This window comes from Bacillus sp. z14 (2026) (assembly GCF_058313575.1).
The window spans coordinates 115,343-173,013 of record NZ_JBZFQK010000004.1; the positions used below are offsets into that span (position 1 = coordinate 115,343).

The window sequence follows — 57,671 nt, forward strand, 5'->3', positions numbered from 1 at the left end:
ATTTATAGCTCACTTCCTTCATTGGTGCTCTTGCACTAATTGATTGATTCGAAATAGTTGTATGTACATATTTTACTTTGAATTAGTAAGAAATAAAATAAGCAATCTAATTCTATTTTATAAGTAACATCTTTCATTAGTTCTTTTAATAGTATACCCAATAAATGGTTTTGTGGGTCTTTGTTTGATTTGTACTAAAATCGAGAATGTTAAATTTGTGTGTACTAATTACATATTAGTTGACATTTGTACGTACAAATAAATATAATCAAGTTAACAAATAGAAAGCGTAATCATTCCGGATATTGAAACCGCTATCAGATGGGGGTTTATATGAGAAAGAACAAAGCAAACATACAAGAGGCAATTGCTAGGGGAGAGACTTCTCTTGGAATTGAATTTGGTTCTACACGTATCAAGGCAGTGTTAATTGATCATAATTTTGAAACGGTTGCATCTGGAAGCTATGAGTGGGAAAACCGCTTGGAGGATGGTTTTTGGACATACAGCCTAGTCGATATTATTACTGGACTACAAGCAGCGTATCGTGAGATGAAGCAAGAAGTTGAAAGAAACTATGGGATAACGATTCGGAAGATTGGTTCTATTGGAATCTCAGCCATGATGCACGGATATATGGCCTTTGATCATACAGGAGAATTACTTGTTCCGTTTCGTACTTGGCGTAACTCAACAACGAGTGCGGCAGCTAAAGAATTGACTGATACATTTAAATTCAATATCCCAGAACGATGGAGCGTTGCTCATCTTTATCAAGCTATCTTAAATGAAGAGAAACATTTGCCGCGTATTGATTATGTTACGACTTTAGCAGGTTATATCCACTGGTTACTGACTGGTAATAAAGCGATCGGTATTGGAGATGCTTCAGGTATGTTTCCAATCGATGAATCAACAAAGAATTATAATGAATCAATGGTTAAGCAATTTGATGAACTAATTTCCACGAAGGGTTGTCCTTTGAGCCTAGAGGAGATTCTTCCTAAAGTTTATCTTTCAGGAGAACAAGCTGGTGAATTGACTGAAGTTGGGGCAAAAATTCTTGATCAATCACAGAATTTACAACCAGGTATTCCGCTTTGTCCGCCGGAAGGTGATGCGGGTACAGGAATGGTTGCTACAAATAGTGTGAGAAAGCGTACTGGTAATATTTCAGTAGGAACATCAGTCTTTGCCATGATTGTACTGGAAAAAGAACTCTCAAAAGTGTATCCGGAAATTGATTTAGTAACAACACCTGATGGCAGTCCTGTAGCGATGGTTCATGCTAATAACTGCTCCAGTGATTTAAATGCCTGGCTGAAATTATTCCGTGAGTTCTCTGAAGCAATGGGCCAAAAGATAGAAACGGATCAATTATATGAAGTGATGCTGAATAAAGCTTTGGAGGCTGAACCGGATGCTGGCGGATTGCTAAGCTATGGCTATTTATCCGGTGAGAATATTACAGGATTAGATGAGGGGCGACCGCTATTCGTACGACCTCCTGGTAGTCAGTTTAATTTAGCAAACTTTATGCGAGCTCATCTTTTTACTGCATTTGGCGCATTAAAAATTGGAATGGACATTATGACTAAAGAAGAAAGTGTTGAAATTGACGGCATTTTGGCTCACGGCGGATTATTCAAAACACCTATTGTAGGTCAAAAAATCGTCGCAGCTGCCATTGATGCACCAGTATCCGTTATGGCAACAGCCGGAGAGGGCGGTGCGTGGGGGATGGCTATTCTGGCTTCTTACATGATGAACAAAAATGAGAAGGAATACTTGGAAGAATTCCTTGACCAAAAAGTCTTTTTCGAGGTTGATAGTCAAGAAATATATCCGGATCAGTTTGATGTTAAAGGTTTTGAGAAATTTATAGAGCGATATAAAAAAGGTCTTGTAATTGAGCAGGCAGCTGTCGATCATTTGATTTTATGAGTCCAAGTTTGGAGGGGTTCAAGTGTTAGAAAAGTTAAAAGAGGAAGTATTTGAAGCAAATTTAGAATTGCCCAAGCATGGACTCGTCAAATATACATGGGGAAATGTAAGTGCAATTGACCGTGATAGTGGCTTATTTGTTATCAAACCGAGCGGTGTTGATTATAAGACGATGAAGCCAAGTGATATGGTGGTTGTTGATTTGGATGGTCAGGTGGTTGAAGGGGAATTGAATCCTTCATCAGATACAGCAACTCATGCAGTACTTTACAAGCATTATTCAGAGATTGGCGGCATTGTGCATACGCACTCAACCTGGGCGACTATATGGGCTCAAGCAGGTTTAGATGTTCCGGCGATGGGAACTACTCATGCCGATACATTCTATGGTTCCATTCCATGTGCAAGGTTTTTAACTCAAGAGGAAGTTGACCGTGGGTACGAAGTGGAAACTGGAAAGGTCATTATCGAAACATTTGAACAACGTGGATTAGATATATTGGCAGTTCCCGGTATTTTACTTCATGGACACGGACCATTTACTTGGGGCAAAGATGCAAAATCAGCGGTTATGAACAGTGTGGTATTAGAAGAGGTCTCAAAAATGAATTTATTTACACGAGAACTAAATCATTTTGCTGAAGAATTGCCACAACGTATTTTAGATAAGCACTATCTACGTAAACATGGAAAAAATGCCTACTATGGGCAAAAATAATACAAACTATCAAACTACGAAAAGAGGATTATTATGTCTAAAGTAAAAGAGTTTTGGTTTGTCGTAGGTTCACAGCATCTATATGGGGAAGAAGCACTGGCGGAAGTCAAAGCACACGCACAAACGATGACGGATGCCTTAAATGAAAGCGGTATATTACCTTACCCGCTTGTATTGCAGGATTTAGCTGTAAGTGCAGATAAAATTACAAGCATTATGAAAGAAGTGAACTATCGTGATGAGGTTGCGGGCGTAATTACTTGGATGCATACCTTCTCACCAGCAAAAATGTGGATTCGCGGAACAAAATTATTACAAAAGCCATTGCTACATTTAGCAACGCAGTTTAACGAAAGTATTCCATGGGAAACCATTGATATGGACTTCATGAATCTGAATCAATCAGCTCATGGTGATCGTGAATATGGATTTATCAATGCGCGTTTGAAAAAGCAAAATAAAGTTGTAGTAGGTTACTGGAAACGTGCTGAAGTCCAAAAGCAAATAGCAGAATGGATGGATGTAGCGGTTGCTTATAACGAAAGCTTCAATATAAAAGTTGCTCGTTTTGGTGATAACATGCGTAATGTTGGAGTAACCGAAGGGGATAAGGTAGAGGCTCAAATTCAATTTGGATGGACTGTTGACTACTTTGGTATAGGCGATCTTGTTCAATATGTGAATGACGTTAAGGACGAAGAAGTGAACGATTTAATTGCTGAGTATGCGGAACTATATGAATTTGATTATGGCATATACAGCAAAGAAGATTGGGAAAAGAGCGTGAAGGTGCAAGCAAGCTATGAAATTGCCATTAAGCGTTTCCTTGATGATGGTGGTTACAATGCATTCACAACTAACTTTGAAGACTTATATGGCATGAAACAGCTTCCTGGCCTTGCAGTGCAACGTTTGATGGCCCAAGGATATGGATTTGCTGGTGAAGGGGATTGGAAGACTGCAGCCCTAGATCGCTTACTTAAAGTGATGAGCCATAACCAATCGACTGGATTTATGGAGGATTACACTTATGAACTAGCTGTTGGGCAAGAAGCTGCTCTTCAATCACATATGCTTGAAGTAGATCCAACATTAGCTTGCAACAAGCCAAAAATTGTCGTATCTCCATTAGGTATCGGTGATCGTGAAGATCCGGCTCGTTTAGTTTTCGATGGTAAGGCAGGAGATGGTGTTGTTGTTTCAATGGCTGACTTTGGTACACATTACAAGCTTTTGATTAATGAAGTTTCTGCTTTTGAGCCAACTGTTAAAGCACCTAATCTTCCAGTAGCACGTGTACTATGGGAAGTAAAGCCAAACTTCCAGGATGGGGTTAAAGCGTGGATTGAGAATGGCGGCGGTCACCATACAGTTGTTTCATTGAATCTGACAACAGATCAAATTATCACGTATGCAAAGCTTGTTGACTTAGATTATGTAGTTATTAGGTAATGGCTTTATCCTCCGAGGGGGCTTATGCTTTCTTGGAGGATAATAGATTATCCCAGAAGGTAGAATAAGATGCTTTTATTTGTAAGCGTGTTCTTTGTTTATATATATGAAAGCGTTTAAGATGAAGAAATAAAACTAAATGTTTTTGGATTCATTATATTTGATTCAAAAGTACCCTAATGCGTTATTCATTAAATTAAACAGAGCATCTCTATTATTAAATAGGCAACACCTACTATCATGTAAGACAAGCTATGAACGTAAATATTCTATTAAAAACTTACTGGTATTATAGCAATTTTGCAGGACTTGAAAACGCTTTTATATATGTTAAGGCTATTAATAGTCTTAGTGGTAGGATTTCTAGCAATATATTTTTGCACCTTGTGGAGGGAACATTCATGGTTAATGAAAAGAAAATATCAAGTCGCTTTATTTATTTCTTTGGAGCTTTTGCCGGCATTCTTTTTGGTTATGATATAGGTGTTATGACGGGAGCATTACCTTTTTTAGAAAGTGATTGGAGCCTCGAAGGAAGAGCTACCGCTATTGGTTGGATTACCTCTTCGGTAATGTTTGGAGCTATTTTTGGAGGTGTCGTAGCTGGTCAGCTGTCTGACCGTTTAGGACGACGTAAAATGATTTTAATATCTGCTGTCATTTTTGTTGTGGGATCCATATTGTCAGGCATAGCCCCCCATGATGGAATACTATTTTTGATTGTATCACGGATGTTTCTAGGACTAGCTGTTGGGGCTGCCTCTGCGTTGGTTCCAGCCTATATGTCGGAAATGGCGCCTGCAAAATTGCGCGGTCGTCTGTCAGGAATAAATCAAACCATGATCGTTTCTGGGATGTTGCTCTCATACATTGTTGATTATCTATTGAAAGACCTGCCAGAAACTATGGCATGGCGGATGATGCTTGGTTTGGCTGCAGTACCTGCTATCATCTTATTTTTTGGAATGTTAAAGTTACCTGAATCACCAAGATTTTTAATTAAGAATAATAAATTTGATGAAGCTCGTAAGGTATTGGGCTATATTCGTTCAAATAAAAAAGATATTGATGCTGAAATAAAACAAATTCAAGAAGCTGCAAAAGAAGAAAAAACGGTAAGTCAGAAAACGTCTTGGGGAACTCTCTTAAGTGGTAAATACCGTTACTTGGTCTTTGCGGGTGTAGGTGTAGCAGCTTTTCAACAATTCCAGGGTGCAAATGCCATCTTCTATTACATTCCTTTGATTGTGGAAAATGCTACGGGTCATGCAGCCAGTTCCGCGTTGATGTGGCCAATCATTCAGGGGATTATCCTCGTAATAGGTTCATTAGTATTCCTGGTCATTGCTGATAAATTTAAGCGCCGTACTTTATTAACAGTTGGCGGAACCATTATGGGACTCTCCTTTATTTTTCCTGCCATCTTAAACATACTAATTCCTAATGTGAATCCGATGATGATGGTTGTTTTTCTAAGTATCTATGTTGCGTTTTATTCATTCACATGGGCTCCTTTAACTTGGGTCATAGTTGGAGAAATATTCCCGCTAGCCATTCGCGGACGTGCGTCAGGATTAGCTTCATCATTTAACTGGATTGGTTCTTTCTTGGTCGGATTGCTTTTCCCAATCATGATTGCTTTTATGCCTCAAGAAGCTGTTTTTGCCATCTTCGGCGGTATTTGTTTACTGGGAGTCCTATTTATACGGACATGCGTTCCTGAAACTCGCGGTCGCAGTTTAGAGGATATAGAAAAAATTGGAGAAAGTAAACAAGCTAAGGCGAAAAGTGCATAGTAAGTAACATAATTAATTGCTAATCGAATTACAGCAAAGCTATACAGTAAGCTGTCCCTGATTTCTATACTGGAATCAGGGACTTTTTTATTCATTCATTTATCTGAAGTGCCTGTTTTACTTAAGAGGAATTCCAGTTTCATTGCTCCATCTCGATTTTTTCGCTATTATTTTACTATAACTCAATGAATACAGGTGAAGAAATGAAACCGAATGATGGAGTAAAAGAAGATAATTATAAAGTGTTCGCATTGCTAAGCAATTATTTAAATAAGGCGCCCGATTTTGTTGATGGGGAAGAGATAAAAGAGATTGTTCAGTTTGGAGTATCTTATGAGCATGCGTTTGCGGTCATTTTAGCGTCTGCTTTTGGATTGGATATTGTGGATAAGATGGATGATAAGAATCTATTCAACAATTACTTTAATGGAATGTTTTTTAAACTGGATGAAAAGGAATTTTACGAAAACACTTATTATAAGAATATCAAGATCCCAACGTTGAAGATTGGTAATAGTGAACTGAAATATGAAAAGTATAAACCGTTTGAGGGCTTTGTATGCAATGATATTGTCAAAACAAAAGAAGGCAGGCAAATCCCGCAAATTGGTTTTTTTGAAACAGAATTTGAGTATCCAGCTATTTTGGAAAACGGAAGAATATGGATGACAGTAACGCCTAATGAAATTGAAACCATGAAAGAACCGATTGAACAGGCGTTTGGAAATGTACTTACATATGGGTTGGGACTTGGCTATTATACCTATATGATTTCTGAAAAAGAAAATGTTGATAGCATCACGGTAGTCGAAATGAATGAAGACGTTATTAACTTGTTCCAAACGTATATATTGCCGCAATTCAAAAACCATCAAAAGATTAAGATCATTAAAGCTAATGCCTTTGAATATGCTCAAAAATCTATGGCAAAGGGTCAATTTGATTTTGTTTTTACGGATTTATGGCATGATGTTTCAGATGGGATTGATATGTATTTAAAAATGAAATTATTTGAAAAAAGATGTCCAAATACGATATTTACCTATTGGATTGAAAAATCAATTAAATGTTATTTATAAAACATGCATGAGAAATCCTCTTTCAAAGTTTGAAGGGGGATTTTTATAGTTAGTAAAGGTATGTTTTCCTGACGAGTATATAAATAAGTCGTTGGTCAGGGGCGATAATCGTTCAGTGAGAAATAGGTCAAAAATACCACATTGTTTATTTTAGCTTTATGCTTATAAAGATGGTACTTTTGTATTAAGTGAGTAGGAAATTGTATAACCAAAAGAAAACAAGAGGTAGTTGAACTTATGAATGAGAAGGTCATAAATAATAGTGATAAATGTTATGTATTGGCTGAAGAGAAGGCTGAAAAGTATTTTGAATCCTTGCGTGCGCAGGTGATTGAAAAGAGCTATATCGATGCATTAACGAAAGATATTCAATCGTGGAAGCAGAATCATATTCGTCATCGATCCTTAGCTTCCCTTTTTGCTCATAAAAATAAAAAAACAACAAATAAGGAGTATCATCAGTATATAAGCTGGTTGAATAAGAGAGGGAAACTGGAGCAGTATCTTCATCGAAGTATTTCATATATCTATCTGAGAGATTTGGGCAAAGCCTTGGACAAGCCTGAAACACAAACTAAAATCAAACAAGTCGTGGATACGCTCATCTCTCAAATAGTTACAGATAAATTTGAAGAAGCTAGTGAGTTTGATTTGTTTAGTACACACGGTTTGTACAGATGGGGTCAAAAGGAGAATATCGAGTCAACAATCATCTGGCTATTCGACAAGCTAAGAATCGTGTCATCCTCTATACCGAATGGAATGGATGCCGAAAATGCCCAACGTAAATTAATCAAAATCATAGGTGGAGTTATGATGCACGTTAGGGAAGAGATGGGCTCTGATATTTCCCCGGAGGAACGGGCACAGAAACTTGATGAAGCCATTCGGCTAGGATATTCCTATGGTCTGACCTATCCTTTTATAGATGATTTACTAGATGCAAATGTTTTATCCGATGAGGAGAAAAAGCAGTTTTCAACTATCATTAGAATGACGCTTATAAATGGGACAGTCCCAGAAATAGACGAGTGGTCTGGTAAAAATGAAGAACTTATCCGGTTTATTCATTCAGAACTGAAGGAAGCATTCGAGTATATTAAAGGTTGCCAAAGCCCTGAAAATTCCAGGATATTTTTCGACCAGGCGTATGTGTTTTTTCATTCACAGGAAGTAGACCGAGTTAAAGAGTTAACAAATGAACATTACACCAATGAAGATTTGTTTATTCCAATCATATTAAAATCATCATCTTCACGATTGATCGTTCGTTCTGTTATTAGTGCACCAGAGGATGAAGGGTTTAACAAACGCACGTTTTACTATGGAATATACAATCAATTGGCAGATGACTTTGCGGATTTATTTGATGATATGGATGCAGGAGCGGTCACTCCATATACGTATTATCTAACCTATCATGATAAGCGTCCTGACCTTATTAACCCATTCGAATTATATTGGACGGTTATTTTCAACTTGATTCATCATGTATATGATTCTGATCCACATGCTTGTGAGGTCATACTAGATCGAGCAATTAATGGCCTAAAAAGAAATAAAGAACGATTAGGTACTAAGCAGTATGATGAATTGATGAATTTATTAACAGCAAATATGCCGACATTTAATCGCCTTATCCAAACGATGGTTCAGAAAGCAGATGATGTGGATTTCTTTGATAAATTGCTCCGAGATCATATCCTTTCCAATCTGAGAAAGGATCGTCAAGAGGAAAGCGAATTTGCTAACACAATAAAGAGCATTCGTCAGGAGATTAATCAATATCTGCCTATTAATCAACTAGAATCTACACTTTTGACGAATGATCCAATCATTGATGCGGCAAATTACAGTCTTGAAGGTGATGGAAAGAGGCTAAGGCCAATCGTGACCTGGATGATGGGAGTCAGGGAGTATGGGCTGGATTCTACAGCGATTTTGCCGCTTCTTAAATCCCTGGAATATATGCATACGGCATCTCTTATTCTCGATGATCTGCCATCTCAGGATAATGCGCCTATTCGAAGAGGCCGTGCTACCTTGCATACGGTCCATAATACAGGAATAGCAGAAATAACTTCAGTATATCTTATTCAGAATGCTATGAAGGAACAAGCATCACTGAAACAGTTTGATGCTGCGTCTGTTCTACAGTTAATTCGATATTCATCCCAGGTAGCCATGGATATGTGCAGAGGGCAGGCAATGGACTTGGAATCGAAAGGGAAAATGCTGACTTTAGAGGAATTAAACACGCTTTCCTTCTACAAAACAGGAATCGCATTTGAGGCATCACTCATTATGCCTGCCATTCTTGCTCAAGTAGGGGAATCCGAGATAGAGAAGTTAAAAAAATTCGCCCATCATGCCGGAATCGCATTTCAAATTAAAGATGACTTGCTTGATCTGGAGGGGGATGACCTTTTACTTGGAAAACCAGTCGGACAGGACAAAGAGAATAATAATTCTACATTTGTATCAGTTCTTGGCAGGGAGGGTGCTCGTAAAGTAATGTGGGATCATTACTGCTATGCTATGGAAGCTATTGTACAGATTTCACCGAAGAGTTCATTTTTAAAGCACTTATTGAATTATATGGTGAACAGAGAGCGCTAAAGTGATTGTCTGTTCGCTGCCTGATAGCAGAGAACATTCAGAACATAAAGATGCCCCCGGTTTTAAAACCAGGGGCATCTTTTTTCCTTATTTAACGCCTCTCATGTATTTTTGGATGGTTGGTGAGATGAAGTAAATAATAATTGAACATAGAATTGCGAATCCACCAATTAATCCAAAATACAGGAGTTCCGTTTCCGTACTATAAAGTTTTACAAGCTGTGCATTTATAGCCTGTGCAACTGCGCTTGCGAGGAACCATAGGCTCATCGTTTGAGCGGAGAATGCAGCAGGTGCCAATTTAGTTGTAGCAGATAAACCAACAGGAGATAGACAAAGCTCTCCAAGTGTGACGATTAGGTAGCTCAATATGAGCCAATAAGGACTAACAAGTGAGTCACCGCCACTTAAGTATCCTGGTACAAGCATCACAATGAATGATAGACCTGCTAATAGCAAGCCAATTGAAAATTTTCTGGAAGTTGAAGGCTGTCTATCCCCAAGCTTCATCCATAACCAAGCTGCAACTGGTGCAAAGATGATCACGAAGAGGGCAGGCATTGCCTGTAGCACACCAGGTGCGATTTTAAAGCCTAACAATGTTAAATTAGTCCGTTCTAAAGCATAAATATTCAGTAAATTAGAGCCTTGTTCATAAATAGCCCAGAAGATAACTGCTGACAGGAATAATGGAATATAGGCAAGTAATCTTGATTGTTCTTCTGCAGTTGTTTTAGAGCTTTTGTACATCCAAACAAAGTAAACGACTGGTATAATAACTGCCAAAATAGTTACGAGTAAAACAAATCGATCAATGGTTAGCCAACCGATTGTAATCAGAGCATAGAAAAGGACAATTAATAGAGCAATTGTTACCCCAAAATAAAGAGCAAATTTCTTTTTGCCTTCAGGGCTTAATGGATTAGGTGGCTGTGTTCCAATGGTGCCCAGATTTTTCTTTTTCGTAATAACAAATACGATTAATCCAAGAAACATACCTACAGCAGCAGCTGAAAAACCTGCATGGTAGCTATCGTAATGCCCGCGTAATCCTTCTACAACAAATGGAGCTATAAAAGCACCTAAATTAATCCCCATATAGAAGATACTGAATCCTGAGTCCCGGCGATTGTCGGCCTTTGTATATAAGTCACCAACAACACTGGAAATGTTCGGTTTTAGCAATCCGGTACCAATGATAATTAAGAACATACTGGCAAAAAAGGCTTCAGCCCCGAGCGGTAATGCCAGAACAACATGACCAAGCATAATAAAAACTCCACCGTAGAATACGGTTCTGCTTGTCCCAAGTAAACGGTCTGCAACCCATCCACCGATAATACCTGATAGATAGACTAAAGATCCATAGATTGCAGCAATTGACATGGCTGTGGTTTGATCAAACCCCAGTCCGCCCTTGCTAACTTCAGCGTATAAGTAGAGGACCAGGATGGCCCGCATTCCATAATACGAAAAACGTTCCCAAAACTCTGTGAAAAATAATGTGAAAAGTCCTTTAGGGTGTCCGAAAAAACCTGTGTTCGGAATGCCTGGAACACCCGACTGTTTGTTTAATTTAACCAAAAATTCTCTCTCCTTTAGCATGATGTAGTACAATATACCATTTTATTTTAGATTAACTAAAAAATCAAAATTGAGAGACTATAATTTTGTTTATTTAATAGAAATATGTCGAAAAATGTTAGATTATGTGTGATAAATAAAGAAGAATAAATAATGTTTAATAGAAAATGCCCCAAAGTTATTGATAACTTTGGGGCATTTTTATTTAGGCTTCTATTTGATTTTTTAGTTTTGCATATTCTTCATCAGAGAATACTCGTGATTTCGTAATGAAATGACAATCTTCTATACTATCAAGTGAAAAGGCTGCTCCTCTTCCATCAGTAGCATCTAGGATCAATTGAGTATGTTTCCAGTACTCATATTGCATCTTATGGATATAAAACGGTGCTCCTCCAATGGAACCGAGGTATACATCAGAATCCCCCGTTTTAAAATCATCTTCCTTATAACACATGGGAGCAGATCCATCACAGCAGCCTCCGGATTGGTAAAACATAATAGAGCCGTGAGTTCTTTTTAATGAATCTATTAATTGAAGTGCCTCTTCGGTTGCTACGACACGTTCTACCATTTTAGAGTCACTCCTTTTAGAAGAAACCTTGAGCATTTTTATCATAGCTTACTAACAAACATTTTGTTTGTTGGTAATGATCTAACATCATAGCATGGTTTTCACGGCCGATACCGGATAATTTGTAACCGCCGAAAGCAGCACCTGCTGGATATTGATGATATGTGTTTGTCCATACACGACCAGCTTGTATCGCACGGCCGGCACGGTAAGCAAGATCTCCACTGCGGGACCATACACCGGCACCTAATCCGTACAAGGTATCATTTGCAATTTCCATTGCTTCGTCAAAATCTTTGAAAGTCGTTACACTAAGAACTGGACCAAAGATTTCTTCCTGGAATATACGCATTTTGTTATGACCTTTGAAAACAGTCGGTTTAATATAGTTACCATTTTTAAGGTCTTCACCAAGGTCATTTTCTTCTCCGCCAATTAAACATTCAGCACCTTCTTCTTTGCCGAGTTTAATGTAGGATAAGATTTTTTCTTTTTGTTCATTTGAAGCCTGTGCGCCCATCATAACTTCTGTGTCAAGTGGGTTGCCAATCTTAATAGCTTTCACACGCTCTAATGCACGTTCCATAAATTTTTCATAGATTGATTCCTGGATTAATGCACGGGAAGGGCATGTGCAAATTTCACCGGAGTTTAGAGCAAACATCACTAAGCCTTCGATTGCTTTATTTAAAAATTCATCATCTTTGTCTATTACATCTTCAAAGAATACGTTAGGTGATTTACCGCCAAGCTCCAATGTGACAGGAATAATGTTTTCAGTAGCATATTGCATTATTTGGCGTCCCACTGCTGTAGAACCAGTAAAGGCAATCTTCGCAATACGTGGATTTGTTGCAAGTGGTTTTCCTACTTCAATACCAAAACCATTTACGATGTTCAGAACACCCGCTGGGAGTATATCCTGAATTAACTCAACAAGAACCATAATGGATGCAGGAGTTTGTTCAGCTGGTTTTAATACGATGCAGTTACCTGCTGCTAATGCCGGGGCAATCTTCCAGACAGCCATTAGAATTGGGAAATTCCAAGGAATGATTTGACCAACAACACCAAGTGGTTCTTGGAAGTGGTAAGCTACTGTATCATTATCTAATTGAGTAGTTCTTCCTTCTTGTGTACGAATGGCACTTGCGAAATAACGGAAGTGATCAATTGCCAAAGGAACATCAGCATTCAATGTTTCACGTACTGCTTTCCCGTTATCCCAAGTCTCAGCTACAGCGAGCATTTCCAGGTTTTCTTCTAAACGATCTGCAATTTTATTTAAAATACGTGCACGTTCAGCAGTAGAAGTTTTCCCCCAAGCTTCTTTTGCTGCATGTGCCGCATCTAATGCTAATTCAATATCTTCAGCAGAAGAACGAGCAGCCTTTGTAAAAACTTCTCCGGTTACCGGAGATTTATTTTCAAAGTATTGACCTTTAACAGGTGCGACCCATTTTCCGCCGATAAAGTTATCGTATTTCTCTTTGAAATGCACAACTGCGCCTTCTGTATTTGGATTTGCATAAATCATGTTGATATCTCCCCTATGTTCGTATTGAAAACTCTTAAATATAAAGTTTTGATGCCACTTTGGAATAAAAATACACCAGTGAAGCGTTTTCTATACTATTATTTGTCTAATTTAATAAAATTTCAAATAATATGACTGTGAATATAGGAGAAATATGATGTATAAGTGTAGTATAGAAATAGGAAAAAAATGTGTCTTCCATTACTCGTTACTAGATAGATAAATTTTGCAGGTTATCTATTACATCTAAAGAGAATTATTCACCCATGAATGGAACAAGAGATTGGAGACAGGCTGTTTAATTTTACTAACAGCAACCAACAGATACGGGCGCTCTTATTCTGCCGAAATGCAGCGCTGCAAAAAAAAAATGATCTATATTTAATTCAGTCGGCAAGAGAAAAATAAGGTGGTAATAGCATGGATATTGCGGTGATAGGATCCAATATGGTCGATCTAATTTCCTATATTGATAGAATGCCAGAAGAGGGAGAAACACTTGAAGCACCTAGCTTTTCAATGGGGTGTGGAGGAAAAGGGGCCAACCAGGCAGTGGCAGCTGCAAAACTGGGCTCCAAGGTCATGATGGTTACGAAGGTAGGCGATGACATTTTTGCAGATAACACCATTCAAAATCTTAAACGCTATGGAATTGATACAGAATTTACGAATAAGGTCCCCGGAAGCAGCAGCGGGGTCGCACCAATCTTTGTAGATTCGGATTCCAAAAATCGTATTTTAATCATTAAAGGGGCCAATCAGTACCTTTTACCTGAGGATGTCGATAAAGCGGCCGAAAAGCTCAAGATATGTTCTTTAATTATTCTTCAGTTAGAAATCGCGCTCGAAACCGTTTATCGGGCGATAGAATTTGGGAACGAGCATGGGATTCCTGTTATTCTGAATCCTGCTCCTGCTACCAAAAATTTGGATTTCAATTATGTATGCAAATGTGACTTTTTTGTTCCCAATGAAAGTGAACTGGATATCTTGACTGGCATGCCTGTTTCAACGATTGAGCAAATTAAAGCTGCTGCAGTCAGCCTGATAGATAAAGGAGTTAAAAATGTTATCGTGACGATGGGAAGCCGAGGCGTGATGTGGATAACCGATAGAGGAACGCAAATCGTTGATTCATTCAAGGTTGATGCTGTAGACACAACGGGGGCCGGAGACGCATTCATCGGCTGTTTCGCCTATAATTATATTCAGAATGGGGATATTGTCCAATCGATAAAAATGGCTAATGCCTTTGCAGCATTAAGTGTCACAAAACGTGGTACACAGAATTCTTATCCAAGTATGGATGAAGTTAAGTTGTTTTTAAGCAAAAGAATTGAAGCGTAAGCAGGATTTTAATTAAAACTTGGTTTTTAGTGAATTAAAGGATGGCTCTTAGTGATGGAGTCATCCTTTAATATTTAAGTTATTTTACACAAATATATGACTAAGATATTTTTAGGGGTTATTAAGATTACCTTTCTATTGTTCAAGTGTTTGTCATAAAAACAAATATAATTCAGATTAATCAGTTAATAAATTTGTTGTCAATCGATATAATGATATAATAAAAGTGTTCTGTATTATGCGTTTCTAACAAAATTTTAGGAGATGACCAATATGAAAGCACTCAGATGGTACAATGCTAAAGATTTAAGGTTAGACAATTTAGAGGAACCTACTGCCAAAAAGGGAGAAGCAAAAATTAAAGTTGAATGGTGCGGTATTTGTGGAAGTGACTTACACGAATATACAGCCGGTCCAATTTTTATCCCAACCGAAGAGCCACACCCATTGAGTAAGGAGAAAGCTCCGATTGTAATGGGACATGAATTTTCTGGACAAGTTGTAGAGGTTGGCGAAGGCGTAACCAGAGTCCAAGTTGGTGACCGTGTTACAGTTGAGCCCGTCTACTCCTGTGGAAAATGCGAAGCTTGTAAACAAGGAAAATATAATCTATGTGAGCTAATGGGCTTTTATGGTTTAGCAGGAGGCGGTGGAGGATTCTCTGAATACGCTTCTATACCGGAACATATGTTACATAAGCTGCCTGAAAATGTTTCATTTGAACAAGGGGCACTCGTAGAACCTTCAGCTGTTGCTGTACACGCTGTTAAACAAAGTAAACTTAAAGTTGGCGATAAAGCAGCGGTATTTGGAACAGGACCAATTGGTTTATTAGTTATTGAAGCGTTAAAAGCAGCTGGTGCGGCTGAAATTTATGCAGTAGAATTATCAGAACAACGCAGGCAAAAAGCAGAAGAACTTGGTGCTATTGCTATTGATCCGAATCAGGGTGATGTCGTTGAACAATTAACTAAATTGACAAATGGCGGTGTTGACGTTTCATATGAAGTAACAGGAGTACCGATTGTTTTAAAACAAGCTATTCATTCAACTAAATTTAATGGTGAAACGATGATTGTTAGTATTTTTGAAAAAGAAGCGTCTATTCATCCAAACGATATTGTTATGAAAGAACGTACAATCAACGGTATTATTGGATACCGTGATATATTTCCTGCTGTTATCAATTTAATGGCTCAGGGCTACTTCCCAGCTGACAAACTCGTTACCAAACGAATTAAGTTGGATGATGTGATTGAAGAAGGCTTTGAAGGTTTATTAAACGAACGAAATCATATTAAAATATTAGTAAAAGCTGAATAATCATTGTACAAATGCAAATATGATAATCATATATAGAAACTAAAATGGCCTTCTCTTCAAATGGAATGGCCATTTTAGTGTTTATGGATTTATTAGTAAGAAAGCAACACGTGGTGTATTGAATTTTGAGGTGTATTATACATTTCTGAGTATACAATTCTGCTAAAACACGTAATTTAGTCGTATTTGTGGAAGTTAGTTGGAGATGTATATATTTTAATAATCTGAATATATAAAATCGTTCAATATGTATTTACTTTGCTAACTATTATAATTATAATAAGTATGTGAAACACTGAGCAAGTTAATATACATACGGAGGATTGATTGGAATGAAAGCAGCTGTAGTGAGTGCAAAGAATCCTGGTAAAGTAGAATTAGTTGAAAAGGAGCTTCCTAAGTTAAAACCCGGTCAAGCTTTAGTTGATGTAGAATATTGCGGAGTATGTCATACAGACTTGCACGTAGCAAAAGGTGATTTCGGTGCAGTTCCGGGAAGAATTCCTGGACATGAAGGAATCGGCATTGTGAAAGAAATTGCAGACGACGTTACAAGTTTAAAAGTAGGAGATCGTGTCAGCATTGCCTGGTTCTTTAAGGGATGCGGAACTTGCGAATACTGTGTGACGGGAAATGAAACCTTCTGCCGCAGCGTACAAAACGCCGGCTTCACGGTTGATGGAGCAATGGCTGAGCAATGTATCGTAGAAGCGGACTATGCGGTTAAAGTACCTGAAGGTCTTGATCCAGCTCAAGCGAGCAGTATTACATGTGCAGGGGTAACTTGCTACAAAGCAATTAAAGTTTCTGATATTAAACCTGGTCAATGGATTGCTATCTATGGCTGTGGTGGATTAGGTAACCTTGCGATCCAATATGCGAAAAATGTATTCAATGCAAAAGTAATTGCAGTGGATATTAATGATGATAAATTGGCATTGTCCAAAGAAGTAGGAGCAGATCTTGTATGTAACCCATTAACAGATGGAGATGCAGGTGAGTGGATTCAGGAGAAAGTTGGAGGAGCTCATGCTGCAGTTGTTACAGCTGTTTCCAAAGTTGCCTTTAACCAGGCTGTTAACTCTGTTCGTGCCACTGCTAAAGTTGTTGCAGTAGGATTACCTCCTGAAACAATGGATTTGGCTATCGTGAAAACCGTATTGGATGGTATTCAAATCGTTGGTTCCTTAGTTGGTACACGTAAGGATTTAGAAGAGGCTTTCCAATTTGGAGCAGAGGGCAAAGTAGTGCCAATCGTTGAAACAAGATGCTTGCATGAAGTAAATGATATTTTTGAAGAAATGGAAGCAGGTAAAATCCAGGGCCGTATGGTCATCGATATGCACAAACACGAATAATTCCAATCAATAACCTTAAGTAATAAACCTCAAGCAGAATACTATAGAAAAAAAATGCACTCCAATTGTTAAGTGTAATCTAACAACTGGAGTGCATTATTATTTTTGCTTTTGCTCTATTATCATAATCTCTTCTTTTTATGATAGTTATATAAAATGAACAATAAGACAAACCATAATGGTGTAAGCAGCATTGCTAAGCGTGTTTCCGCAGCAATGAGCATTACAATCAGTATGAAAGCAAACATACCTAGGATTACATAATTTATAGCTGGTGTTAATGGAGCTTTGAATGTAGATTTAGCTCTTAAATCAGGTCTTGTTTTTACATATTTGATATGCGAGATTAAAATAATGCTCCATACCCAAATGAAACAGATGGCGCTGATTGTTGTGACGATTGTAAAGGCCTGCTCTGGTATCAGCTTGCTAAGCAGTGCACCGACAGAAACTACAATAGTAGAAGTTAATAATGCATTGCTCGGTACATGGTGTTTATTTAATTTGCCAAGTTTTTTTGGTGCTTCATTATGATTGCTTAAGTTGTACATTATCCGGCTGGTTGAGAATAAACCGCTGTTTGCAGCAGAGGCTGCCGATGTTAATACAACAAAGTTGATAATACCTGCCGCCATTGGAATCCCGATTAAGGCGAAGACACCTACAAATGGGCTGCTTGTCGCACTTAATTGATCCCAAGGATTGATGCATAAAATAACAAATAAGGCACCTACATAAAACAGTAAAATCCGTACCGGTATTTTGTTGATAGCAGATGGAATGTTTTTTCGTGGATTAGCTGTTTCAGCAGCAGATACACCAATAAGTTCAACTCCGACGAAGGAGAAGACAACCATTTGCAGTGATAGTAAGAACCCTGATATTCCATTCGGGAACATGCCGCCATGATTCCAAAGGTTAGAAACAGAAACAGTTCCGCTATCTGTTTCAAATCCAATCACAAGCAGTACGATTCCTACGACAATTAGTGCAACAATAGTGACGACTTTAATAATCGCAAACCAGAATTCCAACTCACCAAACAGTTTGACGGTTAATAGATTTAATCCTAATAGAATTACTAAACAGATGATGGCAGGCACCCATTGCGGGATATCAAACCAGTATTGTGTATATAAACCAACAGCGATAATATCAGCCATGGCTGTCATAATCCAGCAGAACCAATACGTCCAGCCAGTCACAAATCCAGCCCATGGACCCAAATATTCAGCTGCGAAATCGATAAATGATGTATGATTTGTATTGGATAAAAGTAATTCACCCAGTGCTCTCATAACAAAAAATAGAGCTACTCCGATAATCAGATAAGAAAATAAGATGGATGGACCGGCTAAATGAATGGATTTTCCGGAGCCTAAAAATAAGCCGGTTCCAATTGTGCCCCCAATTGCTATTAATTGTACATGACGATTTTTTAAATCCCTTTTTAACTCTTGCTTAGCCAAGTTGCATGCCCCCGTTTAATCTTAGATGTCTAAAACAGGCACCTAGTAAAATAGATATTTATCATTTTTCTCGCTTTATTTAGATACTATGTCTCACCTCACTATTGATATTTGACAATAAAAAAAGAGATTGGTTGTCTCCAATCTCTAAAAGGGCAAGAATAACAAAAATCGTTACCATTCTGTCCTTTTGCCTGAGATTGTGAATCCTTCGGCGCTGTATAAATACAGTCTCTCCAGAAGCTGCTCCCGCCATAGTTTTATCCACAGCGATCAAAGCGTGCTATATTAAATTATCAATTATTAGATTATGTTAACTTATTAACATAATTCTGAAAAAATATTATGAAAAAAATGCTATCACTAAATTATTATGTTGTCAAACTAAGTACATGTAATTAAATGATTTGTTGAAGCATATGGAAGAGCCCAAGATTTACTTGAAATATATATAATCCATATGCTTTTGAACAATCAATTAATGATACTAAACAAGCTTCAGTTCTGATAAACCATACTATAAGTATTAAATAGTAAAGAAAGGTACTAGGTATCTCTCTTTTTTTGTTTTTTCCTTTAGAAATATAAGCATGGCAATGAGGTTAAGGGGAAGGCCAGAATCGAGAGCTCTCTTTTTCATGTTTATCTTAGCAGTAGCACAATTCATTCTGAAAAAAAGACCAAATCCATAAGGGATTTGGTCTTTAATCTACATTATTAAAAGGCAAATTCAAATTTAGAGTTCATCCGCTATCCCCAGCAGGATAATACCGAAGATAACAACTGCGATGATCATGTATTGTTTTTTAGTCAGCTTCTCTTTTAGGAAGATTCGTGACAGGATAATTGAAAAGATACTGTAAGAAGCAATCAATGGTGCTGCGATAATTGCATAGCCTGATGCCATGGCAAATACGTAGAAAAATTGACCAATCGTTTCCAAAATAGCTGCTATCCCTTTATCGCGCTCTTTAAATACATGGAAGGATTCCTTCTTTATAAAGCGAAGATAGATAAAACATACGGCAGCGCATAGGAAAAAGGTATATTCATACGCAAGTAAAGCTGAATTTTCGCTGATTAGATTCAATTCATCCAGATAGATGGCATCCGCAAATGTAGCAAGTCCATCAATAATGCAATATAAAATTGGGAAGATAATAGCCAAGAAACCAATTTGGTATTTTTTATCGATATGCTCAGAATTCAGTCGACGAGCTTCATCTTCTGCTCTTTTTTCCAGAACGGCTATCCCCACAATCCCAAGAGTGATGATGATAATCCCAAGTACTTCAATGATACTTAGCTCATGAGTGAAAAAGATGAAGAGCAGAATGCTTGTTACGACACCTGAGGAATTCTGTATTGGTGAGGCGATAGACAATTCAATATAGCGCAAACCAATATACCCAAATGCCATGGAAAGGATGTATAAAGAAGATACTGGTAAATAATGAATCATCTCCATTGGATTGAACTGTATATCTTTTATAATCATATAGGCTGTTGCATGAATTCCCATGACAAGACCAACCATGATGATAATTTTAATATGGCTGTACTTGTCGTTGCTGTCTGATCCCTTTTTATAAAATAGGTCAGCACCACCCCATGCTAAAGCTGTTAGTAGTGAAAAAATAAACCACATAACGATTCTCCTTGTTGAAGTTTAATAAGCTTTCTGAACCCCGTATAACAAGACATACAAAATCGTTTACTCAAGTGAGAAGACGTTACTGCTGCTATTGCAAAACGGAGAGCAGAGCTGTGAATAAAAATGAATTTTAATAGAGTCACAGAGTCAAGAATATAATTTCATTGTAAACTGTGTCAAGGGATTTAAAGGATGAATCTATAATAGAAGTGTGCATTTAATATAACAATAGTAATGAAAGGGCTATCTTTTTGTTTTTCTTAATTTTTCAAATATAATAAAGGGAGAATTAACAATTATAGAAGAGGATGGAAAGTTCGCTAACCAGGGGAGATGGCTATGTTAGATTTAGTCCCAATTATGCTTGAAAAGGTAGGCATTATTGTCATTGTAGCCTTTTTAATTTCTAAAATGAATTCCTTTCGCCAAATCATTCACCCAGACCATAATCTAAATGAGCAGTTGAAATTATTTCTATTATTCGGCATGTTTGGGATTATTAGTAATTATACTGGAATAGAAGTTTATCATTCTATGGTTGAAGAGAATAGATGGCTTTCAGCTATTGGAGAAGATAGTGCCATTGCTAATACAAGAGTGATGGGTGTTGTGATAGGCGGATTATTGGGAGGTCCCGTTGTTGGAGGAGGAGCTGGTCTGATAGCCGGTATACACCGTTATACATTGGGAGGGTTTACAGCCTTTTCCTGCGCCCTTTCTACCATCCTGGCCGGAATATTGGCAGGGTATATAGGCAACAGAAGAAAAAGGAGCGGGGGTCAGATAACTCCTTTGTTTGCTGCAGGAATTGGGATGTCCCTCGAAGCTTTGCAAATGGTGATTATCCTTGCGACTGCCAAACCTCTTGAGCATGCATGGAGCCTCGTGCAGTTTATCGGTTTACCAATGATCACCATGAATGGATTCGGAACACTATTATTTATGCTGATCGTTCAGTCTATAAAACGTGATGGGGAGATAGCGCGTGCGAATCAAACCAATCAGGCATTTTTAATTGCGGACCAGACTCTTCCGCATTTTCGACAGGGCTTAAACACCCAATCATGCAAAGAAATATCAAAAATTATGCTTAATTTAACCGATGCAGATGCTGTCTCTATCACGGATGAACATTTGGTTCTTGCACATTTGGGGGCAGCCTCCGATCATCATAAACCTGGCGTGAAGCCGAGTACTGGGCTGACTAAAAAAGTACTTGAATCAGGATATGTTTCAATAGCCAAATCGAAGGAGGAAATCGAGTGCAGGCATAAGGACTGTCCGCTCGTAGCTGCCATCGTCCTCCCTTTAAAAGTGAAGGGGGAAATCTCTGGAACTTTAAAATTGTATTATACAAAGCCGGATAAATTAGACAGAGTTCAGCAGCAGTTAGCAGAGGGGCTGGCTAATTTATTTTCAACTCAGCTTGAGCTGGCAGAAGCGGAAAGGCAGGCGAGGCTTTTAAAGGATGCTGAGATAAAAGCCCTGCAGGCTCAGATTCATCCACACTTCTTATTTAATAGTTTAAATACGATATCTGCCTTATGCCGGACTGATCCTGATAAAGCTCGTAAACTACTATTGGAATTAAGTTTATTTTTTCGAGGCAATTTACAGGGAGCCAGACAGTTGCTGATCCCGTTAGAAAAAGAGCTGGAAAATGTGAAAGCCTATTTATCTTTAGAGCAAACACGTTTTCCTCATAAATATGAAGTTAATTTTGATATAGAGAATGGATTAGAAAATGTATTGATTCCCCCATTTTTATTGCAGCCTTTGGTAGAGAATGCGATTCATTATGCATTTCCACAAAGAAAACAGTTTGGGAAAATTAATATACAAGTGTGCTCACATGGCAATTATATGAGAATGATTGTTGCGGATAATGGACAGGGGATTGTGGAAGAAAGGTTGAAAAGTCTGAGCAAGCAGGTTGTACCGTCAGCCGGTGGAAACGGTACAGCCATTTTTAATATTAGTGAACGCTTAAAAGGTATTTATAATAACCAAGCCCATTTTAAGGTTGATAGCAAAGTGGGTGAGGGCACCACTGTTAATATCTTAATCCCGCTGGAAAGTAAAGGAGGTGACGAGCAGGATGCTACGAGCCTATGTAGTGGATGATGAACCATTAGCCAGGGACGAATTGAAATATTTACTAGCAAGAAGCAGAGAAGTGGAGATCTTGGGTGAGAGTGATTGTATAGATGATGCATTACATGATATTCCACTGTTAAAGCCGGATATTGTCTTCTTAGATATTGAATTAGCGGGAGAGAACGGATTACATTTAGCCGCTAAACTAGAAGGTCTGAACCCGGTTCCAGCTATCGTTTTTGCGACTGCCTATGACGAGTATGCTCTTCAGGCTTTTGACGTAAATGCGGTAGATTATCTTTTGAAACCGTTCAGTGAAGAACGTATTCATAAAATGCTGGACAAAGTTAAAAAGCTTCATTTACACACAAAGGAGCCTGGAAAAGTAGATACCAGTAATCTTCAATGTAAGGGAAAAATAGCTGTTATGACAGAAGAAAAAATTATATTGCTTACATGCAATGATATCGTATTCCTAGAATCATACGAAGGAAAGTGTAAAATCCGGGCTGTTAATCATCTTTATAAAGTAAGTGAGGCACTGATTGGATTAGAAAAAAAATTGCCCCGGACACAATTCTTTCGGGTACATCGGAGCTATCTTGTGAATATCGATCATATCGTGGAGATATTACCATGGTTTAATTCAACCTATAACTTACGTATGTCGGATGGTTCCGAGGTTCCAGTCAGTCGAACCTATGTAAAGGAACTGAAACAATTACTAGGATTATAGGATTGATTTGCTATTCATTAGTTGTAAGTTGTAATTCATCCCATTTATTTTGCGGTTCATTTTGAAAATGAGGTGTAAGTGTTTTCATTTGATAATATGAAAATATAATACGTATGCAAAAAAGGGGGAACACCAAAAATGAATGCGATTACAATTGTTATTGGTTCGATTTGTATCCTTTTAATAGCCTATCGTTTGTATGGGACATTTATGGCGGCCAAGGTGTTAAAATTATCCAATGATAAACCAACACCAGCTGAAAAGCTTGAGGATGGTCAGGACTATGTGCCAACAAATAAATGGGTAGTATTTGGACACCATTTTGCAGCCATTGCTGCTGCAGGCCCATTGGTTGGTCCGATTTTGGCAGCTCAGTTTGGTTATTTACCCGGTCTGATTTGGCTATTGGTTGGGGCAGTAATTGGAGGAGCAGTTCATGATACAGTAGTGCTCTTTGCCTCTATGCGCCGCGATGGTAAATCATTATCCGAGGTAGCAAAAGAAGAACTTGGACCTGTAGCAGGATTCTGTACAGGATTGGCCATGCTATTCATTATCACAATTACGATGGCAGGTTTGTCATTGGTTGTACTTGGAGCACTTGAAAGAAACCCATGGGGTACATTTGCGGTAGGGATTACAATTCCGATTGCGATGTTAGTGGGAATCTATCATAAAAAGACAGGGAATTTAAAAGTCCCGACGACCGTTGGATTTATCTTAATTATGCTAGCAATTTTCTTTGGTCCACAAATTCAGGGAACATGGTTAGGCGATTTCTTAACGCTTGAAAAGAGCACTCTTGCTATTATATTACCAGTCTATGCCTTTTTCGCTGCTGCACTTCCTGTTTGGTTATTGCTTGCACCACGTGATTATTTAAGTACATTTATGAAAATAGGAGTTTTCGCGGCACTTATCATTGGTGTATTTATCGTTAACCCTTCAGTTGAGTTTCCTGCTATTATTCCAGATTTCATTAACGGTGGAGGTCCAATTGTGGCCGGCCCAGTATGGCCGTTTATTTCAATCACAATTGCCTGTGGTGCCATTTCAGGTTTCCATGCTTTTGTTGGATCAGGTACTACTCCGAAAATGGTCAGCCGTTGGAGCGATATTAAAGGTGTAGCCTTTGGTGCGATGCTAGTAGAATGTTTAGTGGCTATTATGGCATTGATTGCTGCAGTTGCCCTTCAACCTGGAGATTATTTTGCGATTAACTCTACACCTGAAGTCTATTCAACATTGGGAATGGAAACAGTCCATTTAGATAGATTGGAAGAAGCAGTAGATATGGACCTTGAAGGAAGAACGGGTGGAGCAGTAACACTTGCTGTTGGTATGACGGAAATCTTTACCAGTGTACCATTCTTCCAACACTTAGCTTCCTATTTTTATCAATTCGTAATCCTGTTTGAGGCGGTATTTATTTTAACAGCGATTGATTCAGGAACCAGGGTTGCCAGATATCTCATCCAGGACTTCTTTGGAGACTTTATTAAACCTTTGAAACGAACAGATTCTCTGGGAGCTAATATTTTTGCCAGTGCATTAGCCTGCTTTATTTGGGGATATCTATTATTCTCTGGAGATATCAGTTCCGTCTGGGCACTGTTTGGAGTATCCAACCAGTTGATGGCGTCAATCGGACTGATTGTCGGAGCTACCGTTGTCTTAAAAATTGCAGAGAAACGCTGGTATATGCTGACATGCTTAGTCCCATTGGCGTATCTATATGTTACGGTTAATGTGGGTGGATTCTGGATGATTAAGAATGTCTATTTGAATCCGGATGCAGGTGGATATAATGTATTGAACGGTGTTCTATCCATTATCATGCTTGCGTTAGGTGTCGTGATTATGGTGGCTTCCATCATAAAATGGGTTAATCTATCCAAAATCCCACAAGCAGAATTGGTTAAACAATCAGAGGAAGAATTGATGAAAACAATGTAAAAAAAACAGGTAAAGGGTCGTAATAAATGGCCCCTTTACCTGTTTTTTTATTGTTTAAAAGTGAATTATTGAAGCTTAACGGAGAGGGATTTTAGGAAAGGAATGCCCGATAATGTAAGAATCACTTTCCCCTTTTTTCGCACATTTTTATGAATATAAAATGATACTTGATCGGATGTGATTTGAGAATAATGATTTAGAGTTTTAGGTTTGCCGGGCAATGCTATAAGTTCCTGAACGCCGGGGGCACAGCAAGCTTTAACATCCAAATTTTTTATGGTTACTTGATCCCCTTTTGATACAATCCACTTTTTTGATTCTTCGTCCATTTCAATAATCATTTTTGGTGCCTCCTTCAGGTGAGGTATATTCTTAACTATAATGGATGGTATTTTAGTTTCCTATAAAAATGCATTATAATAGAGTGATATAAGCTTTTTATAGATTGTTGAAGAGAATACAACAGAATGGGATTGGTGGAGCCAATTTTTATATACACATATGCATGCAGTTCAGAGGAAGAATCTTTATGCAAAATGGAATTCAGGGCGTTGTTTGACATGAATCCTGATGATTTTGTTTTTAAAAGTACAAGAAAAGTCGATCCAAGCCGAAGCCCCTTTATTAGGGAAAGAATAGAGGTCCTGACCGAAGGGGATAGTTTGGAGACCCTTTATCACAAGGCAGGCAAACTTTCCTTTCCGGATCAGACATTCAAAACAATCTTTGTGAAAACAAATGATCTAGAGGATAAAGTTAGCTTTAGTCACCGAAGAAAGATTGAACGGGAAATAGGATTAAAAATCCAGGGTGAAGCTGATTTGGAGAAGCCGGATATCGTTCTTGGCATCATTACTTGCGGCGGAAAATGGTATGTAGGTATTTATGAAAAAAATGAAGCGGTCTGGTTGCATCATCAAAAGAAACCACGAGAGTATTCGACAGCTCTCAGTACTAGAATGGCAAGGGCTGTTGCTAATATCGCGGTTCCCAACCCTGTTGGTGTGAAAGCGATTGACCCATGCTGTGGAATTGGGAATGTACTGGTGGAAGCCTTGTCAATGGGGATTACGATTTGTGGACGTGATATCAAGCCATTGCCAGCTATTGGTGCCAGAGAAAATGTAGCTCATTTTGGATATAGCTGTGATATAGCAATCGGTGCAATTGAGGAAGTTACGGACCATTATGATGCAGCTATCATTGATTTACCCTATAATTTATGCCATACAGCGAGCCCGAAAGAACAATTATCAATTTTAACGCATGCAAATCGCATTGCAGACAGAATTGTTATTGTTACAGGGGAACGGATTGATGACATGATCAAGGAAGCTGGCTTAACTATACAGGATCGATGTGAAGCAAAGAAGATTGGGTTTACAAGAGAGATTTTGTTATGTTATTAGATTAATAAATAAAAAAGAGGGTGGCATGATTTTTGCCACCCTCTTATTCTATATACTTTTAAACATCTACACGCTTAACGAAGAAAGAAACTACCAATCCGATTATGGAGGCAATCAACGCAAATAGAAAGGCGTTTTGCACACCGGCTGTCAAAGCTTCAGAGGCAGCAAGCGGATTATTGGGATCAGCTGTAGCCAAATAGCTTGCCTGGCCAGCTGACATGATGCTAACAGCAACTGCTGTCCCAATCGCCCCTGCAATTTGCTGAAGTGTATTCATGACAGCAGCTCCATCAGGGTAATACTGTCTTGGCAACTGGTTTAACCCATTTGTTTGCGAAGGCATCATAATCATGGCAACCCCAATCAACATGCATGTGTGCAAGATGATAACCGTTAATTGGGTAGTTTCGGTTGTTATATTAGTAAATAAGTAGGTAAATATTGTTGTTAATACAAAACCGGGAATAACCAAGTATTTTGGCCCGAAGGTATCAAATAATTTCCCCGTAATTGGTGACATAATTCCATTCACAATACCGCCAGGCAATAAGACAAGGCCGGCTGCAAAAGCTGACAATAACATTCCGCCCTTTAAGTACATAGGCAATAGAATGGATGAGGATAAGATGATCATCATACCCAGGAATACCATTAAAAGTCCAATAGAGAACATAGGGAACTTAAATACGCGTAAATTAAGCATTGGCTGTTCCATTTTAAACTGGCGGAAAGAGAATAGGATAAGGCTGAGTGCCCCAACAATAATCGGTAAAAGAACAGCTGGGTCGCTCCATGAGCCAGCACCCTCCCCGGCACTGCTGAAACCAAAGACGATTCCTCCAAAACCAATGGATGAAAGAATAATAGACAGAATATCTATTTTTGGTTTTGTGATGGTTGATACATTTTGCATATAGATGAGACCATATACGAATGTAAAAATAAGCAAAGGTAAGCATAGCCAGAAAATCGATTGCCAGCCCAGACTGTCTACGATTAATCCTGATAGGGTTGGACCGACAGCAGGTGCAAACATAATGACAAGCCCCATCATCCCCATAATTGTTCCGCGTCTATGAGGTGGGTATATAACCATAATAACATTTGTCATTAACGGTAGTAATAGACCTGTTCCTATAGCCTGAATGACACGTGCTAATAGAAGAATGGCAAAGTTAGGTGCCATAGCTCCTACTAAGGTCCCTACGATTGAAAAAATGAGGGAGGCACTAAATAGTTGCTTGGTAGTAAACCATTGGAGCAGTAATGCAGTTACAGGCACAAGAATCCCAAGTACAAGTAAATATCCTGTTGTTAACCACTGAACGACATGGGGACCAATGTGAAAGTCATCCATAATGTTTGTAAAAGCCATATTTAAGGCAGTTTCACTGAAGAGTCCAATAAAAGCACCAATCATAATAGCAATCACGATTGGAAGTGGCTTAATCTGCTTATTTTCTAAATTTGTAGCATGATTATTACTCAAATAATATTCCCCTTTCATTATGTATAATTACTAGACCAGTCTATATAATACGCTGATTAAGGATATACATTTATGTTTGCTTATTTCTTTAATATATCGGGCAGACATTTAGAGATGTTTAGTAAAGGCTGTCCATTTAAATTGGTTAGCGAACGGGTGATGGCTCCTTCGATCATTGAATTAACCAATAGACTTAAACGGTGCGCTTTCTCTGGTTCAAAGCCATCTTGAAGCATTTTATCATAATAAAGTGTTTCCCAGCCTTCAAATGCTGCCTTGCACGCTTTGCGTAAAGGTTCGCTCATTAAGGAAGTTTCCGCTGCCAATAATCCAATTGGTAAACCTTCAAAAAGGTCATTTTTATTGAAATGTTGAGCGATTTTTTCAATATGATATTGGAATGCCTCTAAGGTATGATCATACTGATTCATGGCCAGCTTAATATCATTTTCAATTTGAACGGCCATTTTATTGACTGCTTCTACGGCCAGTTGTTCTTTACCATCAGGGAAGTGATAATATAAAGACCCTTTAGGGGCACCGCTTTCCTTCAGAATTTGATTTAAGCCTGTTGCATGATATCCCTGTATGTTGAAAAGGCGAGTAGCAGCCTCTAAAATTTTTTGACGCGAGTCCATTTTTGCACTCACATGAAATCCCTCTTTTCAAGTATAATGACTGGTCTATATAAATGAGTGACTGTTTCATTCTATAAGATGGCTGTATTTTATGTCAATCATTCGTTGCAGGTATATTTTTTCGAGAGTAGATAGATTAGAAAGGGTGGTTGAGGTTATAAATTGGTTCTTCCAATGAAAAGAGATGAGTAGATGGGGTTGTAATAGAAATGGTCCCTTAAGGCTAAGGGACCAATAACTTTAAGCAGCTAATAGCTGTTTCTTGATTAATATTTCTCGATCGGCAGCATAAACAGGGCGATAGCCGTTTGTAATTAGGTTTTTAATATAGATTTTATTATAGATAAAGGCGAAAACGCCGCTTGTTAGCAATGCGCCTAATCCAAATAGAAAAAGATTGATTGTGATGGATATACCAAGCATAATAATCGCCCATTTATAGTCTTTGCGAAATAAAGCAGGGAATATTCCAAAAAAGAGAGTAGTCCAACTGAAGCCAAGCTTGACCTCTTTTATAATGCCATCCTTGTTTATTAGAGATATTTTCATACAATCACTCCTGGTTCATATAGTTCCATCATAAAAGAATTTTTAAAATGAATACATGGTAGTTTATAGAAGCATGTGTATGGTATGCAGGTAATTTGAGTAATAGAGAAATATCTATTATATAGGATTAAGGGACGAACAGAATGAGGGGAATGGTAGGCATAGGAGCTCTTACTTTGGCAAACTCATAATAAGAAAAACGGACAGCGACTAGAACTCGCTGTCCGTTTCGTATAGCTGTATCGATTTTTACCAATCCCAAAGCAAGACGAACATGGAACCGAAGATGGTAACTAGGGCTACAAATAATGCATAAAGGATATTGGTATAGAGTGTTCTTCTTTCCTTGGATTCATTAATATGCATGAACAGGAATATCTGCAAACTTGCTTGTAAGCCAGCTGTGATAAGCAAAATAGCCATTTTAAATCCAAATGATATCTCCAGGAAAAGAACTAATAATGCTGCCACTGTTAGAGCGATGGATGATAAAAATCCTATGATATGCTCTTTAGGGAATAACTTAGCCATTTTACATCAGTCCTTTCAGGTAGACGAAGCTGAAGATGAAAATCCAAACAACGTCCAGGAAGTGCCAGTACAGTGAAAAAATAAATGCTTTATTGGCAGTAAGGTGATTAATTCCGCGTCTGCTCACTTGAATCAGAATAGCGATTCCCCATAGAATTCCTCCGGTTACGTGGGCTCCGTGTGTTCCAAGCAATGTAAGTAATGCAGAAGTGAAGCCGCTTGTTTGGATGGAAGCTCCTTCGTGTACATAATGGAAGAACTCATAAATTTCAATGCCTAGGAAGGCTAATCCAAGGACAAGCGTAATCGAGAACATAACCATCATTGCTTTTTTCATGCCCATCCGCATAGCGTGAATCGCGATCCCAATCGTAAAACTACTTGCCAAAAGAATAAAGGTTTCAGCTAAAACCCCACCAAGAGCGAAGATATCGCTCCCGGAAGGCCCATCACCTGTACGATTTTCCAGTACAAAGTAGACAGTAAACAGTGTAGCGAATAATACGATCTCTGCTCCAAGGAAAATCCAGAAGCCCAGTATCTTAAGCTGATTTTGTTCAGTACTATATTCCAATGGTTGAGAGGCATCTAATTTCATTCTGTCTCACCTCGCAATTTTCTTTCTTCTTCTTCAATTTCTTTCACAGATATATGGAACCCATGATCATCATTGAAGGAACGTACAAACATCAAATAGATAATTGGAACCGCAGCGATAATGGCTGGAATCCACATACTAAATACCATAAAGAATCCCCAGAAGAAGAAGGCCACTGCCATTAGAAACGGTTTAAAGTCACTGCTAGGCATGTGTATTTCTTCGATTTTTCGTGTGAACAGATTATGTGTACCTTTTTTGTGATCCCACCAGGAATCTACAGAATCCACTTCAGGAGTAATGGCAAAGTTATAGGCTGGAACAGGTGTTTTCGTTGCCCATTCCAATGTACGGCCACCCCATGGATCTGAGTCTCCTTTTAGTCTTGGAGCATAACGGAAGCTCCAGTAGAAGCTATAAACGAGAACGATGAATCCAATTGCTAAACCTACAGCACCTAATGATGCGATAAGGTTCAATGGTCCATACCCAGTTTCTTCAGAGTACGTATACATTCTTCGGTTCATCCCTTTAAGTCCCAATGCGAATAGAGGCAGGAATGTGACATTGAATGAAATAGAAATAATCCAGAATGCGATTTTTCCTAATTTCTCGTCTAATTTGAATCCAAAGATTTTAGGGAACCAGAAATACATACCCGCCAGTACCCCAAACACTGTACCCGGTATTAAAACATAGTGGAAATGGGCTACCAAGAACATTGTATTATGATATTGATAATCCGCACTTGCCATCGCTAGCATAACCCCTGTGACTCCACCAAAGGTGAAGATTGGTATGAATGCCAGGGCATACAGCATTGGCGTGGTAATTTCAATTTTTCCTTTATACATCGTAAGGAGCCAGTTAAATATCTTAACTCCTGTAGGTACAGCGATTAACATCGTAGTAATCGAGAAGAAGCTGTTTGCCATGGCACCTTGACCCATCGTATAGAAATGGTGAACCCATACAGTAAAGGATAGGGCAGAGATGGCAAGCATACTGAACACCATTGATTTGTATCCATACAGATTTTTTCTCGCGAATGTTGAAATAACCTCACTGAATATACCAAAGGCAGGAAGAATAACGATATATACTTCAGGATGGCCCCATACCCAGAACAGGTTAGCCCAAAGCATATCCATTCCGCCATCTTGCATAGTGAAAAATTGTGTACCAAACAAACGGTCAAACATCATTAAGGCAAGAGCTACTGTTAAAACAGGGAAAGCAAAAACGATAATGATGCTAGTGATTAAAATAGACCATGTGAACATTGGCATTTTCCATAGAGTCATACCAGGTGCTCTCATTTTTAAAATTGTAACGATAAAATTAACACCCGTTAGCAGCGTCCCAATACCGGCAATCTGAATCGCAATACTGTAGTAGTTATTCCCCACAGTAGGGCTGAATTCTATACCTGCAAGCGGGAAGTAGGCTGACCATCCGGCATCCGGTGATCCACCAATAACGAACGAGATATTAAATAGCATTGCTCCGGCAAAGAATAACCAGAAGCTGATAGCATTTAAATAAGGGAAAGCAACGTCACGCGCCCCAATTTGAAGAGGCACAACAATATTCATTAATCCAATGATAAATGGCATTGCCATAAATAAAATCATAACCACGCCATGCGTTGTAAAGATTTCGTTATAATGCTGTGCATCAAGCAGTCCGTTTTCAGGCTTAGCTAACTGTCCACGCATTAATAAACCATCAACACCGCCGCGGAATAACATAACTAAAGCACAGAGAATATACATGACCCCAATACGTTTATGATCAACAGTGGTAAGCCATTCATCTTTAAGCCAGCGCCATTTCTTAAAATAAGTCAGGCCGATAACGATAGCCAGCGATACAGCGACAATACTTACCATTGCGCCATAGATTAACGGGCCACCATGTACTATAAATTTATCCCAATCCAAGGTTGTAACTCCTTTCTTATGAAAGCTTTAATTTTAATGATTTGAATGATTCTCGTGCTCGGAATTACCTTTTTCTGTATCTTCATCAAACGTGTTGTCTGCTTCATCGCTCTCGTTTGATGGAGATGGTTCAGAACCATGATGATGTCCTTCCGGTGGAGGGCTGAAATCCAAGTGAGTAGAAGAATATGATTGTCTGCCGACGTGTGCTGTATCAAGCAGTTTTTCAAATTTTTCTTCTGTTAACTTATCTTCATTTGCTTTTACATCACTAACCCATTCTTCGAAATCATCTGGAGTCATAGACAGTGCTTCAAAATCCATATGGGCGTAGCCTTCACCACTGAAGTTTGCATTTCTTCCCATCATGGAAGCTGGTGTTTCAGCTACAAAATTTAATTTTGTTACCATGTCACTCATGGCGTATTTTTGACCACCGAGCTGTGGAATCCAGAAGCTTGTAATTGGTCCATAAGAATATAGACGGAATTCTACTACTCTATTAGTTGGAATGTTTACATAGTTAACCGTCTCAATACCTTGCTCTGGATAACTGAAATGCCATTTCCAGTTTGAAGAAGCTGCGTAGATAACCAATGGTTTTTGATCTTCATAGCCTTTTGGCTTTCCTTCTACTTCAAATGTAGTTTTAACTGTGACTACAGCTAAAACGGCTACAATAATAATTGGTATGACTGTCCATGTTATTTCAAGCGCCTTGCTGCCTTCCATATGTGGAGGCTCGTAATCTTTTGGAGCTTTGGATGCTCGGTATTTATATAAAATAACGATAAAAAGTACATATACTACAAGCACAACAGCTGCCATTAAAGCCATTGAGAAAAGAATGGCATTGGATTGTGTTTTTGCGACAGGACCATTTGTGTCGAATACAACCCAGTCACATCCCGCTAACATAAGAATAGACGCCATCATGGAACTCAAAAGTGCCCATTTTTTATTCATATTTTTCCCCTTCCTAATGTAATAAGTAAATTCAAGCTATGTAAGGGAAATTCAGTAAATCTGCACACCTTGATAGTTATAATTTCCCTTTCTTGCTGCTATTTAGGTATAATTCTTCCTTTTTCCATAGCCCCTGATTTTCAATATAATAACTGAATTTCAAAATTACAAATATATGAAACTAAAAGAAGACATGGAAATCTTCAATTTTGACAAAGTTGTGAACAAATTAACAATTAATTATATTCTTAGAATTTATTGTAAAATTGTCACTTTAAAGTAGCATTTTTATGTGAATACTAGGATGTGAAATCTGAAAACGCCTATTATATAGAAAAAGGGTTTCGATCAGTATCAAAAAGGCTTAAACTTATGAGTAATCTAGATAAGTGAAACGGAGTTATACAATGAACGAAAAAGATTATGATGAGTTATTACATATAAAAACAGTCGGTAATCAAACTGGATTTTATAATTCTATGCATTATCACCGATATGAGCCGACTCCGTATTGGATTTTAGAAAAGTTATTGGATGAGTATGACCTTAATAGGGATGATCATATGGTCGATTTTGGATGCGGAAAGGGGAGACTAAATTTCTTTCTTCATTACAAGACAGGGGCGTTTGTAAGTGGGGTAGAAATGAATGAACAATTTATTAATGAAGCTGAGGAAAATCTCAAGAACTATAATTACAAGGGGAAAGACCGAATTCAATTTCACTGTTGTCTGGCAGAGGAGTTTCAAATTCAACCAACTGATAATAGGTTCTATTTCTTTAATCCTTTTACGATACAAATATTCCGCCAGGTTCTAACGAACATTCTGTTGTCCGTTGAAGAAACATATCGCGAGGTACACCTAATATTATATTATCCATCTGAGGATTATATATATTTTCTTGAAAATCAATCTGTGTTTGAACTACACAAAGAGATTGTTCTAAATGAAACGAATCCGTTTGAGAGAATACTGATCTACCGGCTAGCTTATTAAATTGAAAAAGGCGTTCCCATTGGAATGCCTTTTTTCGTATAAAATATCAGAAGGTTTATGGAGTAGTGGTAGATTCAGTATTATAACAACCAATTTGTAGCTCTGTAGGGCAAACAGCCGGATACCTATCATTAATTTGGGCCTGGCCTTTTTTCTGCTTTTTCTTCATATGGTTCCACATGAACATGGACACGATAGACTCCATGATCCTTCATTAAATCCTTTTCTACAAGAGTAGCAATATCATGGGCTTCTTTAATATTTAACGTGTTGTCTACCAAAATAATGATATCAATGACTTCATTATTTCCGTAATTTCGTCCCATAATTTTTTTAATTCCTTTAACCCCTTCTATTTGGTCAATGGAATTTTGATAGATTTTAATCTTAGACTCATCAAAACCATCTGATAAGTAATGGGATGCTTCTCTAAAAATATCCCAGGCTGTTTTGCAAATCAATAACCCTACGAGTATGGCAGTAATTGTATCGAGGAAAGGCATATTTAGCTGGGAGCCGAATATGCCAATTGCTGCTCCAATACTGACATACGCATCAGAAATATTGTCTTTGGCAGCAGCTTTAACGGAATGGCTGTTGATTCTTTTTGCTAGCTTTATATTATAGCGATAGACGAAGTACATGACGAGGGCGGAAAAAATCGCCGTGTATGCTGCCGTTATATCAGGTATATTTTTTTCCCTGCTTAAAATGGATTGGAATCCATCCGTTAGAACTTGGATACCTACTGTCATCATGATAAAAGAAGATAGGAGAGAGGCAATCGACTCACTTTTCCAGTGCCCATATGCATGATCGCTATCGGGAGGCCGCTGGGAAACTTTTAAACCAATTAATACAGCTACTGAGGCAATGATGTCAGTTATATTGTTCAGCCCATCTGCACGTAATGCTTCAGACTCACTTATATATCCAACAATCAGCTTTAATATGGAAAGAAATACGTATGCAGCAATGCTTAGGATTGCTCCGCGTTCACCTAATTTAAGGTCCCTGTATTTTTGTTTCTCCAAAAAGGTCACCTCAAGTTTTTTATTGAATTCACCATTACTTATTAGTATAGAATAAATCCATAAAAAAGAGCATTCCAATTAATTAATCATTTGGAATACTTTTGTTTTTTATTTCCCGATTAATTCACGCTGATGCAATTCATTTTCAAATCTTTGATGAATGACGTGAGTGCCATCCCTGCGTTTGATAATGAATGGTTGCCAGTTGATGAGAACTGATTATACGTGCAAGGATCAGATAGTAAATGGACTGAGTAAAAGATTAAAAATCGTTATTTGGAAATGTTTTATCCATCTGAACAAAAATGGCGTGATAAAGCAATTGAGGATTTTGAGCAAAGTCTAACGGGAATATTGACTAACCGTCAAGTAATACAATAGATTTGAATTAGGAGTCTACACCCAAGATAAAGCATCCTGTTGATAAATCCAATATCGGGGGTAATAAGGCTATGAATCCATTTATGAAAGCCGCTGTTGAAGAAGCGTATGAAGGAATTAAACAAGGGCATGGCGGACCTTTCGGAGCTGTCATTGTCAAGGATGGGAAAATCATTGGAAAGGGCCATAATATGGTGGTTAAGGAGCTGGATCCAACGATGCATGGAGAAATAGTTGCGATTAAGGAAGCATGCCGTCATGAAAATCATTATGACCTATCCGGAGCAGAGCTTTATACAACGGCTGAGCCTTGTCCTATGTGCTTAGGGGCCATCCTTTGGGCAGGTATCACGACTGTTTATTATGGATGTGATCGATTGGATACAGATAAAATAGGGTTTAGAGATGATGTCTTTTATAAAATGATTGATGGGAAGCGTTCATATGATTTACAGCGAGTTGATCATGAAGAATGTAAGGCATTATTCAAGGCCTATCAAGCAATCGAGAATAGAGTTATATATTAATAGTGATAGGAAAGTGAATAATTTTTTTAATCCAAGCCTGATGTAATACCGTCCAGTCCAATCTAATCATAAAGGAGAATAAACATGTCCAATAGTTCTCATGTTATCCCAACTAATGATTTCAAAAAAATCTTAATGGGACGCCGTTCCATCAAAAGTTACGATCCCATGGTTAAGATCAGTCATGAAGAGATGACAGCAATATTCAGTGAAGCAACAAGCGCACCATCTTCAACGAATCTACAGCCTTGGTATTTTCTTGTTATAGAAAGCGATGAGGCAAAAGCAAAATTGATGGACATTGCCTCACCGACCAATCATAAAAAAATTGATACATCAGCGGTGACGATTGCAATTTTTGGCGACTTGCACAATACATTAAAAGCTGATGAGATTTATAGCGCAAATGTAGAGCTTGGGTATATGCCTGCTGAATATAAAGAACGCCAGCTTGAAGGTGTTTTAGGATGGATTGCTTCACTAACTGAACAGGATCGCAGAGATATTGTCATGACCGACTGTGGCCATGTAGCCATGCAATTGATGCTCGTGGCTCGTGCTCACGGATATGATACCAATCCTATTGCGGGATTCGATAAAACCCGTATTAATGATGTGTTTGGATTGGATCAAGAACGATATGCTCCGGTCATGATTATGACCATGGGTAAGGCGGCTGATAATGGATTTCCGACTATGCGTCTTGCAGTAGACAAAGTTATCGAATGGAAATAAAGAGGTCACGAATGAATGTGATATGGTAGGGGCAGGTAACAACCTGCTCCTTTTCTATTGACTATGATAAAGGGATTTTCTGCGACAGTCTCATGTATATTTAAGTAACTGTCAATACTCTTTAAAGTAGTTAGTTAACCTTTAAGGATTTGATTGTAAAGTTTATGGTGTCGCTTACGAGATGTCTGCTATATAGAAATTACCCTGCTATATTCAGAAGAACAGAGATGGAGAAAACAATTTGTTTTCTCCATCTGTTTTATAAAAGTACTGTATAGGAAACCTCCTCTATTTAAATTCCCCATACCATGCCTGCAATACGGGTATACTCAACATTATTTAAAAATAACTGCAATGCTTGTAACATACCTGTAGTATCAGTAATGAATCCTCAATTATTAAATACCTGTCAATAACTATTTTATAGGATAAAAGTGGGGATTTTACAAAAAGAGGGACTTGATATCCTGAATTTGGAAAAAAGAGAGAGTTAAGCAGGACTGTTGATATATCAATATATTAAGTTAGATGTGCACTATGTGAAAAGGGTGACTATTATCCTATCTCAAGGTGTCTGGTAGTTTATGGTTCAAATGTTACAAAAAACTCATGTTACGATGTCTTTGTCGATTAAACAAATATCATGACAGGAGGAGATTTACCAATGAAACATAAACTTATCGTTACAATTGCAGCAGCCGCAGCGCTTTCCATTACAGCTATAACAGGAGCGGAGGCAGCCAGTGTATCTTCTAAACCGAATACAACAACTTCATATAAAGTGATGATCAGCGGAGGCATTATTAAATTCCCATGGGGATCTGTTCAACTTCCAACTATTGATAAACCAAGTCAGGATACGGATTCTGGTTCAAACAATGCCGTGGAACAAAATAAACCAAGTACGGATGCTCCAACTGTGGAAGAAGATAATTCTGATTCCAATGATACAGAATCAAACGATTATGAAGTAAGTGCATATGAGCAGGAAGTACTAGAACTTACTAACGCGGAACGTGAAAAACAAGGCTTAAAACCTTTAACACTAGATACAGAGCTAAGTAAAGTAGCGCGTATCAAATCAGAGGATATGCAGAAGAATAACTATTTCAGTCATACAAGCCCAACTTACGGATCTCCATTTGATATGATGAAACAATTTGGCATTTCTTATAGAGCGGCAGCTGAAAATATTGCTATGGGTCAACGCACGCCAGAAGAAGTAGTAAATGCGTGGATGAATAGTGACGGTCATAGAAAAAATATCTTAAGCTCCAGCTATACACATATCGGAATTGGTTATGTGGAGAACGGCAACTACTGGACACAAATGTTTATAGGCAAATAAGAGAGTACTATAAATATAGATTTTATATAGACTGTCCCAAAAGGAAGTGAAAACTTATCTTTTGGGACATTTTTTTATTAGCATTAATGAATGTTCTAAGCTAGAAAGCCTTTTCCTATGTTTTTTTCCTGGCAGCATAGTATGTTATACTGTGATTTAATATTCTGGTATAGCAATTTATAGGTAAGGAAGGGAAGCTATGAAGCAGCTGATCATATCAAAAACATTGATATTTATCTTTGTTATCCTTTTTGTGACAGGCTTTGAGGCTGTGTTTGGGCAGCATAATGTTTTGATTGGGGTCACGACTGTGGTTGCTCTGCTCATGTATTTAGAGAGGGATTTTACTGTATCCCCATGGAAGAGTTTCATGCTGATTTTGGCAGTCAATTTGTCCCAAGGAATATTTGGTCAACTGGCCTTGATCAATCCCTGGGTAGGAATTTTAGTAAACTTTATCGCTATGTTTATTGTAGGATACTTTTTCACATCTAACATAAAAGGACCTATCCATATTGCGGTTGGTTTGCAATATTTATTCATTTTGACCGATCCAGTTCCGTTGGAGGAATTCCCATTGAGACTAATGTCTCTGGTTGCAGGGGCTTTGATTATCATGATGGTACAATGGGTATTTAATAGAAGGAAATTATCTAAAAGGGGCAATCATTATTTCTTGCAGGTATGTAGCCATTTGCAAGAAAAGTTAAATCGTATTCGAGATAACCAGCCTGATCAAGAGTTGGATTCCATCATTCTGTCTGATATCAACGAGTTCAGGAAGGTGATTTATTTTCGGAGTGTCAAGGGTTATTATCTGACTCACGAAGGCAGAGTTCGTTTGAAGATTTCGGTCTGTCTTGAAAAACTGCATTTGATGTTAAACCGCAAAGCTGCAAGTGACTACCCAGAGGATGTCTTGGATGCTCTGAATTTTGAATTGAGACAGATGAGGGATTACGCCAATAAAGGGTCAAGCTTATCTGATGATTCATTGAATAATCTAAACATAGCGCTTAACAAACATGAATCCGCATACATAGTCGAAATGATTAGTACGTTGAAATTATTGCGTGAATTATTGAGGTACCTTCATACCAGTGAATCATCTGAACTGAACAAGGTTGAGAGTGTGGTAGAGATTCCTAGAGGCTACCGGAATACCTATCAATTTTTAAAGGACATTAATCGACATTCAGCTCGTTTCACATATGCACTGCGATTGGGTATCACTATTGCAGCTGTTGCTTTAATCGTTGATTATTTTAACATCAATGAAGGACGCTGGATTTTATTTACTATATTTTCTGTGACGCAACCTTATTATGAGACAGCTAAATATCGCTTCAAGGAACGCGTGATCGGCACTTTAATGGGAGCGGCTATCTTTGTACTATTATTTAGTATTTTTCATGAAACGACTATACGCTCCTTCCTGGTCTTGCTGGTTGGGTATTTGAATGGCTATGCGGTGAAGTATAGAAATGTCGTATTGACTGTCACGATATCTGCTCTTGGAACAGCTGCTCTCACGGGCGACCCGACGCTCCTGTCACTGAGAAGAGTTATGCTTGTACTGATAGGGATAGGTATTGGTATGCTTGCAAATCGTTTATTACTTCCACATACGCTGGAAAAGGGTACAAGAGATTTGATGAAAAGCTACAAACAAGTATCCAAGGAATTGCAGCGTGAAGTGTCCGCTTATTTAAACCAAAGAAATAATGCACATACAATCAATCATTTATTTGCCGTTTCCGCTTTAATAGAGGAAAGAATACTTTTAAATAATCAAATGCTGCAGCATGAAGAAATGGAAAACTTTCTATCATCTCAGCGCCGTTTGAATCATGCCATTTATGATATGTTCTTGCGGATGCAAAGGGAGGATGTAGATGTCCATCTGATGAGAGAAATATTAGTAAAGCTTGATTCGATTCTGGCTTTAGAAGGGGATTGTGTAAATGAGCATGCTGGTCAATTATATGACAGACTTCAGCTTTCTAATTCCCTGGAAGAATACGTGTTGTTAAAGGACGCACTGCGAATATTAAAAGGATTTAGAAAGCAGGCTTACTTCAAATAGAACTTCTACATTATAAATATTGCGATATCCTAAAAATAAAAATGAAAGGGCATACAAGCTCAACTTTTCTTATTTAAATTGCTGAGGAACAAGAAGAAGCATGAGATGTATGCTCTTAAATGGTAGAGAAAAAGTTCTACTTTAACTAATGAAAAATAATAGAAAGATAAGCTTCACATAATTCATTTTATGAGGTGGGAGAGATGGATAAACAATGGTGGAAAGAAAGTGTCGTGTACCAGGTTTATTGGAGAAGCTTTTATGATAGTGATGGGGATGGATATGGAGACTTAAGAGGGGTAACGAGGAAGCTTGATTATATAAAAGAGTTGGGTGCAGATGTAATCTGGCTCAATCCTTTTTATCTTTCTCCTGATAAAGATAATGGATATGATATTTCCGATTATTACTCCGTCGTGTCAAAAGCAGGCACCATGGATGATTTTGAACAATTAATCAGGGAAGCTCAAAAACGTGACCTAAAAATTATTATGGATTTAGTCATAAACCATACTTCAAATGAGCATGATTGGTTTAAAGAATCCAGATCCAGCAAAGATAATCCAAAAAGAGATTGGTATATTTGGAGAGATGGAGACCAGGAGAACCCTCCAAATAATTGGCGCTCTTACTTTTCCCCGTCTGCATGGGAATATGATCAACGAACTGGTCAGTATTATTTTCATTCATTCGCAGCCGAACAGCCCGATTTGAATTGGGAGAATGAAGAAGTACGTAAAGAAATATATCGCATCCTGCATTTTTGGTTAAAGAAAGGGATTAATGGATTTAGGCTGGATGCAATTGCCCTGCTTGCGAAGCCGGAGGATTTTCCGGATGCAGACGATCCGGATGATATTCGTTATTTGGCCAACCATCCCAAAGTTCATGATTATTTGCAGGAGATGAATGAACAGGTATTCCGTCATTATGATGTGTTAACCGTAGGGGAGGTAGCCTTCGTGACGCCGGAGCAAGGGTTATTATATGTGGATAAAAACCGCCATGAACTGAATACCTTGTTTCATTTTGAAGTTTGTGATGAAATGCCAACCTGGGACTTAAAGAAATTTAAAGAGATTCAGGCGCGCTGGTATGAAGGATTGAAAGAGAAAGGCTGGAACTCACAATTTATTAATAATCATGATCATACAAGAGTGGTAACCAGATATGGTAATGATAAAGAGTATCGTGTTCAATCAGCCAAACTATTTGCTGCGTTGCTGCATTCTTTGCCGGGTATGCCTTATATTTATCAAGGAGAGGAAATAGGAATGACAGGGATTCGCCTTTCTTCTATTGACGAATATAACGATATTGCGATGAAAAATCAGTATGCTGAGTTGGTGTCAAAGGGATGGGACCCGAATACGGTTCTTAGAGATTTGCAGCCATTAAGCAGAGACAATAGCCGTACACCGATGCAATGGACCAATGAAGAACATGCGGGATTTACAACAGGTACACCGTGGATTCGAGTTAATCCAAACTATAAATCAATCAATGTGAACAATGAATTGCATAATCCTGAATCAATCTTTTATTTTTATCAAAAGCTGATCAAGCTGCGGAGTCAGTACAAGGTCTTTGTATATGGGGATTATCAGGAATTATTTAAAGGACATTCTCATCTTTATGGATACAAAAGAAGCTACGCTGATGAGACGATTTACTTTGTTTCTAATGTTCAGCCGAACACTATACATATTGAGCTGAACAGTGAAATGGATTTGCAGGGGACATCTATTCTGATTTCTAACTATAATGAAACGACAAGCACAAAATTAAATGCCTATGAAGTACGTATTTATTTAAAAAAAGCTTAGCTGGGATAATTGATTCCAACGGCAACAATATAGAACAAACAAAAGATAATTAAAATAAGACTCCGAATGATTCAGAAGGTCGTTCTGAAAGTGAAAATGTAGTTCCGAACCATTCGGAGGGGAGCTCCGAGAATCAAAAAGAAGATAAAGACGATAGAACCCAAAACATACCTGGCACTTTTTAGACTATTCATATTAGTTAGATCATCAGGTATGTTTCATTAGTTATGCTGATTGGATTTTAAGGGGGAAATAAAAGGAATGGTTTCAAAACCTGTATCTTTTTGATAAATAGAATTAACTAGAGGTGTATGTACATAATACTTATTAGTATTGTGGCTACTTGGTATCTATTTAAGTAATGCCGTTATTTAACGGGGGATAAAGATGAAGATAATCGTAAAAAGAATTATCATCACCATAATTTTGACCAGCGGATATTTTAATATGGGAGCAGGGGTGGGAACAGCCGAAGCCAATAAGGAAGAATTAACTGTGGCATTGTCTCCGAATGTGATTAAAGGATTCGACCCTTTTCTGTATACACAGGCAAACGGTTCTCCTTTAATTCAAAGTACTTTATTATCCTTTGATAAGGATATGGGAATTACATATGATTTAGCTGATGAATATCAGGTCAGTGAAGATAAAATGACCTGGGAATTTAAAATTAGGGATGATGCATATTTTTCGAATGGGGAACAAGTGAAAGCGAGTGATGTAGCTTTTACCTTTAATACTGCTAAGTACAATGGATGGCAGGATTTATCTTTGTTAAAAGAAGTCAAGGTCATAGATGAATACACTATCCATTTCCGATTGGAGAAACCCTTGTCAACCTTTAGTTATACAGCTGCTCAGCTTGGAATAGTCCCTGAGAATCATTATGATGAATTATTCACATTGAATCCTATTGGTTCAGGTCCTTATATTCTGGAGGATTGGAATGCAGGAGAGCAGGCGGTTTTTGTCAGAAATGAGCAATATTATGGGAAAAAGCCTATCTTTAAAAGGATTATCATTCTTTTCATGAATGAGGAAGAAGCCTATGCAGCGGCGCAAAAGGATCTGGTAGATGTCGCTCAAACATCTCCCGCATTTGCAAATGTCGGCGTAATAGATGGAATGGATATCAATGCTTTTAAAGGTAGTGATCAGTATGGAATCTCCTTTACTGCTGCCCCAACGAAATCGGATGTCTCTGCCAAAGAAACTGGAAACGAGGTAACGAGTGAATGGCCCATCCGCCAGGCAATTAATTTAACAGTTAATCGTGATTACCTCATAAATGAAGTTCTATATGGATATGGAGAAGCAGCCTATCATGATGCTGAGCGGCTTCCATGGGGCCACAAAGATACAGAGGTTGAATATAATAATATCGACAAAGCTAAAGAAATTTTGCAAATTGCGGGATGGATTGATAATGATGAGGATGGTGTATTGGAAAAACAGGGAATAGAAGCGAAGTTTAAGCTTTTATTTTTGGAGTCTGACCCCATAGCGCAGTCCATGGGGACATTACTTATGCAACAATTAGCTGAAATTGGAATCTCAGTAGAAGTGGTTGGTCAGAATGAGAAGGAAATCAATTCAAATAAGTTTAATAATCCGTTAATTATGCGTGTGGGTAATCATAGTCCGATTGATTTGTATCATAGGTTCCATAAAGATAATTCTAAGGTGAATTTACATATATCTGCTGAAGTGAATCAGTTGGTTGAGGGAGTGCTCGCTAGCGGTGATTTTAAAATATGGCAATCAATTCTGAGGCAGACCGCGAAGGATTTACCATGGATATGGTTGGTCCATCCAGATCATTTATACTATACAAAGAAAGGATTAAATTTAGGGGAGCTGGCATTTCAATCAAATGAACAGCCTCTATCTTTGTTAAACAATATAGAAGAATGGACTTGGGAATAATAAGAAAAACCTCTCCTGTTACTGGGAGAGGTCTTGTGTTTTTTGTAAGTTGATTTGTTCGTCTGCTCTCTTTGGTCGTTTAACAAAGAAGGCAAGGATAAGAGCCAATACAGCAATAAATGTCGCTATAAAGAATGCATCGTTAATCCCATCTACTGTTGCTTGAGTATAGATTTGTGCCTCCAATTGAGCTATTTCTTCTGGACTTGGTTGACCGGTAAGCTTACTCATTGCTTTTTCTGCCAATTCTTCCGCATGTATTTTCGTACGTGATGTCATAACGGAAACAAGTAAGGCGGAACCAATTGCACCGGATACTTGATTAAGTGTACTGTTCATAGCTGTACCATGTGGATTTAATCGGGCAGGCAATGAATTCATCCCGTTGGTCATAATCGGCATCATGACCATTGACATACCGAACATACGAACAGAGTACATCACAATTAATGTTCCATAAGTAGTTTCAGTTGTTAATTGACTGAAGAAATAAGTTGTAGCGACTGTGATGGTTAAACCGATTATGGCAAGAATCCGACCGCCAAATTTATCAAATAATTTACCTGTAATTGGTGACATAATTCCCATAATGATTGCACCTGGAAGCATTAATAAACCAGAATCTAATGGGGATATACCACGTATATTTTGCAGGTAAATTGGCATTAAAATCATGGCTGAAAACATCGCCATATTCAAAACAATCGATATAGCTGAAGATAAGGAGAACATTGGATATTTATAGACACGGAAATCGAGCATCGGCTTTTCCAGTTGAAATTGGCGAACAATCAACAAAATCAAGCCAATTACACCTGCAATCAGTGTACCGAATACTTCAACATCATCCCAGCCTTTACTACCCGCCGAGCTGAATCCATATAATAACCCTCCGAATCCGACACTTGAAAAAATAACGGATAATACATCCAATGAAGCGTTACTTTTTTCTTTCTTATCTTTTAATTTAAAAATCGATAGTAGTAAAACAATAACGGCAAACGGGATGATCATATAGAACAGATATCTCCATTCATAATGTTCAATAATCCACCCTGATAATGTAGGACCAATTGCAGGGGCAAAAATCATAACAAGCCCTAAAATCCCCATCGCACCACCACGTTTTTCAATTGGGAAGCTCGTTAAAAGAACATTCATTAAGAGGGGCATCATAATGGCAGAGCCTGCTGCTTGAATCATTCTTCCAACCAATAATAATGCGAAGCTCGGTGCAAATCCGGAAAAGATTGTTCCGATTGTAAATAGAATCATCGCGGTTATAAATAAGTGTCTAACCGAGAACTTCTGAATTAAAAACGCTGTTGATGGAATGATAATTCCGTTTATCAGCATATAACCTGTTGCGAGCCACTGAATCGTTGTTGGCTCAACTTTAAAATCCGCCATCATGGACGGAAGGGCAACATTCAATAATGTTGAATTCAATATAGATACAAATGCACCGGCTAAAAGAATGGCTATAATCCCATAATTGGGACGCATTTGTTGTCTTTCTGTTGCTGTCATGTACTTCTCTCCTTTTGATTTATACTATATGTTTAATTATTAGACTCATAATTCATGTTGATTATATTACTCTCTTTCTTTTCGTTTAGCAATTAAAATAATTTAGAATATATAAATTTGTATTTACCCTAAAAATAAGCTAATATACACTCAAATAACTGAAGTCATAGGAATGGATTGAGTTGTTATGAACGTAAGAAAAAAACAAGTTATCAGCCATGCAAAGAAACTTTTCATTGGAAAGGGATATAGAAATACGTCTATTCAAGAAATTATTGAAGATAGCGGGATCTCCAGAGGAACATTTTATAATTATTTTCCTTCTAAAAGTGAACTTTTCAAAGCTGTATACGATTCCTTCCTTGAAGAGTATCACCAACAGCGAGATGAATTAATTATTGGGAGGGATCTCAGTAATATAGACATCTTTATAGAGCAACTTTATGTACAAAGGAAATCACATTCGCATAATCAATTATTTGCCCTTATTGAAGATGTAATGGTATCTAATGATATTGAACTAAAAGATTATTTGAAACAAACGAGATGGTTATATTTAAATTGGATTCACAACCGCCTTGTCGATATTTTTGGGGTGGAGAAGAAACCGTATTTGTTAGATTGTGCAATTATTCTATCCGCCATGGTCCAACACCACATGCATTTTTATAGTATTGCAAAAGGAGATCTTGATGCGAAAAAAGCAATTCGTTATTATTTAGATCGCATAAAGGTGATTGTTGATGATGTAAGTAAGAATGATGTTGTTTTAATAGAACCGGAAGTGTTAACTATGTTTATTCCGGGGGGTCCAAAAGGAAACAGGGATTTTTGCTACGATTTAATCCAATCTGTTAACCAACTAAAGACTTACCTTGAACAAGAGGTTGTTGATGCTGAGTTTCGTGCGGAAAAGCTACAAATAATCGAATTCCTGCAAGATGAACTATTGCATAATAAAGAGCCGCGACATTACTTAGTTAAAAATATGATTGCTTCATTAAATCATGATTCTATCTTGAGGGGTACTTCCTGCTATGGAAGGTTTAGAGAAATCATCATGGAATGGTTGAATAAGTAATAGAAGAGCCATGTTAGCAAGTAGTTTGCCATAGCATGGCTCTTTTTGGGCGAGTCATTTTGTTATGGGCTATTTTGATACAAATTTAAGACCAATGGCAGAGATTAAAATGAGTAATATGAAAATAATTCGTTTTAAGCTTTTCGCTTCTCCAAATAAAAGCATGCCAATTAATGCTCCTCCACTGGCACCAATACCAGTCCATACAGCATAGGCAGTACCCATGGGAAGTGTCTTCATTGCGAATGATAGACAGAAAAAGCTCCCCGAAAAACCGACAATCAAAAGAAGCAGAGATAAGAGATCCCTATTTTTATTCAATCTATTAATCATGCCGACCCCAAATATTTCTAAAAATCCAGCGATAACCAGTGCAAACCAGGCCATTATTAGTTAGCCTCCTTTTTGGAGGTGTCTTCATCAGTCACTATTTTTAAACCAATCACACCTATTAATAAGAGAAGAATTAATGCTATTTTCTCTATTTTTAACGGTTCATCAAAGAAGAGAATCTCCGCAATAACCGTTCCAGCTGTTCCCAATCCGACAAAGACAGCGTATACCGTCCCAACCGGCAGGTAGCGGCTTGCATCAATCATCATATAAAAGCTGATACAGATTGCAGCAAGTGTAATCAGCCACATCCATATACTGTCTGCATTTTTAAGACCGCTTACCCAGATGATTTCAAAGAAGGCCCCTATAATAACCTTTAACCAATGTCTGTTCATCAAAACAACTCCCTAGTGATATAACAATATAGCAGATTGTTTGTACTGTTGTTCATTTTAGCAATTATAAAATTGGTTTGCGAGTAGAAGAATCGAGAAAGAGTTTGATAAACTAATTATATAAGAAAGGTACGGGGGTGAAATAAGATGGATGATCCAACTATTTCGACCAAGGAATTAGTAAAAAAAATTCGCTATATAGACGACACCTATCCGAAAGAGGAACTTGATCTTCTATTGATTCGTGAGGATGCTATTCCTGAACTATTGAGTATATTAGATTTGGTTCGCAAGGAACCAGAATTGTTTCTTAGTGAACCCGATCGAATTGACCATATTTATGCAGCTGTTTTGTTGGGACAGTTAAACATCAGAGAAGCATTTTATCCATTTTTACAAACATTAAAATTACCGGATGATAATGCATTGGAATTATATGATGATTACCTGGTTACAACGGCTGGCCGTATACTTGCTGATACATATCCCGGTGAAATAGTTATGGATGGAAATATCCCTTCCATGCCGGATTTGGATGCATTATTTGATTTAATTGATGATCAATCTTTGGATGAGTGTATTCGTGCTACTGGAATTCAAGCAATTACATCCCTTGTCCTGCAAAAACGTATATCAAGGGAAATGGTTGAATATTACTATCATGATCTACTGCAGGGGGATTTGGTAGATGAATCAGGTTATATGTATACCATTCTAATTGATTCATGTATGGTATTAAATTTCCGAGATTTATATGATGATATCGCAGAGGTTTTTGCCCAAAAGAAAGTGAATGCCCTTGATATGTCGCTCGATGATGTGGAGGAGCAATTTAGGAACTATGATCCGTTATATGCAGATGATTGCCGGCCCATTACAAATGTTCATGAAGAGTTCACTTGGTGGGCTGGTCATTATCAACCCGGAAATTCACAGGCTTCCAGAAGCATAAAAGTGGGCAGAAATGATTCATGCCCATGCGGAAGCGGGAAAAAGTATAAGAAATGCTGTGGAAAATCTTGATTTATACACTTTATGGGTTTTAGCCCCCGTATGTACAAGTTGGGTTTGTGTACATATGGGGGTATTTTGTATGCGTTAAAAGGGAACTTACTCTACGATTTTGATGGAAGATTAAAGGAGCTATTTACTATAATGCTGTTTCAGGTCTTTGAGAGTTAATATTGTACAATTATTGTAATTTTTCAGAGTTTCAATACGTTCGTCACACTTTATTCCTACATTTAAGCTTATAGGAAAATGGAAGGTTACTATTAGAAATATAATAAATAAACAATTATTTATATATTTGGGATTTTTTATAATATAATTCAACTAAGCTAAAGAAATGTTAGAGAAAGTGGTGGATGAGATGGATTTGAAGAAGTCAGATCGACTAAGTAGCGGTGACAGGATAGCTACTGCCAGTTTTTCTTGGGGTGGGGCAGGAGATCCAGATATTCGCTGGCGTTATCAGATAGGGAAAAAACGGTTGGAGGAGTTTGGTTTAGAAGTTATTGAGCTGCCTCATACATTAAAGGGATCAGAGTATGTATATAATCATCCAGAAGAACGGGCACGCGATTTGATGGATGCCTTTCAAAATCCATCGATTAAGGGGATATTCTCTTGTATTGGCGGAGATGACAGCATTCGAATGCTGCCATACATTGATTATGAGGTAATCAAAAATAATCCAAAGATTTTCCTTGGCTATTCTGACTCTACCGTCACGCATTTTATTTGTTATAAGGCAGGGGTAATGAGTTATTATGGTCCTTCGATTCTGGCTGAATTTGCAGAGAATGTAGAGGCTTTTGATTATACGAATCATTGGGTGAAACGGGTTTTATTTTCTGGTGAACCTATTGGCGAAGTTGGACCGCCATCTGAATGGACAAGTGAATTTATCCCTTGGGAAAAGCAAAACTGGACACGTAAAAGAAAAACATCACCGCATAGCGGTTATGAGTTATTACAGGGAGAGGGAATACATAAGGGGAAATTATTAGGAGGATGCATGGATGTGCTGGAAATGCTTAAAGGGACTGTAGTGTGGCCTGCAATTGATGAATGGAAGGATAAACTGATATTTTTTGAGACATCAGAAGTGAAAGTGAGTCCGGATCTGTTTCTTGGATGGCTGCGAAATTACGCGGCGCAGGGAATTCTGCAAAATGCTAAGGGTTTATTATTTTCCAAGCCATATGATGATTGTTATTACGATGAGTATAAGGAAGCAATCCTTAGTGTGGTACGGGATGAGCTAAAGTTAACGGATTTGCCGATTCTATATAATATGAGTTTTGGACATACGGCTCCAATGAGTATTATTCCTCTCGGGGCTATGGCTGAATTGGATTGTGAAAGAAAAACATTTAGCATACTTGAAGCGGGTGTGAATTAAGGTTCGAGGTTTACACACTCCCGAAGCAGGGACTATGAAGGTAACTAAAGCTGAAATAGGAGTTTTAGAGGTCAATCTTCTAAGAAGGGGGAGGTTGAGTAGCCTTCCTTTTAATATTCCATAGCTCTTCATTGAAAGCAGATAAATATGCCATTAGAGGGTAGGTTAAGAACTTCATAGGGGGAAATGTATGGAATATAGGGGACCTAGTGTTTATGATCAGGAAGATTTTTTTTCGGATTATATGAAAAGAAGAAGTAGGAAAGATAGTCCCAATAATGCTATTGAAACTCCAATCATGTATGAGCTAATACAAGATTTTCAAAATAAAGATATACTAGATTTGGGCTGCGGTGACGCTTCCTTCGGCAAAGATTTAGTAGAACGCGGTGCAGCGTCCTACAGTGGAATAGAAGGCTCTGAACAAATGGTGGAAGCAGCTAAGAGGAACCTATCACAAGTGAATGGAAGCGTGCATCTTCATACGATGGAATCATATACATACGGAGAAGAAAAGTTTGACATTGTAACTTCCAGATTTGCAATCCATTATGTAGCTGATATTGATGCTTTGTTTCAAAACATCGATTTGTCTTTAAAAGAGGAAGGTAAGTTTGTTTTCAGTGTTCAGCATCCTCTTACGACCGCATCTTTTACTAGTAAAAAAAAAGGTGATAGACGTGAAAATTGGATTGTGGATGACTATTTCCTGGAGGGGGAAAGAAAAGAACCTTGGATTGAACAAATCGTGGTGAAATATCATCGAACAGTCGAACAGTATTTTAGAGCGCTTATCAGTTCTGGATTTTCAGTGGTTGATTTGCGAGAAGGTACACCTGTGCGTGATAACTTTACCGATGAGAAAGAATATAAAAGAAGGCTTAGAATTCCAGTTGTGCTGGCATTTTCGTGTATAAAAAATAAAAACGTATGAAACAGAACACCTGGCTGATGTGGGTGAAATTGTACTGAGTGGTTCAGTCTATAAGTGTATAGAGGTTGATCAAAAGTAAAAACTCTTTTTCTCTAAAGAAAAAGAGTTTTTACTTCGCTAATCCAATTCTTTAATTAACTACTCGTTTTGCTCCTACATAACGTTTCTTCCAATAATCGAGATTCATATCTTGTGTTTTAACTCCTTTTGATGTAGCGCCAATGAATTTATTATTGCCGATATAAATGGCAACAAATGATACCTTTTTCCCGTCCGTTTTATAAAATACTAGATCCCCGGCTTTTAATTTGTTTTTGGCAACGGAAGTACCTGTTTTATATTGATCGGCACTGGTACGTGGTAATTTTTTTGCAACGCTTTTTGAGAATACATACTGTGTGAAACCGGAGGCATCGAACCCTTTTGGTGTTGTTCCGCCCCATTTATATGGACTGTTCGTTATTTTTTTTGAATAAGCAACCGCCTTTTGACTTTTAGACTGTGCTGCATCAGCATGCATTGGGCTGAAGAAAGTTGAAAAGAGTAGAAGAACGGCTGTTACGACGGCAAACAGAATAGAGGATTTTCTTGCATGTAAAGCTAACGTTAACATCCCTGCTTTCAAAGATTTTTTTGACACAAGGATATCTTATTATTGAGCAGAGCATTTTATGATTCAAATATTACTTTCTTACCTTCCTGCTTAACCTCCCCTTTTTTGTGAAAATAAAAGTATAATAGCACTGTAAACTATGAAATATATGAGGGAACAGCATGATTTTATTGAAAAATACAAGAGTTAAAGGAATTTTACTGGTATTAACTGCCGGTATATTATGGGGAGTATGCGGAACAGTAGCGCAGTATTTATTTCATTATGCCGGATTTACCCCGGAATGGGTTGTGGGTATTCGCTTGCTTGTATCTGGGGTGGTTCTCTTGATTCTAGCCTCTTTAAAAGTAAAGAGTAGGATAGGTGCTATTTGGAAGGACAGGAAAGACGCAATAAGTCTTTTATTGTTCAGCATTTTAGGTTTATTGGCTGTGCAATACACATTTTTTATGGCTATCAATTATTCCAATGCGGCTACAGCCACCGTTTTACAGTACTTAACACCCGTTATCATTACCTGTTATTTTGCCTTAATTTCAAAAAGGTTGCCTACAAATAAAGAAATCCTTGTTGTAGGTTTGGCCATATTAGGGACATTTTTGATTGCAACTAAAGGAAATATGCATAGTTTATCCATTTCGGTTAGTGCTTTGATGTGGGGAATTGGTTCGGCATTCGCTCTGGCATTTTATACTTTGCTTCCGCGTAAGCTGCTTCCTAAATGGGGTTCAACTCTCGTTTTAGGCTGGGCAATGCTAATAGGAGGAATTTGCTTTTCATTTTATAATCCTCCATGGGAGTTTCAGGGAGATTGGAGCTTTTATGCAATACTTGCTGTTATTTTTGTGATTATATTTGGTACGATTGTTCCGTTTATATGCTATTTGGAAAGTATGAAATATATTCGAGCTACAGAGGTAAGTGTGCTGGCATCTGTGGAACCAGTTGCTGCAGCGGTTGTATCCATACTTTGGCTGCATGTTACGTTTGGAATAGCCGAGTGGCTTGGTACAATCTGTATTATCAGTACCGTCTTCATTTTAGCCCTGTTTGATAAACCGGCAGGGAAGAAATCCAGTGATAATCATTGAGTAAAACAAACAGGATCCCAATTTGTTTAAGAATTGGGATCCTGTTGCTGTTTATCGGTACGAATCATGGCTGGGATGAAATAAATGATCTTCCGCGTTTCTTACAATAGAAAAATGTTCTATATTGTAATGGCCATGAAGTGTTTTATTATGATGGTTTATGATTTGTTCCGGGCTTAAAATGTCATTGCCGATTGTGGAATGTCCATCACCAACTAAAGTGACATCGAAGCCATTAATAGTAGCGGTTCTGACTGCACTATCAATACAATGCTGTGTTTCGCAGCCCATTATAACAATATGATTAATTTCATTAGATTTTAAATAATTTAATAGTCCAGTTCCGTGAAAGGAATTCGTTGTTGCTTTGTCAAAGAATTTTGTTTCCACAGGTAGATGAATTTCATCATGAACTTGAAATCCTTTCCCTTTACCTCCGGCTACATCAAGATCCCTTACACATACTATCGAGGCATTTGCCTCTTTTGCCTTTTTAATTACTAAATTAATATTTTGAATAAGCTGTTCTTTTTTAAAAACAGCCCTCATGTTTTGATTCCCATCTATTAGTTCCTGTTGTGCATCAATAATTAATAATAGTTGATTCACTGATTTTCCCCTTTCTAATTTGGGGAAGCGCTCTTTTATTTAGCCGTATTCCCCTTGGTTTTTTTAAAGTTGCGATATAGTCTCATATTCATATAATTAACCTCCTTGATAATATACTGCCTAAAAATTAATAAATTAAATTTTCGGACAATTAAACCTTAACATAGCTTCTTTTAAAAAGATACGCAAAAATAAAAAAGCCACCGATCTAGTCGGCGGCTGTATTGCTGTAATGAACGTTGATTAAATACTTTTATTTCGGTTAAACAGATAGCTTTCGCCCTTTTCGTATAGAGCGATGGATTGTCTAATCCATTTTTGTTTAGGAATAATTTTGTGAACAAGCAAAGCCGCACCTATTCCAAGAAGGGCACCTACTAAAATATCAACGGGGTAATGGACTCCTACATAGATTCGGGAAATAGAAAGAAGGAGTGCAAGTGCTGTCCATAAATACCAAAATCGTTTACGAAAGAGAGCAATGGTTATACAAACTGAGAAGAATACAATCGTATGATCACTCGGAAAAGAATTTCCAACCTCTTTTTCAATTAACTTGTTTACATCGGACCAAACGGCAAATGGCTGATGATGTGAATAAATCACACCAATTAACTTGCCCGTTACTTCGGCGATAAAAAAAGCAATAACAGCACTGACAACCATTAATTTATTTCTAGTATTACGAGTTAGCCAGTAAAACAATAGAACCAGCATTAAGCAGTATACTGTATATTCAGCAAAAAAAATAAAAAGTGGATTGATGTCCGGATACTCTTTACCAATGTCATTGACTGCACGAAATAAGGTGATATTTGCTTCAGAATTAGTCATTTTTTCATTTCCTCCCAAGTTATTCTATTATGGATAATTTACTTAAATATTTCAAGAGATTCTATATAGTATTTGTATTCTAGACATATCGTTTAGCTGTATGAAAGGATTATGATAAAATTTAACAAAACTAAGAATAATAGGAGGTTAAAAATGAAACTGCCTTTATCGGGGACGGAACGGAGTAATCTTCGTAAATACAAGGTCCGAATAGACCAAATACCAACGAAAACAACAGAAGAATTAATAACCATACTTAATTGTTCTGCAGATCGTGCTAAGGAGTTAAAAGGTCTATTAGACTTTCAGCAAATTCCTTCAATCGGATTGGGTGCATCTAAAATGATGGTACAAGTTCTGGGATTCTATTCAGTAAACGACGTTAGAAATGAAAATCCTGCAGAATTATTCGACCGTTATGAAGAGTTGGTTGGCTGCCGCGTCGATCCATGTGTGGAAGATCAGCTCCGCTGTATTGTTTATCATGCCAATGAATTGAATAGTGTGTTAGTGTGGTCTGATTTTACGGACGAGCGGAAGGCTTATCGAAATACGCAGGGATATCCTTCTACTCGTCCTGAAAAGTAGTAAACCCCTTGTATGACCTCTTTAGAAGAATCATCGAAAAGCCCATAAATAGGAGGCCAATATGAAAAAAATATTTCGCTTGTTACCCCCCTTTTTGATTATGATGGCTCTGCTTGGTTGTTCAAAGGAAGAGAAAAATGACACGGTTGTTATACAGACTGAGACAGATGAAAAGCAGCCATATGAGATAGAAGTAGTTGCTGAGGGTCTCAATGTGCCATGGGAAATGGTTATAGCCGAAGATGGACGAATATTTTTTACGGAACGGCCTGGCCAAATAAGAGAAATCCGTGATGGGAAAGTAAGGGAAGAACCTCTCCTGTCTTTGCCAGCGCCTTTTATCAGTGAAGGGGAGGGAGGATTACTTGGACTGGCACTTGATCCTGATTTCCAAACGAATCATTTTATGTATACGTATCACTCCTATGAAGAAAATGAGAAAATTAAAAATCGCGTTCTTCGTCTTTTAGTAGATGACAATCAAGCAAGGATTGATAAAGTGATTCTTGATGGAATTGTTGGAGATACAAATCATAATGGTGGGAGAATAAAGATTGGGCCAGACGGGATGCTTTATATTACAGCAGGAGATCGATATGAACCTGACTTAGCCCAGGATAGGACAAGCATGGGCGGGAAAATCTTTAGAATCCATCCTGATGGTTCCATACCGGATGATAATCCAATTAAGGGATCGCCAGTCTATAGCTACGGGCATCGCAATCCGCAGGGACTTGCCTGGCATCCTGTTACTGGAGACCTATTCAGTTCGGAACATGGTCAATCAGCACATGACGAAATCAATTTGATTGAGGCAGGGAAAAATTATGGATGGCCAATTATTCAGGGGGATGAATCAAAAGAGGGAATGGAAACCCCGATAGCCCAAAGCGCAACTGAAACATGGGCTCCTTCAGGAATGACATTTGTCTCCAAGGGTGAATGGAAAAACCAATTGTTGGTTGCCAATCTGCGTGGCATGCAGGTGCTTAAGGTAGAACTTGATGAATTGGGCAAACAGGTGAAAAGGATTGAATCTCTTTTTAAAGATGAGTATGGGCGCATCAGGAATATCATTGAAGCACCGGATGGATCCTTATATATGATGACGAATAACAGGGATGGCAGGGGGAATCCATCAGACAAGGATGACCGCATCATCAGGTTGATTCCTAAAACGGGTATTTGACTAATCTATACGAATATGGAAAAAGTGAAGATCCTAAGTCAGGAGACCTACCATTCTTTTTTAACACTACAACACCTACGTGGAGATAGGGAGGTGTGAAAAGTAGTAAACCTAAGTTTTAGGGAACGTTTTTTAAGCATTTCTATCTTTTTAGTAGAAGAGGATAGAAATGCTTTTTAGTTTGGGCTTTTTTAGATAGGGGGACTAGCATGTTAAACAGTATTTGGGATATCCGAGAATCGATTAGCACTTCATATTTAAGAAATCATTCTAAAAATGAAGTGTTTTTTGCATTAAAATAGATAAAAAGGAGAGATGAAGAGGGAGTTGAGATGCATCCCACGCTGTCCGGTCTCTTGGTCAATTAAAGACTGATAGAGTACGAGGACATGTTGATTCATAGAATCCAGCTGTTTCAGCACTTTGTTCGATGAAGAAAATTCACTTTTAACATAGAACAGTGAACCTAAGTTTAAATATATCCAGATAAATCTAATTGATAATAAACTCCAGAAGAAACGATGGCCAATTTGCCATTTGAAGACTTTTTTATACAGAGTAACTCACTCTTTCTAATGGGATTAAAAATTATTTCTACAATATTTTACAGTTTAATTATAGGTTATTTTGTAAACTTTTGGATTTATTTATATATCCTAAATGGAGTGCTGTATAGAAGTTACGATATAGTATTCTCTAAATTTTTTGGGAATAAATATACGTTAATATTCGATATATACCATTTTCTTTTATACTAGGTGAATTTGGAATTGATTGTTAATAGAATTCATTATCTGAGGTCAGTATAATAATAAGGTTGCGATTATTATCATATTATTATGGAGAGAAGAATCAGCATGCTTAAACAATATATTCACGATTTGCATAATGAATTTGCCGGCTATAATTCTGAAAAGCTACGCAAAGATATTATGGCTGGTATTACAGTAACCGCTGTTGCACTTCCTTTATCTCTAGCGTTCGGGGTGAGCAGTGGGGCGGATGCGGCTGCTGGATTAATTACAGCGATTCTTGCAGGATTAATTATCAGTATGCTATCAGGCGCGTCCTATCAAATATCAGGACCAACGGGAGCGATGTCTGCTATATTGATTGCTGTTGTTGCCCAGTATGGACTTGATGGAGTATTTATTGCCTGTTTGCTGGCGGGTATCCTACTGGTGATTGCCGGTCTACTGAAATTTGGCCGTGTCGTTTCTATCATACCGATGCCAGTTATAACGGGGTTTACATCAGGAATTGCTATCATTATAGCGATGGGACAAGTAGATAACTTTTTTGGAGTCGAATCGAGCGGAGAGAATCCAATTGCCCAAATCATGTCTTATATAGAGAATGGTTTTAATCCTGATTTTGCTACATTATTAATTGGTATTATAACAGTTGTCACGATGATTGTATGGCCGAAAAAATGGAACGCCATAATCCCGTCATCCTTAGCAGCCTTACTGATTGTTTTAATTATTAATACCGTTTTAAAATTACCGGTTGCGGTCGTGGGAGATATACCGAAAACATTTTTTCCGGAAAATCGACTGGTATTTAGTGATTTATCCCTCGCTAAAATAGAAGCCTTGATATGGCCGGCAATCAGTATTGCGGCATTAGGAATGATTGAAAGTTTATTATGCGGAGCATCTGCCGGTCGCATGGTTGGAGAAAAAATGAATGGGGATCGGGAACTAGTTGCACAGGGAATTGGGAACATGATTATCCCATTTTTTGGCGGTGTTCCGGCTACTGCTGCGATTGCCCGTACGAGTGTAGCGATTAAAGCTGGTATGGTAACAAGATTGACGGGGATTTTCCATGC

49 protein-coding genes and 1 riboswitch (2 of these 50 running past the window's edge) are annotated in these 57,671 nt (G+C 37.9%); of the genes, 28 read left to right on the plus strand and 21 right to left on the minus strand.

All coding sequences use genetic code 11. The annotated features are described in order from the left end of the window. Positions 1-2, minus strand: a 2-nt sliver of a protein-coding gene (locus tag AC4G3O_RS14570; protein ID WP_066108216.1) for a GntR family transcriptional regulator. Its footprint begins 1,090 nt before the window's first position; just 2 of its 1,092 coding nucleotides fall inside the window; the start codon is cut by the window's left edge — 2 of its three bases fall inside, at positions 1-2; its stop codon lies beyond the left edge, outside the window. 331 nt (positions 3-333) lie between these two features. Here AC4G3O_RS14570 and AC4G3O_RS14575 point away from each other — a divergent pair, with 331 nt between their 5' ends. From AC4G3O_RS14575 to AC4G3O_RS14600, 6 genes are all read left to right on the plus strand, one after another. After that, a complete protein-coding gene (locus AC4G3O_RS14575) occupies positions 334-1,944 on the plus strand; it encodes a xylulokinase (protein WP_066108213.1) in 1,611 nt (536 codons plus the stop codon). Between the two features lie 22 nt (positions 1,945-1,966). Beyond that, positions 1,967-2,662 (plus strand): L-ribulose-5-phosphate 4-epimerase, encoded by a 696-nt coding sequence (locus AC4G3O_RS14580; RefSeq protein ID WP_066108210.1) that lies wholly within the window; start codon positions 1,967-1,969, stop codon positions 2,660-2,662. Positions 2,663-2,695: 33 nt separating this feature from the next. Next, entirely contained in the window at positions 2,696-4,114 is a 1,419-nt protein-coding gene (araA, locus tag AC4G3O_RS14585; protein WP_066108207.1) for an L-arabinose isomerase, read from the plus strand. Between the two features lie 401 nt (positions 4,115-4,515). Beyond that, complete coding sequence (locus tag AC4G3O_RS14590; protein WP_066108204.1) at positions 4,516-5,910, plus strand: sugar porter family MFS transporter; 1,395 nt, start codon at positions 4,516-4,518, stop codon at positions 5,908-5,910. A 203-nt stretch (positions 5,911-6,113) separates the two neighbouring features. Further along, entirely contained in the window at positions 6,114-6,989 is an 876-nt protein-coding gene (locus AC4G3O_RS14595) for a spermine/spermidine synthase domain-containing protein (RefSeq protein ID WP_066108201.1), read from the plus strand. 237 nt (positions 6,990-7,226) lie between these two features. Then, positions 7,227-9,608 carry a polyprenyl synthetase family protein gene (locus AC4G3O_RS14600; RefSeq protein WP_491136399.1) on the plus strand — a complete coding sequence of 794 codons (2,382 nt, stop codon included), beginning with the start codon at positions 7,227-7,229 and terminating at the stop codon, positions 9,606-9,608. An 87-nt stretch (positions 9,609-9,695) separates the two neighbouring features. Here the strand turns inward: AC4G3O_RS14600 and AC4G3O_RS14605 are convergent, their stop codons facing one another. From AC4G3O_RS14605 to exaC, 3 genes are all read right to left on the minus strand, one after another. Then, positions 9,696-11,192: a peptide MFS transporter gene (locus AC4G3O_RS14605; protein WP_175354309.1), complete on the minus strand. Its 1,497-nt coding sequence runs from the start codon at positions 11,190-11,192 to the stop codon at positions 9,696-9,698. Positions 11,193-11,397: 205 nt separating this feature from the next. Continuing rightward, positions 11,398-11,766 (minus strand): DUF779 domain-containing protein, encoded by a 369-nt coding sequence (locus AC4G3O_RS14610; protein WP_066108193.1) that lies wholly within the window; start codon positions 11,764-11,766, stop codon positions 11,398-11,400. Positions 11,767-11,782: 16 nt separating this feature from the next. Next, positions 11,783-13,303 carry an acetaldehyde dehydrogenase ExaC gene (gene exaC / locus AC4G3O_RS14615; RefSeq protein ID WP_491136400.1) on the minus strand — a complete coding sequence of 507 codons (1,521 nt, stop codon included), beginning with the start codon at positions 13,301-13,303 and terminating at the stop codon, positions 11,783-11,785. A gap of 420 nt (positions 13,304-13,723) precedes the next feature. Between exaC and rbsK the strand changes: the two genes are divergently transcribed. The 3 genes from rbsK to adhP all read left to right on the plus strand — a co-directional run bounded on the left by rbsK (position 13,724) and on the right by adhP (position 17,331). Further along, positions 13,724-14,650 carry a ribokinase gene (rbsK, locus tag AC4G3O_RS14620; protein WP_066108189.1) on the plus strand — a complete coding sequence of 309 codons (927 nt, stop codon included), beginning with the start codon at positions 13,724-13,726 and terminating at the stop codon, positions 14,648-14,650. Positions 14,651-14,923: 273 nt separating this feature from the next. After that, positions 14,924-15,973, plus strand: coding sequence for a 2,3-butanediol dehydrogenase (locus tag AC4G3O_RS14625; RefSeq protein ID WP_066108186.1), 1,050 nt, complete (start codon positions 14,924-14,926; stop codon positions 15,971-15,973). 332 nt (positions 15,974-16,305) lie between these two features. Continuing rightward, positions 16,306-17,331, plus strand: coding sequence for an alcohol dehydrogenase AdhP (adhP, locus tag AC4G3O_RS14630; protein WP_066108183.1), 1,026 nt, complete (start codon positions 16,306-16,308; stop codon positions 17,329-17,331). A gap of 122 nt (positions 17,332-17,453) precedes the next feature. On the opposite strand, the gene AC4G3O_RS14635 is transcribed toward adhP, so the two are convergent. Continuing rightward, a complete protein-coding gene (locus tag AC4G3O_RS14635; protein ID WP_066108180.1) occupies positions 17,454-18,800 on the minus strand; it encodes an amino acid permease in 1,347 nt (448 codons plus the stop codon). Positions 18,801-18,972: 172 nt separating this feature from the next. Beyond that, positions 18,973-19,050, minus strand: a riboswitch (glycine riboswitch). A 486-nt stretch (positions 19,051-19,536) separates the two neighbouring features. Further along, positions 19,537-20,448 (minus strand): DMT family transporter, encoded by a 912-nt coding sequence (locus AC4G3O_RS14640; protein ID WP_066108178.1) that lies wholly within the window; start codon positions 20,446-20,448, stop codon positions 19,537-19,539. A gap of 345 nt (positions 20,449-20,793) precedes the next feature. On the opposite strand from AC4G3O_RS14640, the gene AC4G3O_RS14645 reads away from it, so the two are divergent. The 3 genes from AC4G3O_RS14645 (at position 20,794) to AC4G3O_RS14655 (ending at position 25,243) form a co-directional block, all read left to right on the plus strand. After that, positions 20,794-22,578: a sensor histidine kinase gene (locus tag AC4G3O_RS14645; RefSeq protein WP_066108175.1), complete on the plus strand. Its 1,785-nt coding sequence runs from the start codon at positions 20,794-20,796 to the stop codon at positions 22,576-22,578. Next, the gene (locus AC4G3O_RS14650) at positions 22,553-23,287 is read left to right on the plus strand and encodes a LytR/AlgR family response regulator transcription factor (protein WP_066108171.1); all 735 of its coding nucleotides are present in this window, start codon (positions 22,553-22,555) and stop codon (positions 23,285-23,287) included. Before AC4G3O_RS14645 ends, AC4G3O_RS14650 begins: the two co-directional genes overlap by 26 nt. 138 nt (positions 23,288-23,425) lie before the next feature. Then, positions 23,426-25,243 carry a carbon starvation CstA family protein gene (locus AC4G3O_RS14655; protein ID WP_066108168.1) on the plus strand — a complete coding sequence of 606 codons (1,818 nt, stop codon included), beginning with the start codon at positions 23,426-23,428 and terminating at the stop codon, positions 25,241-25,243. A 65-nt stretch (positions 25,244-25,308) separates the two neighbouring features. Here the strand turns inward: AC4G3O_RS14655 and AC4G3O_RS14660 are convergent, their stop codons facing one another. Beyond that, complete coding sequence (locus AC4G3O_RS14660) at positions 25,309-25,584, minus strand: CC/Se motif family (seleno)protein (RefSeq protein WP_066108164.1); 276 nt, start codon at positions 25,582-25,584, stop codon at positions 25,309-25,311. A 126-nt stretch (positions 25,585-25,710) separates the two neighbouring features. On the opposite strand from AC4G3O_RS14660, the gene AC4G3O_RS14665 reads away from it, so the two are divergent. Next, positions 25,711-26,652, plus strand: coding sequence for a TRM11 family SAM-dependent methyltransferase (locus tag AC4G3O_RS14665; protein WP_066108163.1), 942 nt, complete (start codon positions 25,711-25,713; stop codon positions 26,650-26,652). A 58-nt stretch (positions 26,653-26,710) separates the two neighbouring features. Here AC4G3O_RS14665 and AC4G3O_RS14670 read toward each other — a convergent pair whose 3' ends face one another. From AC4G3O_RS14670 to qoxA, 7 genes are all read right to left on the minus strand, one after another. Further along, positions 26,711-28,105, minus strand: coding sequence for a DHA2 family efflux MFS transporter permease subunit (locus AC4G3O_RS14670; protein WP_441294139.1), 1,395 nt, complete (start codon positions 28,103-28,105; stop codon positions 26,711-26,713). A 119-nt stretch (positions 28,106-28,224) separates the two neighbouring features. After that, positions 28,225-28,782 carry a TetR/AcrR family transcriptional regulator gene (locus tag AC4G3O_RS14675; protein ID WP_066108573.1) on the minus strand — a complete coding sequence of 186 codons (558 nt, stop codon included), beginning with the start codon at positions 28,780-28,782 and terminating at the stop codon, positions 28,225-28,227. 240 nt (positions 28,783-29,022) lie between these two features. After that, positions 29,023-29,331, minus strand: coding sequence for a hypothetical protein (locus AC4G3O_RS14680; protein WP_066108154.1), 309 nt, complete (start codon positions 29,329-29,331; stop codon positions 29,023-29,025). A gap of 249 nt (positions 29,332-29,580) precedes the next feature. Continuing rightward, on the minus strand, positions 29,581-29,862 hold the full coding sequence (qoxD, locus tag AC4G3O_RS14685; RefSeq protein WP_066108151.1) for a cytochrome aa3 quinol oxidase subunit IV: 282 nt from the start codon (positions 29,860-29,862) through the stop codon (positions 29,581-29,583). Position 29,863: 1 nt separating this feature from the next. Further along, positions 29,864-30,460: a cytochrome aa3 quinol oxidase subunit III gene (gene qoxC / locus AC4G3O_RS14690; RefSeq protein WP_066108148.1), complete on the minus strand. Its 597-nt coding sequence runs from the start codon at positions 30,458-30,460 to the stop codon at positions 29,864-29,866. After that, positions 30,457-32,403 (minus strand): cytochrome aa3 quinol oxidase subunit I, encoded by a 1,947-nt coding sequence (gene qoxB / locus AC4G3O_RS14695; RefSeq protein ID WP_066108144.1) that lies wholly within the window; start codon positions 32,401-32,403, stop codon positions 30,457-30,459. The genes qoxC and qoxB overlap by 4 nt, the downstream gene beginning before the upstream one ends. A gap of 33 nt (positions 32,404-32,436) precedes the next feature. Next, a complete protein-coding gene (qoxA, locus tag AC4G3O_RS14700) occupies positions 32,437-33,369 on the minus strand; it encodes a cytochrome aa3 quinol oxidase subunit II (protein WP_066108139.1) in 933 nt (310 codons plus the stop codon). Positions 33,370-33,776: 407 nt separating this feature from the next. Between qoxA and AC4G3O_RS14705 the strand changes: the two genes are divergently transcribed. After that, positions 33,777-34,367: a methyltransferase domain-containing protein gene (locus AC4G3O_RS14705; RefSeq protein ID WP_491136401.1), complete on the plus strand. Its 591-nt coding sequence runs from the start codon at positions 33,777-33,779 to the stop codon at positions 34,365-34,367. A gap of 131 nt (positions 34,368-34,498) precedes the next feature. Here AC4G3O_RS14705 and AC4G3O_RS14710 read toward each other — a convergent pair whose 3' ends face one another. Continuing rightward, positions 34,499-35,401: a cation diffusion facilitator family transporter gene (locus tag AC4G3O_RS14710; RefSeq protein ID WP_491136402.1), complete on the minus strand. Its 903-nt coding sequence runs from the start codon at positions 35,399-35,401 to the stop codon at positions 34,499-34,501. A 452-nt stretch (positions 35,402-35,853) separates the two neighbouring features. On the opposite strand from AC4G3O_RS14710, the gene AC4G3O_RS14715 reads away from it, so the two are divergent. From AC4G3O_RS14715 to AC4G3O_RS14740, 6 genes are all read left to right on the plus strand, one after another. Then, positions 35,854-36,309, plus strand: a complete 456-nt coding sequence (locus AC4G3O_RS14715) for a nucleoside deaminase (protein WP_491136403.1) — start codon at positions 35,854-35,856, stop codon at positions 36,307-36,309. A gap of 84 nt (positions 36,310-36,393) precedes the next feature. Continuing rightward, entirely contained in the window at positions 36,394-37,044 is a 651-nt protein-coding gene (locus AC4G3O_RS14720; protein WP_491136404.1) for a nitroreductase family protein, read from the plus strand. Positions 37,045-37,708: 664 nt separating this feature from the next. Next, positions 37,709-38,392: a CAP domain-containing protein gene (locus AC4G3O_RS14725; RefSeq protein WP_066108126.1), complete on the plus strand. Its 684-nt coding sequence runs from the start codon at positions 37,709-37,711 to the stop codon at positions 38,390-38,392. 199 nt (positions 38,393-38,591) lie between these two features. Then, positions 38,592-40,478 (plus strand): FUSC family protein, encoded by a 1,887-nt coding sequence (locus AC4G3O_RS14730; RefSeq protein ID WP_491136405.1) that lies wholly within the window; start codon positions 38,592-38,594, stop codon positions 40,476-40,478. A gap of 203 nt (positions 40,479-40,681) precedes the next feature. After that, entirely contained in the window at positions 40,682-42,304 is a 1,623-nt protein-coding gene (locus tag AC4G3O_RS14735) for an alpha-glucosidase (RefSeq protein ID WP_491136406.1), read from the plus strand. Positions 42,305-42,691: 387 nt separating this feature from the next. Then, positions 42,692-44,230, plus strand: coding sequence for an ABC transporter substrate-binding protein (locus AC4G3O_RS14740; protein ID WP_491136407.1), 1,539 nt, complete (start codon positions 42,692-42,694; stop codon positions 44,228-44,230). 18 nt (positions 44,231-44,248) lie between these two features. On the opposite strand, the gene AC4G3O_RS14745 is transcribed toward AC4G3O_RS14740, so the two are convergent. Then, positions 44,249-45,760 (minus strand): DHA2 family efflux MFS transporter permease subunit, encoded by a 1,512-nt coding sequence (locus AC4G3O_RS14745; RefSeq protein ID WP_066108113.1) that lies wholly within the window; start codon positions 45,758-45,760, stop codon positions 44,249-44,251. A 187-nt stretch (positions 45,761-45,947) separates the two neighbouring features. Here AC4G3O_RS14745 and AC4G3O_RS14750 point away from each other — a divergent pair, with 187 nt between their 5' ends. Continuing rightward, positions 45,948-46,841: a TetR/AcrR family transcriptional regulator gene (locus AC4G3O_RS14750; RefSeq protein WP_066108110.1), complete on the plus strand. Its 894-nt coding sequence runs from the start codon at positions 45,948-45,950 to the stop codon at positions 46,839-46,841. Positions 46,842-46,910: 69 nt separating this feature from the next. On the opposite strand, the gene AC4G3O_RS14755 is transcribed toward AC4G3O_RS14750, so the two are convergent. Both AC4G3O_RS14755 and AC4G3O_RS14760 read right to left on the minus strand, forming a co-directional pair. Next, positions 46,911-47,228: a DMT family transporter gene (locus AC4G3O_RS14755; RefSeq protein ID WP_066108107.1), complete on the minus strand. Its 318-nt coding sequence runs from the start codon at positions 47,226-47,228 to the stop codon at positions 46,911-46,913. 2 nt (positions 47,229-47,230) lie between these two features. After that, the gene (locus tag AC4G3O_RS14760) at positions 47,231-47,572 is read right to left on the minus strand and encodes a DMT family transporter (protein WP_066108103.1); all 342 of its coding nucleotides are present in this window, start codon (positions 47,570-47,572) and stop codon (positions 47,231-47,233) included. 147 nt (positions 47,573-47,719) lie between these two features. On the opposite strand from AC4G3O_RS14760, the gene AC4G3O_RS14765 reads away from it, so the two are divergent. The 3 genes from AC4G3O_RS14765 (at position 47,720) to AC4G3O_RS14775 (ending at position 50,913) form a co-directional block, all read left to right on the plus strand. After that, on the plus strand, positions 47,720-48,595 hold the full coding sequence (locus tag AC4G3O_RS14765) for a DUF1186 domain-containing protein (RefSeq protein ID WP_066108100.1): 876 nt from the start codon (positions 47,720-47,722) through the stop codon (positions 48,593-48,595). 349 nt (positions 48,596-48,944) lie between these two features. Next, positions 48,945-49,979 carry a S66 family peptidase gene (locus tag AC4G3O_RS14770; protein WP_139892698.1) on the plus strand — a complete coding sequence of 345 codons (1,035 nt, stop codon included), beginning with the start codon at positions 48,945-48,947 and terminating at the stop codon, positions 49,977-49,979. Positions 49,980-50,169: 190 nt separating this feature from the next. Then, positions 50,170-50,913 carry a class I SAM-dependent methyltransferase gene (locus AC4G3O_RS14775; protein ID WP_491136408.1) on the plus strand — a complete coding sequence of 248 codons (744 nt, stop codon included), beginning with the start codon at positions 50,170-50,172 and terminating at the stop codon, positions 50,911-50,913. A 130-nt stretch (positions 50,914-51,043) separates the two neighbouring features. On the opposite strand, the gene AC4G3O_RS14780 is transcribed toward AC4G3O_RS14775, so the two are convergent. Beyond that, the gene (locus AC4G3O_RS14780; RefSeq protein WP_491136427.1) at positions 51,044-51,526 is read right to left on the minus strand and encodes a C40 family peptidase; all 483 of its coding nucleotides are present in this window, start codon (positions 51,524-51,526) and stop codon (positions 51,044-51,046) included. Between the two features lie 161 nt (positions 51,527-51,687). On the opposite strand from AC4G3O_RS14780, the gene AC4G3O_RS14785 reads away from it, so the two are divergent. Then, a complete protein-coding gene (locus AC4G3O_RS14785; RefSeq protein WP_066108095.1) occupies positions 51,688-52,617 on the plus strand; it encodes an EamA family transporter in 930 nt (309 codons plus the stop codon). Positions 52,618-52,668: 51 nt separating this feature from the next. On the opposite strand, the gene AC4G3O_RS14790 is transcribed toward AC4G3O_RS14785, so the two are convergent. Next, complete coding sequence (locus AC4G3O_RS14790; RefSeq protein WP_491136409.1) at positions 52,669-53,226, minus strand: isochorismatase family protein; 558 nt, start codon at positions 53,224-53,226, stop codon at positions 52,669-52,671. Between the two features lie 243 nt (positions 53,227-53,469). Next, positions 53,470-54,060, minus strand: coding sequence for an undecaprenyl-diphosphatase (locus AC4G3O_RS14795; RefSeq protein WP_490558791.1), 591 nt, complete (start codon positions 54,058-54,060; stop codon positions 53,470-53,472). A gap of 153 nt (positions 54,061-54,213) precedes the next feature. Here AC4G3O_RS14795 and AC4G3O_RS14800 point away from each other — a divergent pair, with 153 nt between their 5' ends. The 3 genes from AC4G3O_RS14800 to AC4G3O_RS14810 all read left to right on the plus strand — a co-directional run. Beyond that, positions 54,214-54,648 (plus strand): helix-hairpin-helix domain-containing protein, encoded by a 435-nt coding sequence (locus tag AC4G3O_RS14800; protein WP_491136410.1) that lies wholly within the window; start codon positions 54,214-54,216, stop codon positions 54,646-54,648. A gap of 61 nt (positions 54,649-54,709) precedes the next feature. Next, positions 54,710-55,837 carry a PQQ-dependent sugar dehydrogenase gene (locus tag AC4G3O_RS14805; RefSeq protein ID WP_491136411.1) on the plus strand — a complete coding sequence of 376 codons (1,128 nt, stop codon included), beginning with the start codon at positions 54,710-54,712 and terminating at the stop codon, positions 55,835-55,837. An 857-nt stretch (positions 55,838-56,694) separates the two neighbouring features. Then, on the plus strand, positions 56,695-57,671 hold the 5' portion of the coding sequence (locus tag AC4G3O_RS14810; protein WP_066108084.1) for a SulP family inorganic anion transporter. Its footprint extends 658 nt past the window's final position; only the first 977 of its 1,635 coding nucleotides appear in the window; the start codon lies at positions 56,695-56,697; its stop codon lies beyond the right edge, outside the window.

What these genes read in the sequence shown, in the direction of transcription:
- AC4G3O_RS14575 (WP_066108213.1), top strand. Translation starts at nt 334, where the DNA reads ATGAGAAAGAACAAAGCAAACATACAAGAGGCAATTGCTAGGGGAGAG.
- araA (WP_066108207.1), top strand. Translation starts at nt 2,696, where the DNA reads ATGTCTAAAGTAAAAGAGTTTTGGTTTGTCGTAGGTTCACAGCATCTA.
- AC4G3O_RS14590 (WP_066108204.1), top strand. Translation starts at nt 4,516, where the DNA reads ATGGTTAATGAAAAGAAAATATCAAGTCGCTTTATTTATTTCTTTGGA.
- AC4G3O_RS14595 (WP_066108201.1), top strand. Translation starts at nt 6,114, where the DNA reads ATGAAACCGAATGATGGAGTAAAAGAAGATAATTATAAAGTGTTCGCA.
- AC4G3O_RS14600 (WP_491136399.1), top strand. Translation starts at nt 7,227, where the DNA reads ATGAATGAGAAGGTCATAAATAATAGTGATAAATGTTATGTATTGGCT.
- AC4G3O_RS14610 (WP_066108193.1), bottom strand. Translation starts at nt 11,766, where the DNA reads ATGGTAGAACGTGTCGTAGCAACCGAAGAGGCACTTCAATTAATAGAT.
- exaC (WP_491136400.1), bottom strand. Translation starts at nt 13,303, where the DNA reads ATGATTTATGCAAATCCAAATACAGAAGGCGCAGTTGTGCATTTCAAA.
- rbsK (WP_066108189.1), top strand. Translation starts at nt 13,724, where the DNA reads ATGGATATTGCGGTGATAGGATCCAATATGGTCGATCTAATTTCCTAT.
- AC4G3O_RS14625 (WP_066108186.1), top strand. Translation starts at nt 14,924, where the DNA reads ATGAAAGCACTCAGATGGTACAATGCTAAAGATTTAAGGTTAGACAAT.
- adhP (WP_066108183.1), top strand. Translation starts at nt 16,306, where the DNA reads ATGAAAGCAGCTGTAGTGAGTGCAAAGAATCCTGGTAAAGTAGAATTA.
- AC4G3O_RS14640 (WP_066108178.1), bottom strand. Translation starts at nt 20,448, where the DNA reads ATGTGGTTTATTTTTTCACTACTAACAGCTTTAGCATGGGGTGGTGCT.
- AC4G3O_RS14645 (WP_066108175.1), top strand. Translation starts at nt 20,794, where the DNA reads ATGTTAGATTTAGTCCCAATTATGCTTGAAAAGGTAGGCATTATTGTC.
- AC4G3O_RS14650 (WP_066108171.1), top strand. Translation starts at nt 22,553, where the DNA reads ATGCTACGAGCCTATGTAGTGGATGATGAACCATTAGCCAGGGACGAA.
- AC4G3O_RS14655 (WP_066108168.1), top strand. Translation starts at nt 23,426, where the DNA reads ATGAATGCGATTACAATTGTTATTGGTTCGATTTGTATCCTTTTAATA.
- AC4G3O_RS14660 (WP_066108164.1), bottom strand. Translation starts at nt 25,584, where the DNA reads ATGATTATTGAAATGGACGAAGAATCAAAAAAGTGGATTGTATCAAAA.
- AC4G3O_RS14665 (WP_066108163.1), top strand. Translation starts at nt 25,711, where the DNA reads ATGGGATTGGTGGAGCCAATTTTTATATACACATATGCATGCAGTTCA.
- AC4G3O_RS14675 (WP_066108573.1), bottom strand. Translation starts at nt 28,782, where the DNA reads ATGGACTCGCGTCAAAAAATTTTAGAGGCTGCTACTCGCCTTTTCAAC.
- AC4G3O_RS14680 (WP_066108154.1), bottom strand. Translation starts at nt 29,331, where the DNA reads ATGAAAATATCTCTAATAAACAAGGATGGCATTATAAAAGAGGTCAAG.
- qoxD (WP_066108151.1), bottom strand. Translation starts at nt 29,862, where the DNA reads ATGGCTAAGTTATTCCCTAAAGAGCATATCATAGGATTTTTATCATCC.
- qoxC (WP_066108148.1), bottom strand. Translation starts at nt 30,460, where the DNA reads ATGAAATTAGATGCCTCTCAACCATTGGAATATAGTACTGAACAAAAT.
- qoxA (WP_066108139.1), bottom strand. Translation starts at nt 33,369, where the DNA reads ATGAATAAAAAATGGGCACTTTTGAGTTCCATGATGGCGTCTATTCTT.
- AC4G3O_RS14705 (WP_491136401.1), top strand. Translation starts at nt 33,777, where the DNA reads ATGAACGAAAAAGATTATGATGAGTTATTACATATAAAAACAGTCGGT.
- AC4G3O_RS14715 (WP_491136403.1), top strand. Translation starts at nt 35,854, where the DNA reads ATGAATCCATTTATGAAAGCCGCTGTTGAAGAAGCGTATGAAGGAATT.
- AC4G3O_RS14720 (WP_491136404.1), top strand. Translation starts at nt 36,394, where the DNA reads ATGTCCAATAGTTCTCATGTTATCCCAACTAATGATTTCAAAAAAATC.
- AC4G3O_RS14725 (WP_066108126.1), top strand. Translation starts at nt 37,709, where the DNA reads ATGAAACATAAACTTATCGTTACAATTGCAGCAGCCGCAGCGCTTTCC.
- AC4G3O_RS14730 (WP_491136405.1), top strand. Translation starts at nt 38,592, where the DNA reads ATGAAGCAGCTGATCATATCAAAAACATTGATATTTATCTTTGTTATC.
- AC4G3O_RS14735 (WP_491136406.1), top strand. Translation starts at nt 40,682, where the DNA reads ATGGATAAACAATGGTGGAAAGAAAGTGTCGTGTACCAGGTTTATTGG.
- AC4G3O_RS14740 (WP_491136407.1), top strand. Translation starts at nt 42,692, where the DNA reads ATGAAGATAATCGTAAAAAGAATTATCATCACCATAATTTTGACCAGC.
- AC4G3O_RS14745 (WP_066108113.1), bottom strand. Translation starts at nt 45,760, where the DNA reads ATGACAGCAACAGAAAGACAACAAATGCGTCCCAATTATGGGATTATA.
- AC4G3O_RS14750 (WP_066108110.1), top strand. Translation starts at nt 45,948, where the DNA reads ATGAACGTAAGAAAAAAACAAGTTATCAGCCATGCAAAGAAACTTTTC.
- AC4G3O_RS14755 (WP_066108107.1), bottom strand. Translation starts at nt 47,228, where the DNA reads ATGGCCTGGTTTGCACTGGTTATCGCTGGATTTTTAGAAATATTTGGG.
- AC4G3O_RS14760 (WP_066108103.1), bottom strand. Translation starts at nt 47,572, where the DNA reads ATGAACAGACATTGGTTAAAGGTTATTATAGGGGCCTTCTTTGAAATC.
- AC4G3O_RS14765 (WP_066108100.1), top strand. Translation starts at nt 47,720, where the DNA reads ATGGATGATCCAACTATTTCGACCAAGGAATTAGTAAAAAAAATTCGC.
- AC4G3O_RS14770 (WP_139892698.1), top strand. Translation starts at nt 48,945, where the DNA reads ATGGATTTGAAGAAGTCAGATCGACTAAGTAGCGGTGACAGGATAGCT.
- AC4G3O_RS14775 (WP_491136408.1), top strand. Translation starts at nt 50,170, where the DNA reads ATGGAATATAGGGGACCTAGTGTTTATGATCAGGAAGATTTTTTTTCG.
- AC4G3O_RS14780 (WP_491136427.1), bottom strand. Translation starts at nt 51,526, where the DNA reads ATGTTAACGTTAGCTTTACATGCAAGAAAATCCTCTATTCTGTTTGCC.
- AC4G3O_RS14785 (WP_066108095.1), top strand. Translation starts at nt 51,688, where the DNA reads ATGATTTTATTGAAAAATACAAGAGTTAAAGGAATTTTACTGGTATTA.
- AC4G3O_RS14795 (WP_490558791.1), bottom strand. Translation starts at nt 54,060, where the DNA reads ATGACTAATTCTGAAGCAAATATCACCTTATTTCGTGCAGTCAATGAC.
- AC4G3O_RS14800 (WP_491136410.1), top strand. Translation starts at nt 54,214, where the DNA reads ATGAAACTGCCTTTATCGGGGACGGAACGGAGTAATCTTCGTAAATAC.
- AC4G3O_RS14805 (WP_491136411.1), top strand. Translation starts at nt 54,710, where the DNA reads ATGAAAAAAATATTTCGCTTGTTACCCCCCTTTTTGATTATGATGGCT.